Origin of the sequence: Caballeronia sp. INML3B (assembly GCF_023631305.1) — a bacterium.
Lineage (GTDB): Bacteria > Pseudomonadota > Gammaproteobacteria > Burkholderiales > Burkholderiaceae > Caballeronia > Caballeronia turbans.
The window spans coordinates 1-56,152 of record NZ_JALQDI010000057.1 but is presented as its reverse complement, the minus strand read 5'-3'; the positions used below and the strand labels follow the sequence as shown (position 1 = coordinate 56,152).

Below are 56,152 nucleotides of genomic sequence, written 5' to 3'. Positions count from 1 at the left end.
CGAGCAATACGATCTCGTCCCGTCGCAAAGCCATCGCGTGGCGTCGCTCCAACGCAAGCTCGCGTTACTCGATAAAGCACTCGACACCGCCGCCGACGCTCAGGACCGACAGCAGAGCCGGCGCGCCGCCGCTTGACCCGATTCCGAATCGCATGACGAAGACGGCTAGCTTCGTCATCGTCTCGCAGGGATCACGAAGCCGCTTGCACCCATTCATCGACGAATATGCGAGCTGCCGTATGCGCGCTCATCAACGCGTCCTCGGCAGACGTGAAACTCGAATAGCGCGTGCTCCCGACACACAGCGGCGAAAATGCGGTGACCGGTCTTCCTGAGCGGCTGATCGTCACGACTGCAAGATAGCGAACCGTGCCGGGCGAAGGCACGAGCCTGTAATTCGCTTCGATCGCGACTTCGAGCACGAAGCCCTTGTGGTTATACGACCGGATCATCGAAGCACCCCGCCATTCCTGGACGACGCAAAGGGATGAGCCGCAAAACGGGCGCGCGTGCGCCGAGTCACGCACCGCAACGAATGCACGGCGTCTGACCGTGCTCAAGCACAGGACGTACCTATCCGCGCCGCGTTCTTATTTGGCGCGGCGCATTGCCGTCCGGGCGACGTCGGCGGCGAGATCGGCGCGCAATTCGGCCCATTTTCCGAGCAGCGTGGTGTCGTCGGTGAGGAAGTACGGCGCGTGCGTCCATTGCTCGACCTTGCCGTCCGCGACGGCGAGCTCGAAGATACGCATGTCTTCGTCCTCGCTCACGCCCACGCGCACGAGTTCCTGTAACGACAGAATCTCGTGCAGCGACACCGTCTGAATGCCGACGCCGTGCAGCACCGCCATTACCGTCTTGCCGATGCGCCATGCCGCCTCGCGGCTGTCCGCCAGCACGAACGCGACGCTGTCGGGCGGCGTCTCGAATTTCAAGCGGTACAGGCGAGACTTACATTGTTCACTCAGTTGCGTGTTCATATTGCTCGAGCCTGCGCTCATCGCCGGCGGCTGGACATGATGGAAGCGACGGAGACGATTGATCGCGAACGCGGTTTTGCCTGCGTCGCTCGTTTGGAGCCATGCCATGCAGGAGTTGTTCCCGCACTCGAGCGGGATGCCGCACGCGCGGGCGCCTGTCCGCAAGCCCGCGCGTGGGTCTGGTGAAAGCCGGATGGCCGTGGCGCCGTCCGCTCAGTGATTCAGTTCCTCGAGACGCAAGCCGTTGGTTTTCGGTCCGAACAGGCCGATTGCCAGCACCACGAGCAGCATGCACACCGTTATGCCGATAAACACGCCCGGCACGCCGAAGTCCTTCAACAGCGAGGCGATGATGAAGCCTGACATCATCGCGCCCGCGCGGCTCGCCGAGTACACGACGCCGCTCGCACGGCAGCGCACCGCCGTGGGAAAGAGCTCGGTCTGATAGGCGTGATAGCAGACCGAGATGGTTTGCCCCGCGAGCGATATCAGCACGCCGAGCGCGATGAGCGCGGCGGGCGATTTCATCTGTCCGAACGCGAGACCGCTCGCGATCACGACGAGCGCGCCGCCGACGATCAGATACTTCCGCTGAATGCGGTCTGCGTAAAACATGGCGAGCAACGGTCCGACGGGCAGCGCGAACGCGATGATGAACGAATACAGCAAGCTCTTCGTCACGGTGATGCCCTGCCCGATGAGCAGCGTCGGCACCCAGTTGGCGAAGCCGTAATACCCGATCGCCTGACAGAAGTTGAAGACGACGAGCATGATGAGACGCGAGCGATACGGCGCCTCGAACAACTCGCGAAGCGACGCGCGCCGATGCGCCGGCTGCTCGACGACGGGCGCGGGCGGCGGTAACGCAGCGCCAGATTCGCGCGCCACCACGCGCTCGATCTCACTCACGACGCGTTCGCTTTCCTCGTTGCGGCCATGCATCGCGAGCCAGCGGGGGCTTTCCGGCACCGCGCGCCGGATGAACCACACGATCACCGCGCCGGCCGATCCCGCGAGCACGACGACGCGCCATCCGTCGAGACCGAATACGGTTTGCGGCACCAGCCAGTATGAAAGCAGCGCGGCGACGGGCGCTGCGGCGAACATCACCATCTGGTTGAAGGCCATCGCGCGGCCGCGCATGTGCTGCGGCACGAGCTCGGTCACATAACTGTCGATGGTGATGATCTCGATGCCCACGCCGATGCCCGTCACGAAGCGCCAGAAGATCACGCCTTCGGGCGTGGTCTGGAACGCCATGATCGCCGAGCCGATCGAGTACCACAGCAGCGAGAACGTGAACACGCTGCGTCGCCCGTAGCGGTCCGGCAGCCAGCCGAAGAAGAACGTGCCGATGAAAAGCCCCGCGAAGGTCGCCGCGATGAAGCCCGCGATGCCCGTGAAGCCGAAGAACGCATGCGTGGTGGTCTGCAAGAGGCCGCTCTTCGCCATGCCCGGCGCGATATAGCCGGTGAAGATCAGATCGTAAATTTCGAAGAAGCCGCCGAGCGAGATGAGAAATACGAGCATCCATAGATGCCGCGTGATCGGCAGTCGATCCATGCGCGCGGAAATCTGCGCGCCGGGCGTCGTGGCGACGCGCACGTCGGGCGATGCGAGCGGCTCGGCGACCGCGCTGAAGGTTGGCTGCATTGCTTTGTCTCCTTTGATGCAACTCTGTTGGCGACGGCGCCGATTTTTATGTGCGCTCGTCGCGAGGCTTCATGCCGTGACGTTCTTCCTGAGTTGCCCCAGCACTTCATCCGTGTGCTCGCCAACGCGCGCGAGCGGTTGCCGCACGCCGGGGCGGCGTCCGCCCATCGTGAGCGGCAGCAAGACGACGTCGGTGGTGCCGCCATCGTCGGTCTGCATCGGCACGAGGCCGCCGCTCGCTTTCAGATGCGGATCGTCGAGCAACTGCTCGGGGCGCATGATCGGCGCGTACGGAATGCCGGCCGCTTCGAGCTTCGGTGCGAGTTCGTCCGCGCGATGATGCGCGAGAATCTCGCCGAGCCGCTCCAGCAGATGCGGGCGCACCGCGACGCGCATCGCGTTGTTCGCGAACCCGGGTTCCTGCGCGAGTTCGGGGCGCTCCAGCACGTCGCAGAGCGTCACGAACTGTTTGTCGCTCACCGCGCCGATGAAAAGCTGCTCGCCCTCGGCCAGCGTGAACACGTCATAGACGCTCCACGCCGATACGCGCGATGGCATCGGCGGCGGCGCTTCGCGCGTCATCGCGTATTGCTGCATGTGCTGCGCGGAAAGAAACACGCAGTTCTCGAAGAGTGCGCTCTGGACTTCCTGGCCGCGTCCCGTGAGGTCGCGTTCACGTAGTGCGGCGAGCACGCCGATCGCGCCGAACATGCCGCCCATGATGTCGTTCACCGACGTCCCCGCGCGCAGCGGGCGGCCCGCCGGACCGGTCATGTACGCGAGACCGCCCATCATCTGCACGACTTCGTCGAGCGCGAGACGCTTCTCGTACGGGCCCGGCAGGAAGCCCTTGTGCGACACGTAGATGAGCTTCGGATGCGCCTTCGACAACGTGTCGTAATCGAGCCCGAACTTCGCCATCAGTCCGGGACGGAAGTTTTCGAGCAGCACGTCGCATTCGCCGATCAGATCGATTGCGGCTTCGCGGCCCTCCTCCGTGTTGATGTCGATGACGACGCTTTTCTTGTTGCGATTGAACGAGCGGAAGAAGCCGATGCCGAGGCCCGGCAGATTGCGCGTCTTGTCGCCGCCGGGCGGCTCGATCTTGATGACTTCCGCGCCGAGATCCGCGAGGATCATGCCGCAGGTCGGGCCCATCACCATATGCGTGAACTCGATCACGCGCACGCCTTCGAGCGGCAGGGTTGATTGATTCATGACGTCCTCAGGCTTCGATTGGAGCGGTTGATTCGTGAGTGACCGGCAAGCCCGCGAGCGCGAGCGCGCCGCGCAGGGTTTCGCTGTCGAGCCAGCCCGCGAGCTTCGCGCGCAGGTTCAGCAAGGCAGGAATGTCGATGCCGGTGTCGATGTGCATATCGGCGAGCATGAACGCGAGGTCCTCGCTCGATGCATTGCCGCTCGCGCCCGGCGCATGCGGGCAGCCGCCGATGCCCGCGAGCGTCGCATCGAAGCGCGCGACGCCGGTTTCGAGCGCGGCATAGACATTGGCGAGCGCGAGGCCGCGTGTGTCGTGGAAATGACCGCACCAGAAACGCTCGCCCGCGATGGCGCGCGCCTTCTCGAAGAGATCGCGCACGGCGGACGGACCGGCATAACCGACCGTATCGGCGATGGAGACGCGATCCGCGCCCGCATCCAGCAGCGATTGCATGTAGCGCAGCACATCGGCGGGATCGACACGGCCCTGAATCGTGCAGCCGAACGCCGTGCCGATGCCGCCTTCGATCATCGTCTTCGACCCGGATGCATCGCGCGCCGCCCGCATGCGCGCGACTTCCGCGACGACTTCCTCCGGCGTCTTGCGCAGATTCGCGAGGCTGTGTGCGCGGCTCGCGGAAAGCGGCACGAGCATCAGATCGGCCTGTGTTTCGATGGCGCGCGCGGCGCCTTTGAGATTCGGCACGAGCACCGATACGAACAGTCCCGGCAAGGTTCTGGCGTACGCGACGAGTTCTGCCGTATCGGCGAGTTGCGGCAACAGGCGCGCGGGAACGAACGAACCGACTTCGATTTCGCGCTGACCGGCGGCGTAGGCATCGCCGATCCATTCGATCTTGCGTTCGGTCGGCACGATCGTTCGAATGCTTTGCAGGCCGTCGCGCAGGCCGACTTCGCGGATCACGGCGCGCTGGGGGAACGCGGGCATGGCTCTGTCTCCGGTCTTTTGTGTGTATGGCTCGACTTTAGAGATTCCGCAAACGCCATTAAAGCGGTATTTTGGAAGGCTCATGCTTCCCGTTCGGAACGTCAAAGGAGTGGCCAGCCGCCATGCGCGACATCGACCTGAAAACGCTGCGTCTGTTCGTGACCGTCTGCGAGCACCTGAACATCGCGCGCGCGGCGCAGGAATCGCATATCGAGCCTTCGGCGATCAGCAAGCGCATCGCGCAGCTCGAGACGTCGCTCGGCGTGCCGCTGTTGTCGCGCTCGCGGCGCGGCGTCGAGCCGACGCCCGCGGGGATCGCGCTGCTGGAGCACGCGCGCAGCGTGCTTTTCACGATGGAACGCATAGCAAACGACGTCGCCGCGTTCGGCGGCGGTCTGAAGGGGCGCGTGAGCATTTGCGCGTCGGCATCGGCGATTGCGGAAGCGCTGCTCGACGATATCGCGTCGTTCATGCGCGAGCCCGCGAATCAGAACATCAAGGTCGATGTGGAAGAGCGGCTATCGCACGATCTCGTGCGGCAACTGCGCGAAGGCGTCGCGTCGGTCGGCGTGTGCTGGGACAGCGTCGATTTGCGCGGCTTGCAGCATCGCGCGTATCGGCATGACCGGCTTGCGCTCGCCGTGCCCGCCGATCATCCGTTCGCGGGGCGGCCTTCGGTGAGCTTCGAGGAATCGCTGGAATTCGAGCATGTCGGTCTGCCGCCCGCGACGGCCGTTCATACGATGCTGCAACGCGCGGCCGCGCAGGCGGGCAAGACGATGTCGTATCGCGTGATCGTGTCGAGTTTTGATGCGGCGTTTCGCGTCGTCGCGGCGGGATTGGGCATCAGCGTCGTGCCGATGGAAGTCGCGGGAACGTATCGCCAGGCGCTCGGTGTCGAGGCAGTGCCGCTTTCCGATGCGTTCGCGAAACGGCGCTTCGTCGTGTGCTTCAGGGATTTCGACGCGTTGCAGCCGGCAGCGCAACGTCTCGTGGAACATCTGGAAACACGTGCGGCACGCTAGCGCGGCGCGGCGCAGAAAACGGTTTGCGCGTCCTTTCTCTCGAATGTCAAGTTGACCGATCGCGCGCCGCCCGGCCGTGTGCAATGCGGCTTGCCCGCGGGCACGGTGAGCAATTGCCCGGCGCGCAGTTCGACGGCGCCTTCCTCGAATTCGATGACGAGCGTGCCTTCGACGGCGACGAAGGTCTCATCCGAGTTCGGATGAAAGTGCCATTGATACGGCGCGTCCATGACGCTGATGTGGACGTCGTGATCGTTGACGCTCGCGATCACGCGGTTCATGTAGCCGTCGCCGGCGGCGTCGGCGATGGTGGCGTAGTCGATGGGTTCGTTCATTCGGTCAGGCTAACGGAGGGCGGCCGGCCATACAAACGAATGTTTTTCGCTTCGATGTGAGCGGGATTTTCATGCGATGCGTGGCTATGCTCTCGGCCATGTCATGGTCATCCGCATGATCGTGCTCCGCTTGGTGCGCGAGTCGATGGTCTTTCGCTCGCTGACACCAGTCGCAAGACACCAATCGCAAGACACACAATCGACCCTCACACCCCACTCTGAACACCCGGAAAATTCCCCCGCCCCATGATCGCCGAAATATTTCCGATAGCCGGCTCAGCGTACCGCACCGGCGGCGCATCCGGCGGCAGCGGCGCGGGACCTGAGTCCGTCGCACGGGCATAGACTGGCAGCGCCGGCGCACTCTGCGCGCTCGAGGCCACCGGGAACACCGGCCCGCCCGTGATGCCCACGCCGATGAACGGATGCGCCTGCGCCACCGTCACAAGGCCAAAGGTCAGTTTGGCGGCCACCATCGCGTATCTGATCGCTCTCATTTCTCGTCTCCCGCGTTGCAATTGTTTGTCGATGGAGGCATTCTGCGCGACGAAAATGAGCGAAGAATGAGAGCGCGAATCATCCGAGGATTCAGCCTCGACTACACTGAAAAACCGGCGCTCGTTCGACGATCCTTCCATGCCCAGCCGATTCACCGCGATCCTCACCGCCCTCGCCGCCGCGGCGCTCTTCGGCGCGACCACGCCGATCGCCAAGGCGCTGCTCGGCCCGATGCCGCCGTTCATGGTCGCCGGCCTGTTCTACCTCGGCAGCGGCGTCGGCCTCGGCGCGATCCTGCTCGGCCGCGCGCTCCGACGCGCGACGAACGAAAGCCTGCGTGCGCGGGAAATGGCATGGCTCTTCGGCGCGATCGCATTCGGTGGCGTCGCCGCGCCCGCGCTCCTGATGTTCGGCCTCACGAGCACGCCCGCCGCGACGAGTTCGCTCCTGCTCAACCTGGAAGGCGTGCTGACGGCGGTAATCGCGTGGATCGTGTTTCGGGAGAACGTGGATTTCTCCGTCTTTCTCGGCATGGCCGCCATCGTCGCGGGCGGCGTCGTGCTCGCGTGGCAACCGGGCGCAACGCACGCGACGAGAGGCGCGCTTCTCATCGCGCTGGCATGTCTGTGCTGGGCCATCGACAACAATCTGACACGCAGGATCTCGACCGCCGATGCGATGGTGATCGCCTGCGCGAAGGGCCTCGTCGCGGGCGCGACGAATCTCGGCATTGCGTTCGCGATGGGCGCGCATCTGCCTGCGCCGCACATCGTCGCCGGCGCGATGACGACCGGCTTCGGCGGCTACGGCGTGAGTCTCGTGTTGTTCGTGATCGCGCTGCGCGGTCTCGGGACGGCGCGCACGGGCGCGTACTTTTCGGTCGCGCCTGTGTTCGGCGTCGCGCTCTCGCTTGCGATGTGGCCGCAAGCGCCGGGCGCGTCCTTCTGGATCGCCGCCGCGCTGATGACGCTCGGCGTATGGCTGCACGTGCGCGAGCGCCACGAACACGAGCACACGCACGAGCGGCTCGAACATACGCATCGGCACATGCATGACGAGCATCATCGGCATGTGCACGACTTTCCGTATTCCGGCGACGAGCCGCATACGCATCCGCACGTGCATCTGCCGATCACGCATTCACACGCGCATTTCCCCGACATTCATCACCGGCATGCGCACAGGCGCGGCTAGAACACCTTGCCCGGATTGAGCAGCCCGTGCGGATCGAGCGATGCCTTGATCGCGCGCATCGCCGCAATATCGGTTTCGCGGCGCGCGAGGTGAAGATAGTCGCGCTTCTTCATGCCGATGCCGTGCTCCGCCGAAATCGAACCTTCGAACTCGCGCGTGACGTCGTAGATGACGGCATCGATGTCGTCGTGGTCCTGCTTCCCGCGGCCCGGAAGATCCACGACGATGTGAATGTTGCCGTCGCCCAGATGGCCGTATGTCATCACGATCGCATCGGGCCAGCGCGCGCGCAGACGCGCTTCGCATTGCGCGGCCGCGTCGCCGACCTGCGCGATCGAGAAGCTCACGTCGTACGCCGCGTAGTTCGGGATGAAGCGATCGTATTCGCCCGGCGCGTCGCGGATCGCCCAGAAATCGCGCGCGTGCGCTTCGTTGGATGCAATCGCCGCATCGGTCACGATGCCCGCGTCCAGCATGCCGCCCAAGAATTCCTCGAAGGCTTCGCCGTGCCGAACGGGATCGGTGCCGACGCTTTCGAGCAGCACGTAGAACGGATGCGCCTCGGCAAGCGGCGCGCGAAGGTTCTTCAGATTGGCGATGACCGTATCGTGGTAGCCGGCCCACATCACCTCGAACGCGGATACGCCCGGCGCGAGACTCGCCTGCGCGCGCGTGAGCAGCGTGGTGACGGCGGCGAAATCCGGCAGGCCGCACCATGCGGTGGCGGTTGCCGTGGGCTTCGGCCGCAGGCGCAATACGACGCGCGTGATCACGGCGAGCGTGCCCTCGCTGCCGATCAACAGATGCCGCAGATCGTAACCGCTGTTGTTCTTGATCATCTTGTTCATCCCGCCGATGATCTCGCCGCTCGCCAGCACCGCTTCGACGCCGAGCACCTGATCTCGCATCATGCCGTACTTGATGACGCGGTTGCCGCCCGCATTCGTCGCGAGATTTCCGCCGATGGAGCAACTGCCGCGCGCGCCGAGATCGAGCGGAAAGTAGAAACCCGCCGCGCTCGCTGCTTCCTGAACCACTTGCAGCGGCGTCCCGGCTTCGACGGTCATGGTCGCGGAGACTTCGTCGATCTCGACGATGCGATTCATGCGATCGAGACTCAGCGCCACTTCGCCGCCGAGCAGATTCGCGCCGCCGACGAGCCCCGTGAGGCCGCCTTGCGTGACGACCGGCTGCTTGTGCTTCGCGCAGATGGCGAGCGCCTGCGCGACTTCATCGGTGGTGCGCGGACGGATGATCGCGACTGGCGTCGCGCCCGGCAAGCCGCTCCAGTCGGCGACGCGCCTGTCGCCGAATTCGTCGGGCAGCGCCACGACCTGTGCGCCGAGCGCTTCCCGCAATGCCATTACCGCTTCGCTTGCCGCCATGCGTCGTCTCCGTTCGTTGTTTCGCATCGTTGTCAGATGCGATAGTTTGAACCAAACGCGCGAGAATTACTGGCAATCATTCGGGAGAGACGCGACGATGGAACAAGCAGACTACGAAAGCGCTCTGGCTCAACTGACCGGCGCGGCCGAACTGGTCGCGGCGGGCGTGAGCGGAGATCACCGCGCGCAGGCCTTCGAGATGCTGGCGTTTTTTCGGCTGCGTCAGGCACGCGCTGGCGAATCGCGTGCGCCGGTCACGTCCGACGAGGAACTCTTCAAGGACACGGCGATCGCCGCGCTCACGATGGCCGGCAGAAAGGAATTCCTGGCCGCCTCCGCGTTGCTCGAACAGGCCCGCGGATTGTCGCTGAGCTAGGCGTCTGCTGCTAGAACAACTCGGTGTCGAGCGGTAGCAGGTTGATCCACTTGACGGCGGTGCGCCGCTCGACGCCATCGTCGTGGATCGAACGTATCATCACGCGCTGGCCGCGCGCTTCCCCGAGTACTTCGACGATCCTGTTGCGATATCGCGCAAGCGAGCCGCGTAGTGGCTTGCGCTTCCTGCTCTTGCGGGGAGAAACTGCGGGCATTGGACGTGACAGCGATTTATGACGGCCACATCATAACGATGGTCACGCCTTCACTCAAATATTCAACCTATTCACTGTGAACCGCCACACCATGCGTCGAATCACTGTCCGGACTTCGCCCGTTCATGGCCGGGGCGTATTCGCTCTCGCTGATCTGCCTATCGGCGCGATGCTGCTCGAATACAAAGGCCACCGTCTGTCGTGGAAGGAAGCGCAGCGCATGCACGCGAAATCGACTGCGGAAGAGGGCCATACCTTCCTGTTCGGCCTCGATGACGGCAGCGTCATCGACGGTGCGCGCGGCGGCAATTCCGCGCGCTGGCTGAATCACAGTTGCGCGCCGAACTGCGAAGCGGAGCAGGACGGCGAGCGCGTCTTCATCCGCGCGATCCGGCCGATCGCGAAAGGGCAGGAGTTGTTCATCGACTATTGCCTGACCGTCGATGGCCGGCGCACCGCCGCGCTCAAGCGGCTTTATGCGTGCAGGTGTCTCGCGCCGGGGTGTCGAGGGACGATGTTGTCGGCGCGGGGGTAGGGCCGCAAGCGCTGTTGCATCGCTTGGCGGGCGCCGTGCGGATCGTCGCGTCGCTGGGGGCGATGCGGGCGGGCTGCGGGGCGCATCGGCGGCGTTATGGCTACGGGAAGTGAATCCCGCAACACCTCATGCCACGCTCGAGCGACTGATGTGCTCCGAAAGCCGCCCGATGCCCGCGATATCGAGTCAACACCCGCCCTTCCCGAAAATTCCATAAAGACTAAAAAAAACGCCCCGACCAAATCGGGGCGAAAGTACGAGACCACCTTTTGTAGCGTTAAAGCTACCCGTCGAGCATAGGCATAAGCGCCAGTACTCAACACCAGTAAAGTCCGAAACCCCGCGCATGCATCGCCGTTCCTAGACCGATATCACCCTTCAGAACCCCCAACCGCCGCCGATAACAAACGAAATCGTCACCCTGCCATCGCCGCCCCCGACGCAATGAACCGCGCCCCATCCGAAAGCCCCCTCAAGGCCGCGTTCCTGCGGCACGAAGACACACTCGCGCCGTCAGAACGCGCACTCGGCGAGGACGATCACGCCGTCTACCGCACGCTGCTCGAATCGACCAACGCGATCCCCTGGAAGATCGACTGGGCGACCATGGAATTCGCCTACATCGGACCGCAAATCGAGTCGCTGCTCGGCTGGGCGCCGTCGTCGTGGAAGACGGTTCACGACTGGGCCGAGCGCATGCATCCGGACGATCGCGAAGCCGTGGTCAACTTCTGCGTCTCGCAATCGAAAGCGGGCACGGATCACGAAGCCGATTACCGCGCGCTCACCCGCGACGGCGGCTATGTGTGGCTGCGCGATGTCGTGCACGTCGAGCGCAACGAGAAAGGCGAGGTCGAGGCGCTCATCGGCTTCATGTTCGATATCAGCGAGCGCAAGCGCATCGAGGAAGAACTCGCGCAGTTGCAGCAGGAACTGGAGCGCCTCTCGTTCAGCGACAGCCTGACGGGCGTCGGCAACCGCCGCCGTTTCGACGACGTAATGGCGCGCGAATGGAGTGCCTCGAAGGACTCGGGCCGGCCGCTGTCGCTCGTCATGATCGATATCGACTTCTTCAAGTCGTACAACGATTACTACGGCCACGTCCAGGGCGACGAATGCCTGAAGCGCATCGCGGGAGCGCTTGCCGAGGCGGCGGGTCCGCAACACTTTCTCGGCCGGTTCGGCGGCGAGGAGTTCGCACTGATCCTCGCCGATACCGATGCCGAAGCCGCAATGCGCATCGCCGAGCGTTGCCGCGCGCTGATCGCCGGCAAAGCGATCCCGCACGTGCGCTCCCCGCACAATCAGCAAGTGACGGCGAGCTTCGGCGTGGGCACCGTCGTGCCCGGCGAACGCATGGACGTGACGACGTTCATCAATCTCACCGACGCGCAGTTGTACCAGGCGAAAGACAACGGCCGCAATCGCATCGCGGCCGTGGATCGCGCAGGCTTGCGGGGCGAGGCATTCAGGGCGCAAACCTGCTGAGCGTCAGACGCGCCCCGTCACCGGAATCGCCGCACCCGTGATGCATTGCGCCTGCGGCGAAAGCAGGAACGCGATCACGGCGCCGAGTTCTTCCGGCTTCACCCAGCGGGAGAAATCGGCGTCCGGCATGTCGCGGCGATTCGGCGCGGTGTCGATGATCGACGGCAACACCGCGTTCACCGTGACGCCCTTGTCCTTCAGTTCTTCCGCGAGCGCTTCGGTCAGGCGCAGCAGCGCCGCCTTCGATGCCGCGTAGGCGCCCATGCCCATGCCCGCTTTCATCGAGGCGAGCGCGCCGATATTGACGATGCGCCCGCCCTCCCTCGCGCTCAGTTGCGCGAGCGCCGCCTTCGATGCGTTGAGCGCGGTCTTCACGTTGACGTCGAACATCGACTGCCAGGAGTCGGCGCTGCCGTCCGCGATCGTTTCCCATCGAAACGCGCCCGCCACGTTCACGAGCGCGTGCAGGCCGCCCGTCTGCTGAACGATTATGTCGACGGCTTTCTGCGCCGAGGTCGCATCCGTCAGATCGATGCCCGTGACGACGCACGCATCGGCGAGCCGCGCGGGCAATGCATCCGACGATCCTCCGTGGCCGATCAGCGCAACGCGCGCGCCGCGTTCGGCGAGCACGCGCGCCGTCGCGAGTCCGAGACTGCCGAACCCGCCCGTGATGGCGACGATCTTTCCTTCCAGGCTGTTCATTGCGTGGCCGCTCCGTTCGATGGCGTCAGGAAAAGCATAGGACGGAACGCGGCGCGCGGCGAGGCATTCGCGCCTGGCTATTCAGCCAACGCCGATGCCGTCGCGCTGCTTTCGACGGGCACGCGCCCCGCGAGCAGCCAGACCGCCGCGGCGATCGTCAGCGCGCATACGCCCGCCACGCCGAGCGATGCCGCGAAGCCGCTCGCGAAGCTCTCGCGCGCGATCCGCATGATCGCCGCCCCCTGCGGTCCGGCGAGGCTTCCGCCCGCATGCGCGAGATCGCCGGCGAGCAGGCGCGAGAGGAACGCGGCATCGAGCACGCGCTTTGGATCGGCGAGGCTCGCTGCGTGGGTATCGAGCGCGGCGTGCGTGCGCGTCGCGAGCACGGCGCCCAGCACGCCCACGGACGTGACGATCGCGGTGAAGCGCGTCGTCGTGCTGATGCCCGAGGCCATGCCGGTGCGATGCGCCGGCACGCACGCCATGATCGCCTTTTGCGTGTCGCCGTTCAGCACGCCCGCGCCGAGGCCCGTGACGATCATGCCGACCGCGATCATCCCGTAACTCGACATGCCCGCGAAGAGCGCCGTCAGCAGATTGCCCGCGCCGATGGTCGCGAGGCCGAGCGTCAGCAGCGCCATCGCCGGAACGCGCTTGCCGAGCGACGCGCCGATATGCGGACCGACGACCATCGCAATCGCAAACGGCAGCATGCCGAGGCCCGCGCGCACCGCCGGCAGGCCGAACGCGTTCTGCAAATAGAGCGGCAGGAAAGTCATCATCACCTGCGCGCACGCCGCGTAGCCGAACATCGCAAGCACGGCGGCGACGAAGCGCGGCTGGCGAAATAGCGCGAGGTCGATCATCGCGTGTGCGCGCGAGCGCTGCACCTGCACGAAGACGATGAAAAGCAGCGCGCACGCGGCGAGCCGCGCGACGGTGCGCCAGTCTGTCCAGCCGTCCGCTTGCGCGTCTATCAGCGCCCAGATGCCGAGGGCGAGCGCGCCGGCGAAAAGCGCGCTGCCGGCGAGATCGAGCGATCCCGCTTCGCCGTTGCGCGATTCGCGGATGCCGCGCCATGCACAGGCCGCGAGCAGCGCGCAGATCGGCAGGTTCATCAGGAAAATCCAGCGCCAGCCGGCCAATTGCGTGATGACGCCGCCGACGAGCGGCGCGATGGTCGTCGACACGCCCATGCAGGTGCCCCACACCGCCCACGCGCGCTCGCGCGCCGCGCCTGCGTGAAAGGTGTTCGCGATGATCGCGAGCGCGGACGTCAGCAACATCGCCGCGCCGAGTCCCTTCGCCGCGCGAGCGAGGTTCAGCGCGAACGCGGATGGCGCGAGCCCGCAACCGAGCGACGCCAGAAAGAACACGGCGAGTCCCGCGATCAGCATCTTCTTGCGGCCGATGCGGTCGGCGAGCGCCCCCGCTGGCAGCAGGCACGCGGCGAACGCGACCATGTACGCGCTCACGACCCATTCGACATCGGCGAAACCGGCGTGGAAATCGCGTGCGATGGACGGCAGCGCCACCGCGACGACGTTCGTGTCGAGTGTGATCAGCGCACAGGTCGCCGACGCGGTGAGCAGGACGAAGCGGTTATCGGACGTGTTCGACATGGCGATGCGCGGAAAAAGCGAAAGAGTCTCCCGATGCTAGTTGTGTCCGTCTTCCCTGTCATTGACATAGAATCGTCGAATAATTATCGAATTCGTGAATACAGACATGTCTGTCGAGTTGCGTCACGTGCGCTGTTTTCTGAGCGTTGCCCGGCATCTGCATTTCGCGCGTGCGGCGGAAGAGCTCGGCATCGCGCCGCCCGCGCTCACCAGGCAGATTCAGGAAGCCGAGCGGCTGCTCGGCGTGCGGCTGTTTCATCGGACGAAACGATCGGTCGCGCTGACGGCGGCCGGCGAAGCCTATCTCGGCGACGCCGTCGGCGCGCTCGATCATCTCGCGCGCGGCGCCGAGCGGGCGGCGCTGGCGGAGCGCGGCGAACTGGGGAAGATCGTCATCGGCTATGTCGGGTCAGCGGTCTACTCCGGCGTGCTGCAGGCGACCGTGCGCGGCTTTCGGGCGCGCTATCCGCTCGTCGAGATCGGCATCGAGGAAATCGTAATGCGCGAGGCCGGCGCGCTGTTGATGGAAGGGCGCGTCGATATCGCCTACGTGCGGCCGCCGGTGCCGTACCCGGAAGGCGTCGAGGCGCGCACCGTGCATCGCGATGCGTTCATTGTCGCGTTGCCGGCCGATTCGCCGCTGGCGGCGTCGCGCGTCATTACGCCGGCGCAGTTGCGCGATCAGTCGTTCGTCGCGCCCCGAGCAGGAATCCGGCACGCTCGAAGTGGCGCGGCGCGGGCGCTTCAAGGCGCGGGTCGTCGCGCAGCCGGGCACGCTCGCGGACGTGCTCGCGCATGTATCGCTGGGCGGCGATGTCGCCGTCGTGCCGCGCTCGCTCGCGCAGTGCGTGACGGTGCCGGGCGTGGAGTATCGGGAGATCGCGGGGAAAGCGGTGCCCTCGGAAGTGGCGATGATGTACCGGCGGTTCGAGCGGGCGGCGGCGGTCAAGGCCTATCTGGATTTCGTGGCTTCATGATCGAAGCACGCGCTGCGCGATCGGTTCGAATCCCGCGCGATGCGCCTTCGCCAGCGCCGATGCCTTGTCATGCAACGCCGCGCGATCCATTGCCAGCGCTTCGCGCATGGCCGCGTGTATCGCCGTGATCGGCACGAGGCCCGGCGCATCCGCGATCTCCCATGTCGACGTGTATGCGTGCTGCTTGCAAGCGTCCGCGTCCGCGTGCTGAAAATTCACGCGCGGCAAGCCGTACGCCATCGCGACGATCCGGCCATGCAGGCTCGTGCCCGCGAAACCTTTGCTCTTCGCGATCAGTGCGCAGATATCCCAGACGTTGAGCGACTCGAAGATCGTCACGGCCGGGTGGCGCATGCGTGCGGCCATGCGCGCGTAGACGGCGATGTCGTCGTGCCACGGCGCCGCGCCCGCGCGAAACAGCACGATGCCGAGGCCGGTCGTCTTGCCGAGCCGATCCAGTTGATGCGCGATCTGCGTGAGCGTGGCGTCATCGCCGAAATCCGCGCTGAACTGCACCGCCAGGTAGCCGCGAGGAAACGCGTCGCGTGCATCCGAATGCGTCCGGATGCGCTCGTCGAAGAGCTCGGCGACCAACGATACCGGGTCGGGGACGAGTTGCGCGTCGATGCCCGCGCGCTTCAACGTGGCCTGCGTTGGCGCGTCTCTCACGCTGATGTGGTCGCCCGATCGGAGTTTGCCGAGCACTTCCTCGCGCAACGCGGCTTCGCGGGCGTCGAGCGTTGCGCCGCCGATCGCGTTGAAGCAGATCGACGTAGCCCGCGAAAACGTCTCGCGGCCGATGACATACGGCGCGCGCGCATCCGTTCCGAGTTCGGTGCGCGCCCAGGCGTTGCGGTCTTCGGCGCGCGAACCGTATCGGGCGATGCGTATGCGCGCTTCCTCGGGCGTCGTCAGCATCACAGCTGCTTCCCATGCGTCGCACGTCAGCAGCTCGCCGCCCGCGTGAATCAGCGCAACCGGTTCGTCGCGCCAGCACTGCGCCAGTTGCGAAAGCGCGGCGACATCATGACCGCCGTGCGCGCGCAGGTCTCGCTGCCCGCATCCGGCGAACACCGGCTCGACTTCCGGACGACGCTGCGCAAGCAGCCGCGCGACGACATGCGCGAACAGCATGTCGCCGAAGTTGTGTCGATCGAATGCGCCGAAGATGATGGTCCGCGGCTTCGACAAGGAAAGAGCGTCAGGCAATTGGCCTCCTTTCAAACGATGCCGCCGTCGCGAAAAACGCGCCCTCGCAATGCTCTAATTCTCGCCGGTCAAGCTTCCCTCACACACTGCGGGACAAGAGGGAAGATGAAGATCGAACCGACGCCCATTGCGGCCGCATCGCTGATGGCCGGAAACGCCGAACGCGATGCATCCTCCGAAGAAGCGAGCGACGACGCAATCGCCTCTTCGACCTCGGATCGGACGATGTCTTGTTGGTTTCCGCTCGCGTTCCAAGTGTCGCGTTGCCATGAAACGCATCGTAAAGCGGCTGAACGAGCGCGGAATGATGACCCGCGGCGCGCTTGACCTGCATGATTGAAGCGCTTATACAGAACTCTCACCGCTCGCGACCGGAGTCCTGAATGACAAGAAACGCGATTCCCATCGTGGTTTGCGCCGTCGCACTCGCTGCGTGTTCGACCAACGGCGCCAATACCGCGCCACCGCCCGGCACCGCGACCACGACGCTGCCCTCCGGTGGCGTCTACAAGGGCGCGCTCAAGGGCAGCACTGCCGAAGCCACACTGCTCACGCTCTTCGACGGCACCGCGTATCTCTTCTACGGCGGCGCGGGCGGCACGGGGCTCGCGGGCGTCGCGGTCGCGAAGAACGGCGCGCAGTCGAGCGACGGGCGGTTTACCAGCGATTCGGCATTCGACTATCGCGTCGGCAAGGCGGGCGCATTGCCCGTCGTGTTCAACGTCGATTTCGCGCACGCGCCGGCCGTCGATGGAACCGTCGCGAACAAGGACGGCAGCGCGGATCTCGCGTTCTCCGGCAAAGCCGCGACGATCCTCGACATCGCGCCGAGCCGCGCCAATCTGGGCGGCCTCTACAGCGGGCGCGGCATGGCGCTCGGCGGAACGACGCAAACGCGCATCACGGTCGCGGGTGACGGCTATCTGGCCGGCACGACGACATCCGGCTGCATCTTCAAGGGCACGGCCGCGCCGCACGAAGGCGCGAACGCATACGACGTCTCGGTGACGTTCGGCCCCGCGCCCTGCCCGCTTCCCGATGTGACCGTGACCGGTAACGCGGTGCTCGACGGCGCGCGCCTCCTCGTGGCGCTGCCGAGCCCGAATCGCTCCGACGTGTTTCTCTTCGACGGCCGGAAATAGCTTCCGCCTGGCGCGGAGCGCGACCCCGAAAATTAGTCGTCCAGTGTTTATATAAGCGTTTTCTGTCCTAAGATTCTTTTTCACTGCAGGCAGCGTCGCGGCGTTCGCGTCCGGTTGCTTTCCGGGCTGCGCGCTTCGGCGAAAGTTGTCGTGTGTTGTTCGGTGCATGTCAGAAGAGTCTTGCTTTGAATGGAACCGGAGCGCGGCGCCGAACCGCGGGACCGGTCGACAACAAACAGGAGACAACCAGATGAACGCAACACTCAAGCTTTTGCCGTTGGCCGTCGGTGCAATGTTCGCCTGCCTGCCGTATGCGAACGCTGCGCAGGACAACGTCAACGCGCTGTCGAACTTTCGTCAGACCGGCAACGCCACGCCGGCGGAAACCGTCCCGCAAGCCGGCCAGACCGCCGACGCGCTGCGCAAGAACCTCGAGCAAATCAAACTGCCGCAGGGCTTCAAGATCGAGCTGTACGCCGTGGTGCCGGAAGCCCGCGCGATGGCGATCGAGCCTTCCACAGGCGTGGTATTCGTCGGCACGCGCAAGAATCGCGTGTGGCAGGTGACCGACCGGACCAAGCAGCGCGTCGCGAGCGACGTCGTGCAGTTCGCATCGTCAGTGACGTTCAAGGTGCCCAACGGCGTGTGCTTCTCGCCCGACGGCGTGCTCTACGTGGTCGAACAGAATCGCGTGCTCGGCTTTCCGGCCGCGCAGTTCTTCGGTGAAGGCGGACCGGATGTCGCGGCGGCCGTCGTCGTGCCGCAGGGCAAGCTGATCCCGACGCAGTTCGAGAGCTTCAATCACGGCGCGCGCTATTGCCGCATCGGGCCGGACAAGAAGCTGTACATCGCGCTCGGCCAGCCGTGGAACGTGCCTCCCAAGGACAAGCTCGCGGAACTGGATCGCAACGGGCTCGCCGGCATCATCCGTCTGGATCAGGACGGCAAGAACCGCGAAGTGTACGTGCACGGCGCGCGCAATTCGGTTGGCTTCGACTTCAATCAGAAGGACAAGACGCTCTGGTTCACCGATAACCAGGTCGACGGCATGGGCGACGACACCCCGCCCGGCGAGCTGAATCGCGCGACCAAGGGCGGCGAGAATTTCGGCTTCCCGTGGTACGGCGGCGGCAAGGTGCGCACGGTCGAGTACAAGGACCAGAATCCGCCGGCGGGCCTCCTGTTCCCGCAGGTCGAATTTGCTGCGCACGCCGCCGATCTCGGCATGTCGTTCTATAACGGCAAGATGTTCCCGCAGAAGTATCAGGGCGGCATCTTCGATGCGGAGCATGGCTCGTGGAACCGCACGAAACCGGTCGGCGCGCGCCTCATGTTCATCCCGGTCAAGGACGACGGCACCGCGGGCGAGGCGGAAGTCTTCGCGGAAGGCTGGCTCACGTCGAGCGGCGAGTACATGGGCCGTCCGGCCGATGTGCAGATGCTGCAGGACGGGTCGCTCCTAGTCTCCGACGACTATGCGGGCGCGATCTACCGCATCTCGTATACGGGGGCGAAATGAAGATTGGGGTGACGGCGGCGATGTTTGCGGGCGTGCTTGCGGCGATGTCACACGCCGCGTTCGCTGCCGGCGACGTAAAGGCCGGGCGCGCGAAGGCGTCGGCGTGCGCGGCGTGTCACGGCATCGACGGCATGTCGAAGCTGCCGGAGGCGCCCAATCTCGCCGGGCAGACGGAGGAGTATCTCGTGAAGGCGCTCAACGATTTCCGTTCGGGCGAGCGCAAGAACGAGATGATGTCGATGATGGCGAAGACCTTGTCGGACGCGGATATCGCCAATCTGGCCGCGTACTACCACAGCCTCGGCAAGCCATGACGTGGACAAGGTGTTGCAAATTTGCTGCGGTGCAGACCCGATTGCGATTTTTTTGATTTTAGGTATTGACGCGGAGGCTTAAGGGTTTATACTTACACCTGTCTCCTCCATGTCTCAACCGATGTGGATTCAAGCCCGCTCAATGAAGCGGGCTTTTTTTTGCCCCGTATTTCCTGCGCTAGCCGGTGTGGCCACGCCGCGCGTCCAGCGCCTCGCGCGAACGTTCCAGTTCGTCCGCGATCAGCTTCTCGTCGGGCAGCACCGTCTGATATTCGGCTGCCAGAATCTTGTTCGGCAGGTTGTCCAGCGCGTAGCGCGCCTCGGCACTGCCCTTTCCCGCACACAGGATCAGCCCGACCGGCGGGTTTTCGCCCGGCTTCATCCAGTGCTCGCGCGCGTAGTTCAGATAGAGATGCATCTGGCCTGCGTCGGCGTAGCTGAATCGGCCGACTTTCAAATCGATGACGACGAGACACTTCAGCCGTCGATGGAAAAACAGCAGATCGACGCGAAACCACGTGTCGTCGATGCGCAGCCGTCTCTGTCGTCCGACGAACGCGAAATCGTCGCCGAGTTCGAGCAGGAAATCCGCGAGGCGCCGGATCAGCGCGTCCTCCAGATCCGACTCGGAATATTCGTCCTTGATGTCGAGGAATTCGAGGACGAACGGGTCCTTGATCGCTTCCTCGGGCGTGATTGTGTCGTCGGGAGCGCGCTCGGCGGCCTTTTCCAGCAGCGCCGCCTTGTTTCGCGACAGCGCGAGCCGCTCGAAGAGCTGGCTGTTCACTTGCCGGTCGAGCTGGCGGACCGACCAGCCCTCGCGCAACGCTTCGCTCTCGTAAAAGGCGCGCGCCGCGTCGCTTTTCACGGAGAGCAGGCGCACGTAGGCCGACCACGGTAGTGCGAAGCGGGCAGCGAGCGCGGCGAGACGTACGTCGGCGTTGGGGGACGGCAAGGAAGGCGCGGATTCTCCAGACGCCGTCTGGAGCGTTTGCGAAGCCGTCGCCGATTTTCCAGACGCCGTCTGGAAAATCCGCTCCGGCGGCCATTGCTGATAGAACGCGCGCATATTGGCGAGGTTCGCCTTGCCGAATCCTCTGCCGAAACGGCTCGTCAGATCAGTGGCCAGCCGCGCGATGAGCGTCTCCCCGTAAGCCGCCCGATGCGCGCCGCCCTGCTCCGATTCGACGATCCGCCGCCCGATTTCCCAGTACGAAGCCGTCATGATCGCGTTGACGCTCCGTGCGGCGGCGCGCCGCGCACTCTCGAGCACCTCCACGATGCCCGAACGGAATTTGTCGTAGTCGTTGGCGGAAATCTCTTGCTTGGTCATCCGTCGAAGGTCTCCGTGCGGTGCGGCCCGTCGGGCGCGCATCAGCGCTCGAATATAGCGGAATTCGCCTCCCCGTCGAGGCGCGGCATCCGCACGGAGCTTCGATCTCGTCGATTGTGTGGTCTCCCGACGCGCCCCTCGCGCAAGGCTTGGGGTTACCTTCCGAGGCTCTTCGGCCTCGATCCAGATGTTGTCCACAGTTTCCGTGCACAAGCCTGTGGATATCGTTTCGGCTATCGCCGCAATTCATTGATTCGACAACACTTACATCCGACGCCCAGCGACGCGCCCCGTCGCGCCAGCCGTCTCAGTCGCCGTTCGGCATGCAGGACGCGAGTATCGCGTCGATGCGATTCATCTCGATGCTGAAAATCGACTGCGGCGCGGTGGCGTTCAACTCGTCCGCGGCGGAGCGCGGCAGCGCCATCGCAATGGTGGCCGTCGCGAGCAGCGCGACAACCACTGACAGGAACCAGGAAAAGACGACCATCGCCAACCTCGTCAAGAAGAAAGTCTCTCTGAATCGGCGCGCGTGAACGTCAGCGCGTGATGTGAAGAGTAGGCCTGCGCGATGGTCCGCACAGCCCTCCGGACGGGGGGACTTGAAGGAGGGTAACTACGGGCGCAGGCGCGGCGCGGGCGTGGTCGGGACGTCCTGTGCGAGCGCCGCGGCTTCTTGCGCACCGATGGCGCGGAGATAGCCTTCGCGTTCACGCAGACGACGCCAATATTCGGCGATCGACGGCGCGAAGCCATCGCTCAGATCCAGAAGTTCCGCGAGCATGAGCGCGTAGCCGACGGAAATGTCCGCCGCCGTGAAGCGCCCCGCGCACAGATACGGCTGCGCCGCCAGAAGCGGCGCGAGCGTGCGCAGGCGCGCATGAAACCACCGCGCGTAATCATCGACGATCTGCGGCTGCAGACGCTCCGGCGGCTCCAGATGCGCGTAACGCAGCACGAGCGTCTGCGGAAAAGTGAGCGTCGCTTCGCCGAAGTGCAGGAAGTTGAGATAGCGGCCGAAATCCGCCTCGTGCGGCGCAACGTCGAGCGCGCCCGGCGAGTAGCGCGCCGCGAGATACTGGCAGATCGCCGACGATTCGGTCATGAAGAGCGCGTCTTCCTCGAACGCCGGAATCGTGCCGAGCGGATTCACGTCCTTGAAGCCGCGAGCGAACACGCGCGGCGGAAACGGCAACATCTTCAGTTCGTACGGCACGCCGATTTCCTCCAGCGCCCAGAGCGGCCGGAACGAGCGTGCGCTCACGCAGTGATGCAGTGTAATCACGTCGACAGGCTCCGCTCAGCCGAGCCACGAAGGCTTGCGCTTTTCGAGGAAACTGCGCACGCCCTCGCGCCCTTCGTCCGATGCGCGGATGCGCGCGATGCGCTCGGCGGTCTCGCCAATCAATGCTTCGTCGATATCCTTGCCCGCAAAATCCGCGACGAGCCGCTTGCATTCGCGCACGCCGTTCGGGCTGTTCGCGGCGATGCTGGCAGCGATCGCATCGACGCACGCGTCGAGCTGATCGGCGGCGACGGCTTCATGCACGAAGTTGAGACGCAGTGCTTCGGCGGCATCGAAACGCTCCGCCGTCACGAAGTACCGATGCGCCGCGCGCGCGCCCATTGCGCGGATCACGTAGGGCGCGATCGTCGCGGGCATCAGGCCGAGCTTCGCTTCGGAGAGGCAGAAATGCGCCGTATCCGCCGCGACCGCGATATCGCACACGGCGACGAGGCCCATGCCGCCCGCGTAGGCGTCGCCCTGCACGCGCGCGATCACCGGCTTCCCGCATGCGTAGATCGTGTTCAGCATGGTCGCAAGGCCGAGCGCATCGGCGCGGTTTTCCGCTTCCGAATAGCCCGCCATGCGCTTCATCCAGTTGAGATCCGCGCCCGCGCAGAACGCCGGGCCACTCGCGGCGAGGATGATGACGCGCACGTTGGCGTCGTCATCGAGCGCGCGGAAGGCGGCGGTCAACTCGACGATGGTCGCGTCGTCGAACGCGTTGCGCACGTCGGGTCGATCGAGCGTCACGCGCGCAATGTGTCCTTCGATGCCGAGCTTCAGGCGTTGCAGATTCGATGCGTCGGTCACGATGCCGTCTCCCTCATATGTTCGAATTGAGCGCTACTCAACTTATTTTGCTGTCGTTCGGTATTCATCGTTCAGTGTCTTCGAAAAACGCGCACAAGGTCAACCCAATTCTTTGAGCGAGACTCACAAACACATCGACTCGCATTCTTCCGACGAGACTCATGATCGACATGTGACAGAGCGAGCATGCGCCGACGTAATATACTCGTATATATTACGGTGCTCGCCGAACCGTACGGCCACACGCTCGCGGCCTCCAACGTGCCGCTCAAAGTCGATCCATAACCAGAATGTCAACTCGATTCATGGAGCCTTACGTGAAGATTCGTATTTTGCGCGCTTTGCTGTCCGCCTTCGTTGCGTTCGCCGGGGGCGCGGCCGCAACTTCAGCGCTGGCGGGTGAAGTGCAGGTCGCGGTCGCAGCCAACTTCACGGCGCCCGTGCAGGCGATCGCCGCCAGCTTCGAGAAGGATACGGGCAACAAGGTCGTGGCATCGTTCGGCGCGACGGGCCAGTTTTACGCGCAGATCAAGAACGGCGCACCGTTCGAAGTGTTCCTCGCCGCCGACGATTCCACCCCCGCCAAGCTCGACAGCGAAGGCGCGACGGTGCCCGGCAGCCGCTTCACGTACGCGACGGGCGCGCTCGCGCTGTGGTCCGCGAGTAACGGCTACGTCGACGACAAGGGCTACGTGCTGAAGAAGAACGACTTCCGGCACATTGCCATCGCCAATCCGAAAGCCGCGCCTTACGGCCTCGCCGGCTATCAGACGCTCGACAAGCTCGGCCTGACCGCGGAGATCAAGCCGAAGGTCGTCGAAGGTCAGAACATTTCGCAAACGCAGCAATTCGTCGCGACGGGCAACGCCGAACTCGGCTTCGTCGCGCTCTCGCAGATCTACAAGAACGGCAAGATCACGAGCGGCTCGGCGTGGATCGTGCCGCCTGACCTGCATGAGCCGATCAAGCAGGACGCCGTGATCCTGAACAAGGGCCGTGACAATCCCGTCGCGAAGCAGTTCATCGATTATCTGAAGGGCCCGAAAGCGGCCGCGGTGATCAAGTCCTACGGCTATCAACTGTAATTCCGTCGATGCCCCTCGATAGCACCGATCTCCAGGCCATCACGCTGACGCTCGAGCTGGCGTCGCTGACGACGGCACTCCTGCTCCTCGTCGGCACGCCGATCGGGTGGTGGCTCGCGCACACGCGCTCGAAGCTGAAGGGCATCGTCGGCGCGGTGGTGGCGCTGCCGCTCGTGCTGCCGCCGACCGTCATCGGCTTTTATCTGCTCGTGCTGATGGGCCCGAACGGCTATGTCGGCAGGCTGACGCAGGCGCTCGGCATCGGCTTGCTGCCGTTCACGTTCACCGGGCTCGTGATCGGCTCGGTGATCTATTCGTTGCCTTTCGTCGTGCAGCCTTTGCAGAACGCGTTCGAGGCAATCGGCCGTCGTCCGCTCGAAGCCGCCGCGACGCTGCGCGCCGGCCCGTGGGACACGTTCTTCACGGTGGCGCTGCCGCTCGCGCGACCGGGCATCGTCACGGCGACGATTCTCGGCTTTGCGCACACCGTCGGCGAATTCGGCGTCGTGCTGATGATCGGCGGCAACATTCCGGGACGCACGCGCGTCGTTTCCGTGCAGATCTTCGATCATGTCGAAGCGCTCGAATACGCCCAGGCGCACTGGCTCGCCGGCGGCATGGTGATATTCTCGTTCGTCGTTCTTCTAGTGCTTTATTCCAGCCGACGTTCCGTGGCGGCTCATGTCTGAACTCACGTCCTCCCTTCTCGCGCCCGCCCGCGCGCATCGCGGCTCCGACGAGGCTATCGCGGCGCGCTTTCTCGTCGAGTACGAGGGCTTCACGTTCGATCTCGATCTCACGTTGCCCGGGCGCGGCGTCACCGCGATCTTCGGCCATTCCGGTTCCGGCAAGACCACGCTCTTGCGATGCCTCGCGGGACTCGCGCGACCGCGCGTCGGGCGGCTCGTCGTCAATGGCGAAGTGTGGCTCGATACCGAACGCAACATCTTTCTGCCGACGCACAAGCGGCCGCTCGGCTATGTCTTTCAGGAAGCGAGCCTCTTTCCACATCTGAGCGTGCAAAAGAACCTGCGCTTCGGGCTCGATCGCGTGCGGTCGGCCGCGCGGGGCGTGGATCTGTCGCAGGCGGCGGAACTGCTCGGCATCGGGCATTTGCTGGAGCGCATGCCCGCCGGCTTGTCGGGCGGCGAGCGGCAGCGCGTGGGCATCGCGCGGGCGCTGCTGACGAGCCCGCGTCTGCTTCTGCTCGATGAACCGCTCGCGTCGCTCGATCAGAAGCGCAAGCTCGAAATCCTGCCGTATCTGGAACGTCTGCACGACGAGCTGGATATCCCCGTGCTCTATGTGAGCCATGCGCCGGAAGAAGTCGCGCGCCTCGCGGATCATCTCGTGCTGCTCGAAGGCGGTCGCGCGCTGGCGAGCGGCCCCATCGCCGAGACGCTCGCGCGGCTCGACCTGCCGCTCGCAATCGCCGACGATGCATCGGTCGTGTTCGAAGGCATCGTCGAGGGATACGACAATGCATACGGCCTGCTCACGCTCGCGTTGCCTGGCTCTCGCGCCAAGCTCGCCGTCGTGCATGCGCCGATGGCCGAAGGCAAGTCGATGCGCGTGGCCGTGAAAGCGCGCGACGTGAGTCTCATCACCGGCACGCACGAGCACGAGCGCAGCAGCGTGCTCAATGTGCTGTCCGCGACGGTCGTCGGCATTGCGGGCGACGTCAATCCTTCGCAAGCCGTAGTGCGCCTCGATGTCGACGGCTCGCCGCTGCTCGCGCGCGTCACGCGCTATTCGATCGACCGGCTCGGCATCGTCGAAGGCATGCAGTTATGGGCCCAGGTCAAGGCGGTGTCGCTACTCGCCTGAGCGCGCCTTCAGCGCCGCGTATTGCAGGAGCATGATCGTTTTGCCGTCCATGATTTCGCCGCGCTCGATCATCTGCATGGCCGTTTGCAAGGGCACTTCGATCGTCTCGATCTCCTCGCCCTCTTCCTCGACGCCGCCGCCCTCCGATACGCGCATCGCGCTGTCGTAGTCGCCGATATAGAAGTAGAGCTTCTCCGTCACCGATCCGGGGCTCATGAACGCCTCGAAGATCTTTTCGACGTGATGCACCCGATAGCCCGTTTCCTCTTCCACTTCGGCGCGGATGCGCTCTTCGGGCGTTGCGTCGTCGAGCAGGCCGCCGGGCGATTCGATCAGCATGCCGTCATGTCCGTTGACGAACGCAGGCATGCGGAACTGGCGCGTCAGCAGCACGTTGCCGGTGTTGCGCTCGCGCAGCAGGATGGTCGCACCGTTGCCGCGGTCATAGGTTTCGCGGCTTTGACGCTGCCAGACGCCGTCGCGACGCTGAAAATCGAAGGTCACTTTTCTGAGGACGTACCAGTCGTCGGACAGCACTTCGGTTTTGAGGACGCGCACACGCGCTTTCGTTTCCATCGGATCACCTGTTCGACAATTCGTTGAACTCATGCTAACGTGCAACTTCGTGCAAAATCAAGAAATTTCGTGCAAGACAATGTTGACCAGCCAACGCAAGAAAGCGATCCTCGATGCCCTCGCGCGCGACGGGCAAGTGCTCGCCACGGAACTGAGCGCGCGATTCGGCATTTCCGAGGACACCGTCCGCCGCGATTTGCGCGAACTCGCCGCCGAAGGACTGCTGCAGCGCGTGCATGGCGGCGCGCTGCCCGCTTCGCCCGCGGTCGCGCCGTTCGCGCGGCGCGAGCAAATGGAGTCGGACGCGAAACGGCGCATCGCGAAGAAGGCGGCGGAGATGATCGCGCCGGGGCAGGTCGTGATCGTCGATGGCGGCACGACGTCAGCGCTGCTCGTGCGTCAACTTCCCGGGAATCTGCGCGCGACGATCGTCACGCATAGCCCGAGCGTCGCGGTTGCGCTGGCGGAGCACGCATCGGTCGACGTCGTGCTGATCGGCGGCAAGCTCTACAAGCATTCGATCGTCACCGTCGGCGCGGCCGCTGTCGAAGCCATGTCGCACATCCATGCCGACATCTTTTTCATGGGTGTCACCGGCGTGCATCCGACAGCCGGGCTCACGACCGGCGATTTCGAGGAAGCGCACATCAAGCGTGCGCTGTCGGCGCGCGCGGCGGAAACCGTCGTGCTCGCGTCGGCGGCGAAGCTCAACGCGGCGTCGGCTTACAGGATCGGCGGAATCGAGCTCGCGCGGACGATCATCGTCGAAAAGGCAGCCGACACGAAGCTCACCGAGCCGTTCGAACAAGCCGGAATGACCGTGCTGCGCGCCTGAAATCACGACACTTTGTTACCGGGTAACGCGCCGAAAAATACGCGCCCGCTCGTGTAATTGAATTTCTCCAGCAACTGGAATAGCGTTGAAAGATGCGCCATGTCCGGTCAACAGCGGAGGTCGGATTTCCGTTATAGGCATCGACACCGCAAACAATTTTTCTGGAGAAGGTCGTGAATCGCCTCAAGGCTTTTATCGCGCTATCGCTGATTGCGAGCGCGGGCGTGACCGCCAACGCGTATGCCTGGTCACGCGTCGGCGTTTGGGTCGGCGGACCCGTGTATTACCCATACCCCATGGCACCCGCGCCGTACTACTACTATCCGCCGCCGCCCGTGGTCGTCCAGCCTTCCGCGCCGGTGCAATATGTCGAGCAGGGCCAGCCGGCCGCCGATCCGGGCGCGCCCGCCCAGCAAGCCGGCATGTGGTACTACTGCGACTCCGCGAAGGCTTACTACCCGTACGTGAAGCAATGTGCCGACGCATGGCGTCCGGTTCCGGCTACGCCGCCGCCGTCGAACTGACGCTTTTCGGCGCCCTGAAACACACAACGAAGCGAATTCGCAAGATTCCATGAACTACTCAAGGCTTGCCCTGCTCCTCGCGGCGATCGGTCTTTCGGCCTGTACCGTGATGCCCACCGGCCCTAGCGTGATGGCGCTCCCCGGCAGCACCAAGACGTTCGACCAGTTCCGCGCCGACGATTCCTCGTGCCGCCAGTTCGCCCTCAATCAGGTCGGCGGCGTGGATGCCAATCAGGCGGCGACCAACAGCGCGGTCGGCAGCGCGGTCGTCGGCACTGCGCTCGGCGCGGCGGCGGGCGCGGCGTTCGGCGGCGGCTCGGGCGCGGCCATCGGCGCGGGCGCGGGCTTGCTGACGGGCAGCGCGTTCGGCGTCGGCGCATCGCAGGCATCGGGTTACACCGTGCAGCAGCGCTACGATTACGCCTATCTGCAATGCATGTATGCCGCGGGCGACAAGGTGCCGGTGCGCGGCGCCACGCGCACCGTCCAGCCGTCCGGGGCGTACAGCACGACACCGCCGCCACCACCTCCGCCGCCGGGCTGGCAGCCACCGCCCGGAACGTACTGACAACGTCGTCAACGCCGCACGCGCCGGCCGTCGCCGCCGGCGTTCAGCGGCGCGTCGGGCACGAAGGCCGGCGCAACGAGCAGCCCCGTGACCCAGCCGATGTAAAACCGCAAGTCGCTCCAGAACTCCGATCGTTCATAAACGCGAAACGCCTGGACGTGTGCGAGCCATAGGACGAGTTGCAGCGCGCCGGTCAACACGAGCCAGGCGAGCGCGATCACACCGGTCGCGCGGGCGCAGCGCCTGAACGTCGACGCATCCCACTGTTCCCGCACGATAATGCATCCCGCGATCAGCACGCAGGTCGCCGGAATCACGCTCGTCACGAGCACGTGCGCGCTCCATCCGAATATCACGCCGGCGACGAAGGTGGCGATCACCGCCAGTGCCGCCACGGACCATGCGAGCCACGACGGCGCTCGCGCGGCCATCCACGCGAGCGTGATGAAAAACGGTGTGACCGCCCATTGCAGCGCCTGCCCGACGGCTCTCGCGAGGTTCTCGCTTGCGTGTTCGTTCGAATGGCTCGCCGCGACGTACACGGTGATTGCCTCATGCACGCAGACGGCGACGATCGCGAAGCTCAACGCCTCGCACGCGGCGAAGGCCGGCGATTTCTCCGCGTGCTCGTGCGCGTCGCCGAGACTGCGCACGCGTTCCAGAACGGGCTCGACGAAAAACGCGAGGATCGCGCCGATGAGGAGCGCGGCGGCGGCATCGATCAGGGAAAAATGGCCGAAGACAGAAAAGAGACCCTGCCACAGAAATTCGGGCGCGGCCGCGCACACGGCCACCCACAACGCGAAGAAGAACCCGTTCGAAGCACTTCTGAGCGGCATGGCCACCTCGATGCGTTTTTAGTGCTCTGGCAGCGGCGCGTCCTTCACACGGTCGATCAACGCCGCGCGCACGCGCTCGCGCAGGTCGGCGGGTAGCGAGAAACATTCGTAGGCGAGCGCCTGCGCGACGGTCACGACGCGCATTTCTTCGTAGCGGCGGCCGCTGCCGATCATCGCTTCGAATGCATTGGCGCGCTCGTTGATTTCGATCGGATCGGCATCGACGAGCAGGACGGCGTGCGCGAGCACCGCGTAAAGCGGCTGATCCGTGTCGCCGTGCGGCACGCGCCGCCAGTACTGCGCCGTGCCCGCGACCTTGCGCGCGTCGTCGCCGGGACCCCATGCGAGATTGAAGCGGCCGTCGCAGAACGAGCCTTCCACGGCCTGCCAGTGCGTCAGCACGCCGAGCGAGTTGAGCGCATTCGCGAGAATTCTGCACAGATGCAGGTAGACGGCTTCGGAGAGCGTGCCCATCGGCGCGCGCACCGGATACGCGAGGCTAAGATTGAGAATGCCCGGGCCTTGTGGCACCAGGCCGCCGCCCGACAGACGCAGCCACACGGGACAGCCGCGCTGTGCGAAAGCCTCGCGCGCATCGGCGAGCGCCGCGTAACGCTGATAGCTGCGCGGCACGACCAGCGAAACGGGCGCTTCCCAGACATGCGCGACAGCCTCGCCGGCGGCCGCGCGTGAGAGAAGCGCTTCCTCGGCGTCGAGCGGGTCGCCGGAAAGGGAAACGGGATCGATCAGTTGGAAGGGCATGGAATCGATGTCCGGGCGCGTCGCGAGCGACGCCATCCACGCATGGTAGCCAATAACCGCGAAAGACGAGCGCGCCCCGTCGGCGGCCTTCGCCGGCGGGGCGCGCGCGGCTCGTGGCGGATCAGCCGCCCTTCGCCACGTGCTCCTTCAGCAACGCATTGACTTCGTTCGCCTTCTCCATCTGGCTCATATGGCCGGCATCGTCGAAGATGCGCACGGTTGCGCCTTCCGGCGCCTGCTTCGCGTGCGCGGCCGGGATGATCTGGTCCTTTTCGCCCCAGATCACGAGCACCGGCTTGCCCGTCGCGGCCAGCTTGCCGCCCGGCTGCGCGCTCTGCCTGCCGCCCGCGAACAGCCCGCCGTTGAGCGATGTCAGCGCCTCGCTGACGCCATCGAGCCGCTTGTACTTCAGCAGATCGTCGAGCATCTGGCGGCTCACCAGCTCGGGGTTCGCGAACAGCAACTCCACGACCGGCTTCAGCTCGCGGCGCGATTCCGCCGTCACGAAGCCTTCGGTGTACGCGTTGTTCACTTCATCGCCGAAACCGGCAGGTGAAATGAGCGACACCGATTGCACACGCGCCGGCTGGTCGACGGCCATCTGCGCCGCGATCCCGCCGCCCATCGAGTGTCCGACGAGATGCGCGCGGTCGATCGACACCGCGTCCATGAACTTCCCGACGAAGCCCGCGAGATCCGCCAACGACGTTCCCGGCACTTTCGGCGTCGATTGCCCGTGCCCCGGCAGATCGAGCGCGAACACGCGATTCTTCTCCGCGAGCGCGTCGAGATTGAAGAGCCAGTTGTCGAGATCGCCGCCGAAGCCGTGAATGAACAGCACCGCGGGCCGGCTCGCGTCGTCGCCGCCGCGCGATGCGTAGCGCACGCGAATGCCGTCGACATCGACGAAGTGATACGCCGCGGCTTCTTCGCCCTCTTCCTCGTCTTCGGCGGGCGTCACGTACGACGACACATACGCGTCGATATCGGCGTCGCTCACATCCGGCGCCGCGAGCACGCCGAGCAGCGCCTTCACGGGCAGCGTATCGCCTGCCTCCGCCACTTTGCGCCGCAGCAAGCCGGCGTCGGGCGCTTCGACGGCATTGGCGATCTTGTCGGTTTCGACATCGAGAATCGGCATGCCGACGGTGATTTCCGTGCCCTCCTCCACGAGCCACTCGTTGACCGTGCCTTCCTTCATCGACAAGCCCCATTTGGGCATCACGATCGGTGTGATTGCGGACATCAGTGCTTTCCTCCCTTCATGGTTTTTCGTGCGGCGTCGGCGATCTGCGCGGCGCTCGGAATGTACAAATCTTCGAGCGTCGGCGAGAACGGCACCGGCGTATGCGGCGCGCAGACCATCTGGATGCCGGCCTTCAGCGCGCCGAACGCCTGCTGCGCGACCTGCGCGGAAATATCGGTGGCGATGTTGCAGCGCGGATTCGCTTCATCGACGACGACGAGCCGCCCCGTGTTCTCGACCGTCTCCAGCACCGTGTCGATATCGAGCGGCGACAGCGTGCGCAGATCGACGACTTCCGCTTCGATGCCTTCCTTCGCGAGCGTCGAGGCCGCTTCCAGCGCGCGATGCACCATCAGTCCATACGTGACGATGGAAACGTCCTTGCCGTCGCGCACGACGTTCGCCTCGCCGAACGGAATCGCGTACGAGTTCTCGGGCACTTCGCCTTCGAAACCGTAGAGGTTCTTGTGCTCGCAGAAGATGACGGGATCGTTGTCGCGAATTGCCTGGATCAACAGGCCCTTGGTGTCGTACGGCGTGCTCGGGCAGACGACTTTCAAGCCCGGAATGTGCGTGAACAGGGACGTCAGCATCTGGCTATGCTGAGCCGCCGCGCGAAAGCCCGCGCCGACCATCGCGCGAATCACGACGGGCGTTTCCGCCTTGCCGCCGAACATGTAGCGGAACTTGGCGGCCTGATTGAAGATCTGGTCGAAGCACACGCCCATGAAGTCGATGAACATCAGCTCCGCGACCGGGCGCATGCCGCACGCCGCCGCGCCGATCGCCGCGCCGACATACGCGGATTCCGACAGCGGCGTATCGAGCAGTCTGTCGCCGTGCTTCGCGTAAAGCCCCTTCGTCACGCCGAGCACCCCGCCCCACGCGTCTTTCTCGCCGTCCGCGCCTGCGCCGCCGACGATGTCCTCACCCAATACGATGACGCTCGGATCGCGCGTCATTTCCTGATCGATGGCTTCGTTGATCGCCATCTTCATGCTCAGTTTGCGGGCCATGATTGTCGTCTCCAGGATTCAGTATTTGACGTAGACATCGGTGAGCAGATCGGCGGCGGTCGGCAACGGCGCGTCCTTCGCTTCCTGCACCGCCCGGTCGATCAGCGCGGCGACTTCCTTGTCGATCGCGTCGAGTTCTCCGGGGGAAATCACATCGGCCTGCGTGACGGCGGCCGCGAACTTCTTCAGGCAATCCTTGTTCGAGCGGATATCGTCGAGCTCGCCCGGCGCGCGATAGGTCTGCGCATCACCTTCGAAGTGGCCGTAGAAACGGATCATCTTGCACTCGAGCAGCGCCGGCCCGCCGCCTTCGCGCGCGCGCTTGATCACTTCGCCCGCCGCCTCGTACACCGCGAAGAAATCCGTTCCGTCGACGGTCACGCCCGGAATGCCGAAGCCCGCCGCACGATCCACATAACTGTCGACCGCCGTGCCGTAATCGCGCGCCGTGGACTCCGCATAGCCGTTGTTCTCGATCACGAAGATCACCGGCAGATTCCACACGGCCGCGAGGTTCAGGCTTTCGAGAAACGTGCCCTGGTTGGACGCACCGTCGCCGGCGAAGGTGATGCCCACTTCTCCCTTGCCGCGAAACTTCGCCGCGAGCGCCGCGCCGCAGATCAAGGGCGCGCCCGCGCCGAGGATGCCGTTGGCGCCCATCATCCCTTTCGACAAATCGGCGATATGCATCGAGCCGCCCTTGCCGTTGCATGAACCGCCCTTCTTGCCGTAGATCTCCTTCATCATCGCGACCGGATCGACGCCTTTCGCGATGCAGTGCCCGTGTCCGCGGTGCGTGCTCGCAATGCGGTCGCCGTCGTTCAGATGGGTCATGATGCCGACGCCCGCCGCTTCCTCGCCCGCGTACAGGTGCACGAAACCGGGAATGTCGCCGCGTCCGAAATCGACGTGCAGGCGTTCCTCGAAATCGCGAATCGTGCGCATCTTGCGATACGCGCCCAGCAGTTCTTCCTTAGAGAGCGGCAAGCCGCCCGCGTGCTGTTGCGACGCTGTCATGTCTGTCTCCTTCGTTGGGGTGGTCTAGCGGGTATTGCTTTTGAGCTGACGCATCAGCCCGGATGCCGCCGCGTAACGCATGCACGCGGCGACATCGATGCTGCGAAAGGCGTTTTCCCGGAGCGTGACGGTCACTTCGTCGCCGGGGCCGAAGGCGAGTTCGCGTTCGCCGTCCAGCGCGACGATGCCCGAGCGCTGCTTCACGCGATGCGGCACACCGTCGGCCAGGCGCGTCCAGTTCGCGATCGGCACGGCTTCGATGAGACCCGGCGCGATCGGCGCGTGCAGATCGAACTCGCCCTGACCCGGCGCCGCGAGTTCGATGGCGACGCCGCCCGGATCGTGCCGCCCGAGCGGTTCGAGCAGACCCGCGATCGCCGACATGCCGATCGCCTGCGGATCGGCGTAAGAGACGTAGACGGCGGCGAGCGTGTCGATCTTCCACAGCGCCCGCGCGCCGATGAAATGCTCGTGCGAGATGACAGCATCCACGAGCGCGATATCGCGGCGCACGCCGCCTTTCGAATCGCGTATCTCGATGTCGAGCCGCTTGTTCGACGCGAGCGCTTCGCTCGATGGAACGCGGCCCGTCGCATACAGCCCGGCCGCGAGTCCCGAGATGGTCGGCTCGCGCATTTCCGGATACGCGTTGTTCGTGCCCGTCGAAAGCCCCGCGATCGGCACTTGTCCGCACTCGCGCACGACGGCGCGATGCGTGCCGTCGCCACCGAGCACGATGAGCGCATCGACGCCGGCCTCGCGCATCGTGCGTGCGGCGCGAAAGGTGTCGTCGACACGCGCGGTCACGGGCATGCCGAGAAATTCGACCTTGGCGAGCGATGCATCCGGGCCGTGCTTGCGCGCGAGATGGCGCTCGAGCATGACCTTCAGGCCTTCGCGGTCGGGCATCATCAGCACGCGTGCGACGCCGCACGACGCAAGCGACGAGAGCAGCCGCAAGACGATATTCACGCGATCCGCGAGTTGCAGGCTGTTCGCGTTCGCGATGACGCGCCGGATGTCGCGCGCCGAAACAGGATTGGCGATGATGCCGACGAGCGGCGTTGCGCTCTCACGCATGCCTTGTCTCCGCTTTGTGTTTTGTGCGGCGGATAAAGGCAAGCGCCATGCCAATCGGACAGGCGTTTTCAGGCGTGAAAAAGCGAGGGATTACCCGCGAAAAACGGGCGTTTCAGAGGGCGTACGGAGCGCCGCCGTGACAGGTGTCACAGCGGCAGGTGTATCGACGGGGGTACAGGCGTATCGGCTCAGTGCCCGTTCGCGTCGCGCTGATTCGGCGAGCGGATGCCGTAGCGCGCCATGCGCCGATACAGCGTCATGCGGCTCACGCCGATCTGCCGCGCGACCGCGCTCAGGTTCCAGCTCGCGGCGCGCAGATACTGCATCAGCAGCATGCCTTCCGGCGGCAGCCGATGCGGGTCGAAGTCCTCGATGACGCGCGGCGGCGGCTCGACCGGCGCGGCCGCGCCCGCGAATCCTTCCGGCAGGTCTTCCACGTCGATCAGACCATCCGAGCACACCGCGCGCGCATAACGCAGCACGTTGCAGAGCTCGCGCAGATTCCCCGGCCATGCATGCCGGTGCAGGCGCTCGCGCGCCGCGGGCGACAGCGTGACCGCGCCTTCGAGGAATTTGTCGACGAGCCAGTCGAGATCGCTTCGCTCGCGCAGCGGCGGCAGCGTGAAGCGCGCCCCGTTCAGGCGGTAGTACAGGTCTTCACGGAAACGCCCGTCCTGCATGAGCGCGTCGAGCGAATGATGCGTCGCGGAAATGACGCGCACATCGACCGATACGGGCCGCGACGCGCCGATCGCGAGCACTTCGCCTTCGGCCAGCACGCGCAGCAGACGCGATTGCAGGTCGCGCGGCATGTCGCCGATTTCGTCGAGAAAGAGCGTGCCGCCGTCCGCTTCCTGGATGAGCCCGCGCTTGCCCTTCGCGCCCGCGCCGGAGAAGCTGTTCGGAAGATGCCCGAACAGCTCGCTCTCGATGAGCGTCTCCGGAATCGCCGCGCAATTCACTGCGACGAACGGCCCCGCGCGACGCGCGCTCGCGCGATGCAGCGCCTTCGCGAAGAACTCCTTCCCGCTGCCGGTTTCGCCGTTGATGAGCAGATTGATCGGCGAATCGACGAGCTTCGCGGCGCGTTCCAGCTGTCGCGTGAGCGCGGGGTCGCCGCCGCTCAGCGCGGCCAGCGGCGCGGGCACGTCGATGTTGCGCCGTGCAGTCGCGTGCGCGGCCGGCGTAAAGCACGGCGCAGGCGGCATCACGCTCAGGTAGAGCAGCGCGCCCGATTTCGCGAGCGGCACCGCGCGCAGCTCGCTCGGCCGCGAATACACGAAGCGGCCGAGCTCTTCGATGCGCGTATCGAAGAGCGTATCGAACGGCATGCCGATCAGCGACGCCGCCGCTTCTCCGGGCGCGATCGGCCGGCCAATCTCGGCTGCGAGCATCGCGTGGGCGCGGCGATTGTGTCCGACGATGCGCCCGCTCGCATCGAGCGCGATCAGATATTCGGGATCGACATCGACGAATTCGGGCGCCGTGTTCAGCTTCAGGATCCAGTCCTGCCGGTGCGTGCGCAGGAAGTTCGCGTTCTCGATATGCCCCGCGTAGATGCGCACGAGTTGCAGCGCGAGATTCTGGCTGTCGCGCGCTTGCGGCGACGTGAGCGCGGAGATATCGAGGATTGCGGCAAGCGCCCCGCGCGAATCGTAGAGCGGCGCGGCGGTGCATGTCAGCGGGATGTGCGTCGCGTCGAAATGATCGACCTGATGCACGGTGAGCGCCTGGCCCGTCGTGAGCGCGGTGCCCACCGCGCACGTGCCCGCGCCGGCTTCGCTCCATTCCGCGCCGAGATAGAGGCCCGCGCGGCGCAGCGCGAAATCGGTGTTCGAGTCGCCGATGTAATCGACCGTCACGCCGAGCGCATCGGTCAGGAGCACGACGTAGCCCATGCCCGCGACCTGCTCGTAAAGCGTCTCGAGACCGTGACGCGCGATGCGCGCGAAATCGTCGATGCGCTGCTGATGTTCGCGCAGGCGCGTCTGCGGCAGGATGCGCGCTTCCTGCATGCGCGACGGATCGAGCCCGTACTGATGCACGCAACGCCGCCACGAAGACTGAATGATGTTCTCGTGCGTGCGCACCAGCGCGGGGGCGGACACGACCTGTTCCGCCCACGTCGTCGCTGCGACGACTGCCTCGATGTGCTCGCGTTGCCGCATGTCCATCGCGCTCTCCTTGTCTCCTTGAGTGAGGCATTTATCGGCGCCTGGCAGCGCGCTTTCGTTTTGATCGCCTCCCGGAATGCTTTCATTCTTCGCTGGTGCAAACGCGGGAGAAACCGATTCGCACGAGCGTGTGTCAGGCCATATGATGCTCGAATCGGCAGAAGGCGTCATGCGGCGATAGCGCTGCGCTGCAACATAAACGCATGCTGATAACCCGGCGCATCAAAACGAAAAGACAGGAGACGACGGATGGCAAAGATCGCCTATGAAGACTTCGAGCGACAGATCGTGCAGCATCACATCATCAAGGGCAACGTGTATGAGAACGGCGCGGCGCTCGTCGAGCGCGCGAACAGGTGGATCGCGGAGAACGGAATCGACGTGCTGAACGTCGAGAGTCTCTCGACGTTCGGCGCCGGCGACGATACCAGCGTGAGCCGCTGGTACTCGGGCATTCGCGTCTGGTATCGGACTGCGTAGACGACTTAACCGCGGCCGACGAACGGCATCTTGGTCGCCATCACGGTGTGAAACAGCACGTTGGCTTCGAGCGGCAGATTCGCCATGTACAGCACCGACTGGCCGACGATCTTCACGTCCATCATCGGCTCGACGGCGATCTCGCCGTTCGCCTGCGGCACGCCGCGCGACATGCGCTCGGACAGCTCGGTGTATGCGTTGCCGACGTCGATCTGTCCGACCGCGATGTCGTACTTGCGGCCGTCGAGCGATGCGGTTTTCGTGAGGCCCTGCACCGCGTGCTTCGTCGCCGTGTAGGCCGCCGAGTTCGGGCGCGGCGCGCTCGCGGAAATGGAGCCGTTGTTGATGATGCGGCCGCCCATTGGCATTTGCGCCTTCATCGTGCGGAACGCCTGCTGCAGGCAAAAGAACATGCCGTTCAGATTGATGTCCACGACATTGCGCCATTGCTCCGGCGTCCAGTCCTCGAACGGTCCGGGCGGATTCGTCACGCCGGCGTTGTTGAACAACAGATCGACGCGGCCGAAGTGCTCGACCGCCGCCTTGAAGAGCTTTTCGACCGATTGCGGATCGGAGACGTCGGTGGGTACGGCGAGCGCGCGGGCGCCGGCGTTCGATTCGCCGATCACCGCATCGAGCGGCGCGGGACGCCTTCCCGCCAGCACGACCGACCAGCCGTCGCCGAGCAGCGCGAGCGCGGCCGCGCGCCCGATGCCGCTACCCGCTCCGGTGACGATGGCGATTCGTTGAGACTGGTTGGCTGCGTCGGACATGTTGGCGTTCTCCTGTTGTTATGCGCGCGACACATGCGCGCGCCGAAATCGGGAGAACATTATCGCGATGAATCAGCGATTGCGCGATGCTTCCGTCGTGACCGGGCCCGCTGTCGTCGTGTTATGCACGCCGCTGCCGTCGCAAAAAACGGCGGTCATCAGCATCGGCACGACCTGTTTCACGACGGCCGTGCTGCCCGATTCGCGCACTTTCGCCTCGACCGTCTCCGCCGCGGCGAGCACCACGACGCCGTATGCGGAGTCGTTGATCGGCTGGCCGCTGCCGCGCTTGAACATGTCGTCGCCCTGCTCGTAGCCCAGCACGGCGTAGACGCGAAAGCCGTATGCGGTGAGCTCGCTGCCCTGCGTCGGCTTGAATGCATTCACGGAATTCGCTTCGACGCGCATGGGGCGCGCATCGATGGACTTGTTGGCGACAAGCGGCGCGATGAACCTGTGCGCACTGGATTTGCAGTCGAGCTGGCTTTCGAGAGGCGTCGCATCGCACAGGCTGGGCAGCAGTCCCCCGACCACGGCAGCGAATGCGGTGAGCGTTGCGAGAGGAGCGGTTTTCATGGCAGCGGTAACCAACGGTTCGTAAAGTTCCGACATTGATGCTCGGGCATCCGCATCGATGCAATAAGCGAGCCAGCAAATCGGCCCGCACTTCGCGCACACGCTGTAGTGTTCCCGCAAGGGCTTGGTTTCTTCTTTGTTGGCTGGCTTCTTGACCCGGGCGCTTCGCGCAATCCTCGTGCTCGTCCGGCAGCGATTTCTACAAGCGTGTAGTGGAGGTACACACAGACTCTGCGCTTCGACAGGCCGCGTCTGTACGAGATCCCTCAATCTTTGTCTTTCGATGCGTCCGCCCGATGACACGCCGCACAGCCGCGGTGCGGAACACGGAAATCGGCGAAATGGTTATATTCGCGGTTCGACTTTTGAGGACGTTACATGACCGCACTCTCCGATTTTCCCATCACCCGCAAATGGCCCGCTCAGCACCCGGAGCGCATCCAGCTCTACTCGCTGCCGACGCCCAACGGCGTGAAAGTCTCGATCATGCTGGAGGAAACCGGCCTGCCCTACGAGCCGCATCTCGTGCGCTTCGACAAGAACGATCAGATGTCGGAGGAATTTATATCGCTCAATCCGAACAACAAGATTCCCGCAATCATCGACCCGAACGGGCCGAACGGCGAACCCATGCCGTTGTTCGAATCCGGCGCGATTCTCATCTATCTCGCGGCGAAGAGCGGCCAGTTGATGCCCGACGACCTGGCGAAACGTTATGAGACGCTGCAATGGCTGATGTTCCAGATGGGCGGCATCGGCCCGATGTTCGGGCAAGTCGGCTTCTTCCATAAGTTTGCAGGGAAGGAATACGAGGACAAGCGGCCGCGTGCGCGTTACGTCGCGGAATCGAAGCGGCTGCTCGCGGTGCTCGACAAGCGGCTCGACGGCCGCGACTGGATCATGGGCGACGAATACAGCATCGCCGATATTTCGATGTTCCCGTGGGTGCGTAATCTGATCGGCTTTTATGAGGCGCGCGAACTCGTCGATTTTCATGAGTTCAAGAACGTCGAGCGTGTGCTTGAAGCATTTCTGGCGCGACCTGCCGTGAAGCGCGGGCTGGAGATTCCGAAGCGCGATTGATCATCGCGTGCCCGCGCCGGGCGCGCGGGCATCCGCCCCTTTGTTGGTAACGCGCACGCAAACGTATGCGGCGCGCGCAGGAGACGGTTGTCACATGAACGTCTTGCACGACCGGTAGATTGCGCTCTCCGAAAATGTCTGATGATTGGCCGATCGCGGCGCGTTATGCCGCGCTCAAGGCCTCCGGACTTCCCCGCGCACCTCTCTCGTCTACCGAAGAACATGTCAAAGCTCACCGTCAAGGCGCGCCTCGCGATCGTCACGAGCGCGGTCGCGGCCGTGCTCGTCACCGTCGGCGGCGTCGGATTATTCGGCGTCCAGCAAGGCAATGCCGCGCTGCGTCACGTCTACGAAGGCCGCGCGCAGGCGCTGCAAACCATCTCGACCATCGACGAGATCATCACGCAAAGCCAGTTCGCGATCAGCGACGCGGTGCTCGATCCATCGGCGCAGAAAACGCAAGCCGTGGTCGCGTCGACGCAGCAGCGCATTGCGAACGTCGATGCCCTGCTCGGCCGCTATCTGCGCTATCCGCTCGATGCAACCGAGGCGCCGCGCGCAAAACGGCTCGCCAGCGACTGGGCGACGTTGCGCGACAAGGGATTTCGTCCGACGACCGACCTGCTCGCCGCGAACAATTTGTCCGAAGCGCAGTGGATCGTGACGCAGCAGATCGAACCGCAGGCCGCGCGCGTCAAGAAGGAAAGCACCGAGCTGCGCGCGTTTCAGCTCACCGCCGCGCAGCAGGAATACGACGACGCGCAGCGCGTGAGTCGCCTCGTGCAGTGGACGGTCGGCGCGTGCATCGCTATTGGCGTGGCGCTCGTCGGCGGGCTGTGCCTTTCGATGGCGCGCACGCTCGTGCGTCAACTCGGCGGCGAGCCGGAGCTTGCGGCGAGCGTCGCCCGGCGGGTGTCGAAGGGCGATTTGCTGACGGACGTGCCCGTCGCGCCGGGCGACACGCAAAGCCTGATGCACGCGATGAGCCTGATGCGCAGCCAACTCGCGTCGATGGTCGGCGACATCAAGCGCTCGACGGACACCATCGGCATCGCAACTGCGGACATCACCGAGGGCAATCACGCGCTGTCGGCGCGCACGGAAGAGCATGCGGCGAGCTTGCAGCAGACGTCGGCGAGCATGGAGCAGATCGCGGCGACCGTGCGCACGAACGCCGAACACGCGAACCGCGCACGCGAACTCGCGAAGGAAGCGTCGGCGCGCGCAAAGGACGGCGAGCGCGCCGTCGCCGATGCAATCGCGCGCATGACCGATCTGTCCTCACGGTCGGCGCAAATCGGGCACATCACGAGCGTCATCGAATCCATTGCATTCCAGACCAATTTGCTCGCGCTGAATGCCGCAGTGGAAGCGGCGCGCGCCGGATCGCTGGGGCGCGGTTTCGCGGTCGTGGCGGAGGAAGTGCGTGCGCTCGCGCGGCGTTCGTCGACTGCGGCGAAGGAGATTTCGCAACTGACGCGGGAGGTAAACGCTCACGTCGAATCGAGCGGCGCGACGGTCATGCGCGCAGGCGCGACGCTCGCCGATTTGCTCGATTCCGTCGACGGCGTGTCCGCGCTGGTCGAAGCAATCGCCACGGCATCGCGCGAGCAAAGCAGCGGCATCGACGAAGTGAATGACGCGGTATCGCAGATGGATCGGCTGATGCAGAAGAACGCCGCGCTCGTGAACGAAGCGTCGACATCGGCGTTATCGCTCGATGCACAGGCGCGCGAGCTCAGGCAGACTGTGCGGGCGTTCCAGGTCTAGCGGATTTATTCGCGATCGACATGATTTTTTTAACCGGTTCAGAATGGGAGACGAAGAAGCGCGAATTTCGTTCGCCGGCTGAAATGCGTTACGCATCAGGAGGTTGATCCGGCGATGCTCAGGATATCCACATGCTTGTCCAGCCAAACTGTGGACAAGCGTTGGTCGTTTCCAGCCGAGGTAAATTCGCCGAACGTGCACGTCCTTCGATGCGATATCTGACGGTGGTGACGCTCATGGATACCCTCTTCTGCTCTCATTCCGCTCGTGCGTATTCGTTCCGCTCCGCTCGATCGCGGCGATTTCCTGCCATCGCCGCAATCGGCATGATCTGCGTCGCGGCTCACGCGCAAACGCAATGCCCGAGCTACGTCGAAACCGACGCCGGCAGCGCGTTCGACGTCGCCTCGATCATCCGGGACACGGGCTCGCCGCAATCCGCGCTGGACAAGGTGCGCAGCGCCGTCGCGCGAGTCAACGCGGGCGGCGGATGCTCGATCTTCCGCGACCGTCTCGCCTGCGAGGAAACGCTGTCACTCGCAAACAAGGCGATCGCCGCGCTCCAGGCGTGTGCCGCGTCGAAGCTGCCAAAGGGCACTGCGCGCGGTTGATTCTGTTCGGAAATAAAAAAGCGCGTACCGCCTGATTGGGCGGCACGCGCTATCGAGTTCATCCGAACGTAGTGCGGACGGCTCGGAAGATCAGCGATCCAGGAACGGACGCAGCTTGTCGGCGCGGCTCGGATGCATGAGCTTGCGCATCGCCTTGCTTTCGATCTGACGAATACGCTCGCGCGTCACGTCGAACTGCTTGCCCAGTTCTTCGAGCGTATAGTCCGAAGCCGTGTCGATGCCGAAGCGCATACGCAACACCTTTGCCTCGCGCGGCGACAGCGCGTTGAGCGCGTCGTCGATCGCAGCGCGCATGTTCGCGTGCACGGCAGCATCCGCCGGAGAAGCGGCGCCCTGGTCTTCGATCATGTCGCCCAGGGTCGCATCGGCATCTTCACCGACCGGCGTTTCCAGCGACACCGGCTGCTTCGCGATCTTGAGAATGCCGCGGATCTTCTCTTCCGGCATTTCCATACGCTCGGCGAGCACGGACGGATGCGCTTCCTGTCCCGTCTGTTGCAGGATTTCGCGCGAGATGCGGTTCAGCTTGTTGATCGTTTCGATCATGTGAACCGGCACGCGAATGGTGCGCGCCTGATCGGCGAGCGAACGCGTCACGGCCTGGCGAACCCACCACGTGGCGTACGTCGAAAACTTCCAGCCGCGGCGATATTCGAACTTGTCCACTGCCTTCATCAGACCGATGTTGCCCTCCTGGATCAGATCCAGGAACTGCATGCCGCGATTCACGTACTTCTTCGCGATCGAAATGACGAGACGCAAGTTCGCTTCGATCATCTCGCGCTTGGCTTGACGCATCTTGAGCTCGGCTGCCGTCATCTGACGGTTGATCTGCTTCAGCTGCTTGAGCGGCATCTCGACCGTGCCTTCGATGTCGATGAGCTTTTGCTGCTCGGCCTGAATCGCCGGCAAGCTGCGCTCGAGCGACGCGCCGTATTGCTTCGAGCCCGCGGCCGCGCGCGACGTCCATTCGAGATCGGTCTCGTGACCGACGAATGATTCGACAAACTTCTCGCGCGGCATGCCGCAACGATCCACCGCGATCTGCAGCACGCGACGTTCGATATCACGCACCTGCGCCACTTGCTGCTGAACATTGACACACAGGCGGTCGATGGTTTTCGCGGTAAAGCGGATCGAACCGAGCTCGCGCTGGATCTCGGCACGCGCTTTTTCTACAGCTTTCGCCGCGACCGCGCCCGAACCCTTAGGATTGCTCGCTTGTTCGGCCAACTCGCGCACGCGCGCAAAGATCTCGAGACAGTCGGCCTTCAGTTGCTTCAGGCGCGCTTCGTTCGATGCACCGGCATCGCCGCCGTCGAGATCGTCATCGTCCTCGTCGTCGCTGTCGGATTCGTCGGTATCCGTATCGATGTCCGTGGAGTCGTTCGTATCGGACGCCGAAATATCTTCGTCTGCCGTGTCCTCTTCCTTCAGGCCGTCGACGAGATCGTCGATCTTCAGCTCACCCGATTCGACTTGCGCCGCATCCGCGAGAATGGTCGCGACGGTCGACGGGCACGCCGCGATCGCCTGGATCATCTCGTGCAGGCCGTCTTCGATTCGCTTCGCGATGGCGATTTCGCCGGCACGCGTGAGCAGCTCGGTCGCGCCCATTTCGCGCATGTACATGCGAACCGGATCGGTCGTGCGGCCGAATTCGGAGTCGACCGTGGACAACGCGTTTTCCGCTTCTTCGTCCGATTGCTCGTCGGTGACCACGCTCGGGGCGCTATCGCTCAGAAGCAGCGTTTCGGCATCCGGCGCCTGTTCGTAGACCGCGACACCCATGTCGTGGAACGTGCTGACGATGGTTTCCATCGCAGCCGTCTCAGCGAAGTTGTCCGGCAGGTGGTCGTTGATCTCAGCGTGCGTGAGGTATCCGCGTTCCTTGCCCAACTGGATGAGCGCGCGCATCTGGCGCTGCCGCTCTTCATTTTGCTCAGCGGTCATCGCGACATCGGGCTGTATCGTGCCGGCCTGGCCCTTCCCTTTGTTCGCCCGCCGGCCGGGTGCCTTGCGCGCCGGCGCGACGATATCCAGCTCCGAATCTTCCCGATCAAAACTTGCCATACTTTCTCCTCGACAGGTTTGCTCGGCGACGACAGATCCCCGGGAGCGAGCGTAACGGCTCGCGATGATTTCGATGACAGCTTCGACCACGGACGGCTTGCTGAAAATCGCATCGAGCAAAGCACGCAAACCGCATCCAGACGCGGCACTTGCGTTTTCCAATCGCCCATTCAGGCGCAACCTTAGAGTATATCAGCATTTGCTGCGACGCAGCAGTTTATTTGAAAAAGTTTCGCTGCACGCTCGTTACGCGACATTCGTCTGACCTAAGGTCGGTTGACTCTGACCCCGCCAGATTGCTCATGACTCCAATACGGGCAGATTGCGAAACTTCGCCGATGATGCTACGCGCGATATCGTCTCTAAAAGCGAATCCAAAGGGAGCGAACTCGACCGGCTTTGACTCGACGGCTTCATCGGCTCCTTCGGTTTCGTAGATGGGGCGGCGGCGGCGCTCTTCAAGCGTAGAAACGCTTTGAGATCGTCGAGGTTGGCCTCGGATCGAGTGCTGCGTCCTGACCGATGTCCCGCGGAACGTTGAGCAAGTGCCGCTTCGGCGTCGCTTGGCGCATCAAGGTCGATGGGCACGATATGCCCTGCCTCGAACGCCGTGATGAAGTCATGCGCCCACGCGCCGGCATGCACGCGCGGCTGGGTCTCTTCTCGATGATGAATGATGACCGAGCGCGCGTCCGCGGAGATGCGATAGCGTCGCAGGCTGTCACGGCTTACAAAAGACTGGCCTGCGAGACCTGCAATGGCCGTGTCGACTTCTTCAGAGCGCGTGCGCCGGGCTTGCTCGTTGGCTTGTGCATTTCGCTGGCTCCGTGCGCGGTAGGCGAAATCCACCGGAGCACGCAGAAGGGTCCTTAGGTAGCTGATCGGATGCGTGGCGCGGCGCAGATGTTGCCAACTGGCTTCAACGACGTCGGACAGAAGCTTGCCGTGAATCTTTGCCTCGCGCATGAGTTTAAAAATCAGGAATTCACGAAATCCCAGCGCCAACAGGCGGTCGAGGTCCGCAGGAAGGCGTCCTGATTGTCTCTTTTGAGTAGTAGGGATTAGATCCTTATATATAGCACCGTCTGCCACGGTGACAGACGGTGGCCCGAAAGAAGAGGCGAGTGCGGTCTTGTCCGTCTGCTCCTTACTCGGGGCGGACGGATTCTCGGCTTCGATTGCTGGCTCCGCGAGGCCGAGCAAAGCGGCAGCTTTCGGCGTCAGATGAATGTAGGCGCGACCGAACAGGCCAGCCGCGCCGTATCGGGTCTGTGGCGGCCGAGTGATGAAGCCGGTGCTTTCGAGATCGTCCATGCTGCGATAAAACGTGCGCATGGATTGCTGAGCACGTCCCGTGAGCAGTTCGCGCCGGGCGAAAATGGGGGCGTAGGGGCGGGACGCATCGACTGTGCGGGCCAACGCCGCGAGCAAGGCACGCGCACGAGCGGGCAATGCTGCTGTATGGGTTGCCCGGTGCGCGGCGCGAAAGATCACCCAAGGGAGGTTGGATCGATCACAAGCGTATTCATCGAGAGCGAGTCGATCCGCTTCAGCAGGTGGCGATGTGAAGTTTTGAGGGCGAGAAACATCCTCGCCTGCAACGGAAAGTTGCGCGATATGCATGTCAAGTACGTCCATTTCGAAAAATGGAGGGCAAACGCTTGACTGCCGATCGCGTTCCGCTAAACTTCGAGGTGTGTACTCGTGACCCGATTGGCGTCGGGAAGCGGAACGGGCGATATGCAGTTAAGCCCGATATTCAAAAGCCTTCGGTTGGCGCCGAAGGCTTTTGTCTTTTTACTTCCTGTTCGTTACATAGCAGCCTCGTGGTTGCTGATACGTCAAGTCCTTGATTTCTAAGGAAGTTCTACTAGGCTCAATCAGTTCTGACTTCGTTTGATTCGCTAAGTCATTGATTTAAAGAGAAAACCTAGTAGAGCATCAGTCCTGCTCCGTCTCGCTCAACGTTCTGTTGATGAAATCGGCGATTCGTTGCCCCCACTGCTCAGCGTCGGTCGCGTCCTTCTCGAAGAAGCGAACGCCGACCACGCCGTTTCTCGTGGAAACCTCACAAACTTTCCTCCGGCCCGAGCGAACGACGGTTGCGCTTGGAGCGGCGACCCGCGGTTTTTCCGCAGCCAGCGCAACGGCTTTGTCCTGAGTGAAGTTCTCGTCGTCAATCAAGCGACGAATCGCTTCCACGACCTTTTCTGACTTGCCCGCCTCGGTCAGTGCTGCAAGTTTCTGCGCCGCATTGCTCCCCAACCGCTCGGGCTTCTCAGCGAGTGCCAGCTTGGCCGCTTCCGGCAGTGCATCGAACGAAAAGATTCGCGTGACGTGGCTCTTGCTCAATCCCGCGCTCTCTGAGATCTCGGTGCGTGACAAGCCACTCAGTTCCTGCAATCGCTTGAAATTCCAGTACTTCTCGAAGTCCGTCAGCGACGGCGACAGCAGATTCGAAAAGAACGCCGCAAATTCGATCTCGCCTTCCTCGATCGATGCGACATTCGCGCGGATCGTCGAGCGTCCGAGTTCTCTATATGCGGCGACGCGGTTATGGCCCGCGACGATTTCAAACCGACCTTCGGACAACGCGCGCACCAAGATTGGCGTGGCGAGCGGGTGCCGGGCGAGGTTGCCCTTCAATTCCTGAAACTGCTCAGCCGTCAGCTTGCGACGCCGCCCCTTCACCTCAACAAGCGCATCTAGCGGCACTTCGAGCGCGGCACCTTCCTCGAGTTGCGATTCGAGTTCTTTGATTCGTGCCTGCGCCGTATTGATGCGATGCTGCGCGTCCATCAATCGGCCAGGAGACGTACGCGCCTCTGTGTTGACCGGACGCGACTGCGCCGCGTCCGTCGGCTTGCTGCCGATATTCGCTGTCTTGGCGAGGAGTCTGTCCCCGATGCCCATTTAATCCTCCGTCTGATTCCACGCGCGTACGAACTGCGCGTCGAGATGCTCGGCGAGTCGGTCGAGCGGCTCTTTGAATCGGTTGTATGCGGCTGTGCTGCCGTCCGGTTTTGACAGATCGTAGACCGTCGACAATTGCGCCGAGGCGCCCTTCGGCACGGTCGATTCCGGAATCTCGAAGGGCAGCACGCGATCGCCGTAGGCCTTCTGCAGCCATCCCCGCACCACCCGCGAGACGTCGTCCGACTTTGCTTTGGTCATGATCACGTTGACGAAGTCGAACCGTTTCTGTTCGAGCACGCCCGGCAGCTTTTTCGCAATGTCGGCGAAGAGATGCCAGAACTGCGTCGAGCTGGCGAAGTCGAGCGCCTCGGGCGGGCAGGGCAGCAAGATCGCGTCGGATGCGAGCAACGCGTTGATGGTCAGATAGCTGAGCGCCGGAGGCGTGTCGATGACGATCGCGTCGTACTCGTTCGCGAGCGGCATCAGGCCCTTGCGGAGAATTTCCCAGAATTCGAACGTGCTGTCGTTCAGCACCTTGGCCGGAATCTCGAATTCGGCGTCGAACAGCGAGGACGAAGCCGGGATCAAATCCAGGTTGTGCCAGTACGTTTCCTGTACGGCATAGTGCAGCGTCTCCCGATCACCGTAGATGAGCGGAAGAAGGGTCTGATCGTCGGAGATTTCAGCGTCGGGCGCCCATCCGCACAACTGCGTCGTCGTCCCCTGCGGATCGCAGTCGATGACGAGCACCCTGCGCCCGAGCAACGTGAGGGCTTGCGCGGCGGAGACCGCGGTCGTCGTCTTGGCGACCCCGCCTTTGAAGTTTGCGACGGTTACGATTCGCCCGCGCTTGTGCTCGGGCCGCCGCGTGCGTTCCTTTGTCGCCCGGATCCAGGTCAGGGCTTCTTCGAGCGAGAATTCCTTGCTGCGACCCGCGCCTTTGGACGTCCCTGCGGGCAGATCGCCCTTGGTGGTCAAATACTGGAACCGCTGCTTGTCGACGCCGCACAGAGATGCGACTTGCGCGCTCGTGAATGTCGGCGCGCTTTTGCGCGGGTACGGCTCCAACATCGCATCGCGGATTTGATTGAGGATGTCAGTGGCTTGGGCCGCCACTCCCAAGAGCGTTTCGATCGAAACGGATTGATCGACTTCGGGAAGCCGAGCGCTTAGCATGGAGTTCGCAGTCACTGGCGGGCCTGAGTAAGCAAATAATTCTTCAGTTGGTGGAAAACAAGCTGCAAACCGAAGAATAAACGGCGAACCGGTAAACCTCAAGTAAACTCTGAAGTACTTGAGCGACCGCACCGGGCATTTTTACAACGCTGCCCGCCCGTGTAAACGCGAAATTAGGATGGCTCTGAAGATCTTGGGACGATCGAAGCGCTGCGGATCAGCTTTTCGACGCCGACAAACCGGCCGATATTTTCGTTTCTGAGATAAAGCGAGGTGGTAGAGAGGTCGGCGTGGCCGAGCCCGGCGCTGATTTCGCCTAACTCCGCGCCATGACCGAGCGCATGCGTCGAGTGCGTGTGACGCAACCAGTGCGTGCTGGCGCGCTTCAAGTGCCGGCCACTGCCGGGCGCGTGCGATTCCATGAACGCAGCGGCGTTCGAAAAGATGCTTTTGAATATCTTCCCGATGCCATCGGGGGTGAGCGGTTGTCCGCCACGCGCCTGAGCGATGATCGGCGTCCCCTCGGCGCAATCCAGCGGATCCAGCGGATCCTGCAAGCCGCGCATGGCGAGATTTTCCCTCAATATCTCGACGACGATGGGCGGCAAAAGTACGGTGCGCGGCGCGCCGCGGCCCGGATCGACGGACAGACGCCAGACCGCGCCTGCAACGCCTGCCAGGCGTCCGACGCTGAGCGCGTCGGTGGTTGCGGCTGCAAGTTCGGCGCGACGCAGTCCGGTCGCGTAGGCGAGGAGCAGCGCCAATCTGTCGCGATGCTCCGAAAAAGAATATTCGTCGCGCTCGACCGACTGCAGCACGCATTTCCACTGCGCCACATCGAGCGAACGCGTGGCAGATTCGAACACGGGCGGCGTCGCGACACGCGCAAATCCCGCGAATGGATTGACCGCCAGATAACCTTCGCCGACGAGCCATTCGCACATCGCGTTCACGATCGAACGAGCCGTCTCCCGGCTGCGGTCGGACAGCGGACCAGCGAACGGCCGCCAACCGGCGAAGCATCGTTCGCCTCGGTGCGCGGCGACCCAGCGGGCCGCCGGTTGCGGATCAGCCAGAAACGCGTTGATGTATTCGGCGCAGTCGCCGCTGTCGAGCGACGACAGCGGCTTGCCCTTTTCCACCAGAGCCCACAGCAGCAAGCGCTCCGCTTCCCGCCGATAAGCACGCCGCGTGTGCGCGCTGCCCGATCGGGCGTCGAGCCAGGCGAAAATCGCGCGGAGATCGGTGCCGAATGGCGCGCCGGGGCCTGCCCGATTCGAACCTTTCGACCCGTCGAGCGCCGCCGGAACGCGCAGCGCCTCGATCGGCGCAACTACGATTTCGCCGTGTTCGCCGGTCTGCGGAGGATGCGCCGGAACAGCGCCGGTCGCTTGCCATTGCCGGCGCGGCACGAGCGCAACCGGCGAAAGCGTGTGCCGAAGCGCCTGACCGTGAAGCTGGAGCCAGTCGACCACGCGTTGTGCGCCCTTCGGGCCAAGCCGCGGCACGGCCGTGTACCAGCGATGCCGTCGCCGTTCGATCAGTTCGATGACATCGGCGATTGTGATGAGCCCTGCGGCCGTGAGCCGCGCGGTGATTGCGGGCTCGAACCAGCCTTCGACGGGATGATCCGGACGCGGATCCTGCGCCAGGGACGCCTCCATGCGCGCGAGCGCATCTGCCTGCCGGCGCCGCAGCCGCGCATTACGCGCGGCCCGCCGGTCCAGGGCAGGGGAGGCGTCCGGCGGATAGGCTTCCTCGTAGAGCGCCAGCAACTCCGACTCGCTGTAGACGCCATCCGGGTCGGTCCTTTCGCGGAAGTCCTCCAGCGCGGGGGCGGCAGCGGCGGGCTCGGGCTCGAACAACGGAATGCTGCCCGGACGAAGCCGCAGCAAATGCGCGGCTTCCGTGTCGCGCGCGCGACGGGCAAGGACCGAGAGCGTGTCGCGCAGGGCGTCGATCAGGCGTCGCGTCGTGCGGACGTCAGTACTGGCATCGCCATACGATGCGTGCAACTGCGCCTCCGACACGCCGTCGAGATAACCACGATAAAGCGCGAAGTGCTGGCGTGTGAGCCGGTTCGGTGCGCGCAGGCGCACGCTACCGGCCGTGGAATCCATCGCGTTGCGCGCCAGGCGTTTCCCGGAGCGTGCTGTTTCGCTCGCCATTTATGCTTTCTTTTCAGTGAGTTGGCGCGAGGTTATCAACCGTCTTCGAATTTGACAAGGGAAATCGCTACATCTGATAAGTCGAATTATCAGCATCAAAATGCTTTCACCGAACGACCGGATGTGCCACCAGACGCGCGTGCTTGAATGTTCATCGGGCGCGGCGCATATTTTCAGGACATCCAAAGCGGGTATCCGCGGGAGAGACGAGCCGATGCTTGATCCTGTACGCCCCACCTCTAAACCGCCCGAGCAGGACGACGCGTTCCGCCCGAGCCTGCCGGAGGTGTACGCGTCAGTTCATGTGCCGGTCGGCGGAAGATGGATCCGCCGCTTCCTCGCCTTCGCCGGCCCGGGGTACATGATTTCCGTCGGGTACATGGACCCGGGCAACTGGGCGACCGACATCACCGGTGGCTCGCGCTTCGGCTACACGCTCCTCACCGTCATTCTGCTGTCGAACCTGATGGCCATTCTGCTGCAGGCGCTCGCGGTCCGACTGGGTATTGCGACCGGACGCGATCTCGCGCAAGCGTGCCGCGATCACTATTCGAAGCCGGTGAATGTCACGCTGTGGCTCGCGTGCGAAGCGGCGATCGTCGCATGCGATCTGGCCGAGGTGATCGGCACCGCCATCGCGCTACAACTGCTCTTCGGTATCCCGCTGATCGCGGGCGCGCTCCTGACCGCGCTCGACGCCTTTCTTCTCTTGCTGCTGATCAACAAAGGCTTTCGCCTGCTGGAAGCGTTCGTCATTGCGCTGCTCGTCGTGATCGCGAGCTGCTTCGCGTTGCAGATCGCCGCCGCCGCGCCGCCGTTCGCCGATGTCCTGCGCGGTTTCATCCCTTCGCCGCGTATCGTCGCCGATCGCGAAATGCTTTATGTGGCGATCGGCATACTCGGCGCGACGGTCATGCCCCACAACCTGTACCTGCATTCGTCGATCGTGCAGACGCGCGCGTACGGCAAATCGGTCCCGGCCCGGCGCGCCGCAATTCGTTGGGCGACCATCGACAGCACCATCGCGCTGACGCTCGCACTTTTCATCAACGCTGCGATCCTGATCGTCGCCGCCGCCGTGTTCCATGCGAGCGGTCACGACGAGGTCGCGGAAATCGGCGACGCGTTCCGCTTGCTGTCGCCGCTCTTGGGCATGAGCATCGCATCGACGCTCTTCGCGGTCGCGTTGCTCGCATCGGGACTCAACTCGACCGTCACCGCGACGCTCGCCGGCCAGATCGTGATGGAAGGCTTTTTGCGCTTGCGCATCCCGAACTGGGCGCGGCGTCTCATCACGCGCGGCATCGCCATCGTTCCCGTGATCGTCGTCACGGCGATCTATGGCGAAAAGGGCACGGGCCAGTTGCTGGTGCTGAGCCAGGTGATTCTGTCGATGCAACTGCCGTTCGCCGTGATCCCGCTGGTGCGCTTCGTGTCCGACCGCCGCAAGATGGGCGTCTTCGCCGTGTCGCGCTGGACGAGTGGGCTGGCGTGGCTGGTCGCGGGCGTGATCGTCGTGCTCAACATCAAGCTGCTCGCCGACACGCTGCTGTCGTAACCGCGCTTCGCGCGCAAAAAAATACTGCTACATATAAGGAGACACGGACAATGAGCGGCGCGTTCATCGACATCACCCTTCGCGACGGCACGGTCATTCCCGCCTACGTGACGCAGCCCGCGAAGGGTTCGGGGCCGGGCATCGTGCTGCTTCACGACGCGGACGGCCTCGACGATTTCGTCAGGCACACGGCCGATCTATACGCGGAAGAAGGTTACGTCGTGCTCGCGCCGCAACTTCCCGAGCACGATCCGAGGCCCGGCGGCATCGCGGCGGAAAACTTCGCGGCGCTAGTCGATGGCCTTCGTGCGTTGCCGCAGCATGCGGGCAAGGTCGGCGTGGTCGGTTTCGGACGCGGCGGGCGGTTCGCGACGCGCATCGCCGCGCAGGCCGACGTCGATTGCGCCGCCTGCTACTACGCCGACGATTTCGCCGCCTGCCTCGCCGATGTCCCGACGATCCGCTGCCCGATGGTCTTCCACTTTCCCGAACACGGCACGCACGATCCGCGCGAAGTCGAGGCGGCGCTCGCGGGCAAGCCGCACATCGAGCGATACGCCTATCCGGGCGCGTCGGCGGGCTTCATCGTTCCCGGCAACCGGCATTACGACAAGCCTGCCGCGCTGATGGCTTACTCGCGCACGCTCTCGATGCTGCGCAAGGCGCTCGGCCCGTTCTTCGATCTGAATCACTTGTGGGAACAGCACTGCTACTTCGAATTCGGCACGCGCGACGTCGACGCCGTCATGCCGACGATGGTCGCGCAACCCTACGTGAACCATGTGCCGACGATGACGGGCGGCGTTGGTCACGATCAGTTGAAGCGCTTCTACAAGTATCACTTCGTCGATTCGAACCCGGCGGATACGAAGCTGATTCCGGTGTCGCGCACGATCGGCGCGGATCGCGTCGTCGACGAGTTCGTGTTTTGCGCGACCCACGACCGCGAAATCGACTGGCTGCTGCCCGGGCTCGCGCCGACGGGACAGTACTTCGAAGTGCCGATGCTCGCCGTGATCCGCTTTCGCGGCGATAAGCTCTACAACGAGCATATCTACTGGGATCAGGCGTCGGTCCTGGTGCAGATCGGCGTGCTCGATCCGGACGGACTGCCCATCGTGGGACGGCAGGCCGCGAAGAAGCTCATCGACGAAACCCTGGCGAGCAACGAGTTGATGCCGAACTGGTCATCGAGCGAAGGCAAGCCCATCTGAAGCTGCTCGCGCTGGAAGCGCGGGCGACCGTTGCATTACCATGGCCACACTAAAAGAACCTCTGGAGACGAGCATGACCGATGTGGCAAGCGGGCAGGCCGCGCCGCAATGTCCCTTTCATGACGAATCGCGCGCGCCGAACGGCTGCCCCGTGAGCGCGCGCGCGGCCGAGTTCGATCCCTTCGGCGACGGATATCAGCAAGACCCGCCCGAATACGTGCGCTGGGCACGCGAACAGGAGCCGGTGTTCTTCAGCCCGAAGCTCGGCTACTGGGTCGTCACGCGCTATGACGACATCAAGGCGATCTTTCGCGACAACCTCACGTTCAGTCCGTCGATCGCGCTGGAGAAGATCACGCCGACCGGCCCCGAAGCGAACGCGGTCCTCGCGTCGTACGGCTTCGCGCTCAACCGGACGCTCGTCAACGAAGACGAGCCCGCGCACATGCCGCGCCGTCGTGCATTGATGGACCCGTTCACGCCCGAAGCGCTTGCGCATCATGAACCGATGGTGCGCGCGCTCGCACGCGAATACGTCGACCGCTTCATCGACGACGGACGCGCCGATCTCGTCGACCAGATGTTGTGGGAAGTGCCGCTCACCGTCGCGCTGCATTTTCTCGGCGTGCCCGAGGAGGACATGGACACGCTGCGCCGCTACTCGATCGCGCACACGGTCAACACCTGGGGACGGCCGAAGCCCGAAGAGCAGGTCGAGGTCGCGCACGCCGTCGGCAAGTTCTGGCAATACGCGGGCAAGGTGCTCGACAAGATGCGCGAAGACCCGTCCGGTCCTGGCTGGATGCAATATGGCATTCGCAAGCAAAAGGAACTGCCCGATGTCGTGACCGACTCGTATCTGCATTCGATGATGATGGCGGGCATCGTCGCCGCGCACGAGACGACGGCGAACGCCACCGCGAATGCGTTGAAGCTCCTGCTGCAACATCCGCGGGCATGGCGCGACATCTGCGAAGACCCGAGCCTGATTCCGAACGCGGTCGAAGAGTGCCTGCGCCATAACGGCTCGGTCGCGGCGTGGCGGCGGCTCGCGACGAAAGACGTGAAGATCGGCGGCATCGACATTCCGGCGGGCTCGAAGCTTTTGATCGTCACGTCGTCGGCGAATCACGATCAACATCAGTTCGCCGATGCCGATCTCTTCGACATCCGCCGCGAAAACGCCAGCGATCAGTTGACCTTCGGCTACGGCGCGCATCAGTGCATGGGCAAGAACCTCGCGCGCATGGAGATGCAGATTTTCCTCGACGAGCTCACGCGCCGCCTGCCGCACATGCGGCTCGCCGAGCAGCGCTTTACGTATGTGCCGAACACATCGTTTCGCGGGCCGGAGCATCTTTACGTCGAATGGGATCCGGCGATGAATCCCGAGCGCGCGGATCCGGCCGTGCGCGAGCCGCGCGCGGTCGTGCGAATCGGCGAGCCGTCGTCGCATGCGCTGAGCCGCACCGTGATCGTCGATTCAGTTCAGGCGTGCGCGGATCGAATCGTGCGCGTGCGGCTCGTATCGGCGGACGGGCGCGCTCTGCCGCGCTGGACGGCGGGCTCGCATATCGACGTCGTTTGCGGCGAGAGCGGACTGTCGCGCCAGTATTCGCTGTGCGGGGATCCCGACGATGCCGGCGCATTCGAAATCGCCGTGTTGCGCGAGACGGAAAGCCGCGGCGGCTCGGCGTGGGTTCACGACAACGTGAAGTGCGGCGCGCAATGGCGCATCCGCGGGCCGCGCAATCATTTCCGTCTCGACGAGCGCGCGAAAAAGCTCGTGCTGATCGCGGGCGGCATCGGCATCACGCCGATCAGCGCGATGGCGCGGCGCGCACGCATGCTTGGCCTCGACTACGAGGTGCATTACAGCGGACGCTCGCGCACATCGATGGCGTTGCTCGACGAGATGCGCGCGCTGCACGGCGAACGACTTCACGAGTACGTCTCGGAAGAAGGCACGCGCAACGATTTTGCGTCGCTCGCGGTGGACGAGGGCACGCGCGTCTACGCATGCGGCCCGGCGCGCATGCTCGATGCGCTCGGCGAAGCGAGCGCGTCCTGGCCCGAAGACGCGCTCAGAATCGAGCATTTCGAATCGAAGCTGGGCACGCTCGATCCCCGGAACGAGTGCGCGTTCGAGGTCGAATTGAAGGATTCGGGTCTCGTGCTGACCGTGCCGGCCGATCAGACGCTGCTCACCACGCTCAGACGCGCGAATGTCGATGTGCAGAGCGATTGCGAAGAAGGTTTGTGCGGATCGTGTGAAGTGCGCGTGCTCGGTGGCGAAATAGATCACCGCGACGTGGTGCTGACGAAAGGCGAAAGGCAATCGAACGATCGGATGATGGCGTGCTGCTCGCGCGCGAAGAGCGGAAAGCTCGTTTTAGCGCTTTGACCGTTGCGGGACTTCGGGCGGATTTGGCTGTCTGCTCGAAGTCAGTGAGTTCGCTGCCAAGTGGCATTATGTCGCGGAATTTCGCAATCAATTAACTGCCCATATTTTCATCACGCGGTCATATATCAGCGTTAGATGAAGGTGTTTGTTCCTGATAAAGATGGATTGGTTATACGCAGTGGTTAATTCGCATATAAAGAATAACGGTTGCATCAGTACGCTCAGGTCCAGGACAAAGCCACTTGCAAGGGCGATATGCTGGGACACCGGCCGCACGGAGGTTTGAAGCATTTAAGCGCATACGCGAAATGATCATATGACCTGCGCAATTTTCGTCGTCATATATGATGATTAATGAGCGTGCGTTCGACCGTTGCGACAACTCACCGCAGATCGCGCGCGGGTCTTTTTACCTGATTCAGGGTTTTCACCTACTAATATGAAATTTTTTACGCATATTTTGCGTTTAGAATTGTTACTAATTTGGTGCGTCGCACAAGCGCCCAAGACCGAATAACTTCCATATGCCCTGCCGCACGACTGCGCAGAACTTTGCGCCGGTGAATCACGTTTGCGCGATTTACTGCGGCATGGCGAAAGAGAAGGCCGGTGCTTAACCTGAGAGATTTTATTAAAGGCCCATTTAAATGGGACCAGCAATTGGCTGCACGTTTGCCGCGTCCCGTTCGGGATTTTTTCTGCGGAGCAAACCTCGTCTTACGGACGAGGTCATCCCGTAGGCGGCGCGACGCCTCTAAAGTCGCTCGTTCATGCATCGGTCGGTCGGACATGGCTCCGCACGCGACGCTGCGCATCAATCTGCCCGGGTTCGATCGAACTCAGCCGTCCATTTGTACTGACGCGTTTCCGCGTCGCGTGAATGTCATCGCGCACGGGAATTTCGCCCAGGTTTTCGCTGTTTGACGAGGATAGAAAATGACTGACGTAGTGATCGTATCGGCCGCGCGTACGGCGGTAGGCAAGTTCGGCGGCTCGCTCGCGAAGATCGCG

56 protein-coding genes and 1 pseudogene (1 of these 57 cut by a window edge) are annotated in these 56,152 nt (G+C 64.0%); 25 read left to right on the top strand and 32 right to left on the bottom strand.

Annotation, left to right across the window (positions count from 1 at the left end; translation table 11 throughout):
* A protein-coding gene (locus tag NCS58_RS25330; RefSeq protein WP_250477771.1) for a hypothetical protein crosses the window boundary here: on the top strand, nt 1–136 show its 3' portion. The gene continues 242 nt to the left of window position 1, outside the view; 136 of the gene's 378 nt are visible here — the last part of the coding sequence; its start codon lies off the left edge, out of view; it ends in the stop codon at nt 134–136.
* 55 nt (nt 137–191) lie between these two features.
* On the opposite strand, the gene NCS58_RS25325 is transcribed toward NCS58_RS25330, so the two are convergent.
* The 5 genes from NCS58_RS25325 to NCS58_RS25305 form a co-directional block, all read right to left on the bottom strand.
* Nucleotides 192–452: a hypothetical protein gene (locus NCS58_RS25325; protein ID WP_061116172.1), complete on the bottom strand. Its 261-nt coding sequence runs from the start codon at nt 450–452 to the stop codon at nt 192–194.
* A gap of 138 nt (nt 453–590) precedes the next feature.
* On the bottom strand, nt 591–935 hold the full coding sequence (locus NCS58_RS25320; protein ID WP_250490607.1) for a hypothetical protein: 345 nt from the start codon (nt 933–935) through the stop codon (nt 591–593).
* Nucleotides 936–1,193: 258 nt separating this feature from the next.
* Nucleotides 1,194–2,633: an MFS transporter gene (locus NCS58_RS25315; RefSeq protein ID WP_061116171.1), complete on the bottom strand. Its 1,440-nt coding sequence runs from the start codon at nt 2,631–2,633 to the stop codon at nt 1,194–1,196.
* Nucleotides 2,634–2,702: 69 nt separating this feature from the next.
* Nucleotides 2,703–3,851: a CaiB/BaiF CoA-transferase family protein gene (locus NCS58_RS25310; protein WP_061116170.1), complete on the bottom strand. Its 1,149-nt coding sequence runs from the start codon at nt 3,849–3,851 to the stop codon at nt 2,703–2,705.
* 7 nt (nt 3,852–3,858) lie between these two features.
* Nucleotides 3,859–4,800 (bottom strand): hydroxymethylglutaryl-CoA lyase, encoded by a 942-nt coding sequence (locus NCS58_RS25305; protein WP_061116169.1) that lies wholly within the window; start codon nt 4,798–4,800, stop codon nt 3,859–3,861.
* A gap of 122 nt (nt 4,801–4,922) precedes the next feature.
* On the opposite strand from NCS58_RS25305, the gene NCS58_RS25300 reads away from it, so the two are divergent.
* Nucleotides 4,923–5,825, top strand: coding sequence for a LysR family transcriptional regulator (locus tag NCS58_RS25300; protein WP_061116168.1), 903 nt, complete (start codon nt 4,923–4,925; stop codon nt 5,823–5,825).
* Here the strand turns inward: NCS58_RS25300 and NCS58_RS25295 are convergent.
* A complete protein-coding gene (locus tag NCS58_RS25295) occupies nt 5,822–6,160 on the bottom strand; it encodes a cupin domain-containing protein (protein ID WP_061116167.1) in 339 nt (112 codons plus the stop codon). The genes NCS58_RS25300 and NCS58_RS25295 overlap by 4 nt on opposite strands.
* Nucleotides 6,161–6,366: 206 nt before the next feature.
* Nucleotides 6,367–6,798 carry a hypothetical protein gene (locus tag NCS58_RS25290; RefSeq protein ID WP_250477769.1) on the bottom strand — a complete coding sequence of 144 codons (432 nt, stop codon included), beginning with the start codon at nt 6,796–6,798 and terminating at the stop codon, nt 6,367–6,369.
* On the opposite strand from NCS58_RS25290, the gene NCS58_RS25285 reads away from it, so the two are divergent.
* Nucleotides 6,797–7,852: a DMT family transporter gene (locus NCS58_RS25285; RefSeq protein WP_061116166.1), complete on the top strand. Its 1,056-nt coding sequence runs from the start codon at nt 6,797–6,799 to the stop codon at nt 7,850–7,852. The two genes, NCS58_RS25290 and NCS58_RS25285, sit on opposite strands and share 2 nt — an antisense overlap.
* Here the strand turns inward: NCS58_RS25285 and NCS58_RS25280 are convergent.
* On the bottom strand, nt 7,849–9,237 hold the full coding sequence (locus NCS58_RS25280) for an FAD-binding oxidoreductase (protein ID WP_061116165.1): 1,389 nt from the start codon (nt 9,235–9,237) through the stop codon (nt 7,849–7,851). The genes NCS58_RS25285 and NCS58_RS25280 overlap by 4 nt on opposite strands.
* Before the next feature lie 97 nt (nt 9,238–9,334).
* On the opposite strand from NCS58_RS25280, the gene NCS58_RS25275 reads away from it, so the two are divergent.
* Nucleotides 9,335–9,613, top strand: a complete 279-nt coding sequence (locus NCS58_RS25275; protein ID WP_061116164.1) for a hypothetical protein — start codon at nt 9,335–9,337, stop codon at nt 9,611–9,613.
* Between the two features lie 10 nt (nt 9,614–9,623).
* On the opposite strand, the gene NCS58_RS25270 is transcribed toward NCS58_RS25275, so the two are convergent.
* On the bottom strand, nt 9,624–9,827 hold the full coding sequence (locus tag NCS58_RS25270) for a hypothetical protein (protein ID WP_014252945.1): 204 nt from the start codon (nt 9,825–9,827) through the stop codon (nt 9,624–9,626).
* 91 nt (nt 9,828–9,918) lie between these two features.
* Between NCS58_RS25270 and NCS58_RS25265 the strand changes: the two genes are divergently transcribed.
* On the top strand, nt 9,919–10,362 hold the full coding sequence (locus NCS58_RS25265) for an SET domain-containing protein (protein ID WP_061116163.1): 444 nt from the start codon (nt 9,919–9,921) through the stop codon (nt 10,360–10,362).
* Nucleotides 10,363–10,806: 444 nt separating this feature from the next.
* Nucleotides 10,807–11,850, top strand: coding sequence for a diguanylate cyclase domain-containing protein (locus tag NCS58_RS25260; RefSeq protein ID WP_061116162.1), 1,044 nt, complete (start codon nt 10,807–10,809; stop codon nt 11,848–11,850).
* Between the two features lie 3 nt (nt 11,851–11,853).
* Here NCS58_RS25260 and NCS58_RS25255 read toward each other — a convergent pair whose 3' ends face one another.
* Complete coding sequence (locus NCS58_RS25255; protein ID WP_061116161.1) at nt 11,854–12,555, bottom strand: SDR family NAD(P)-dependent oxidoreductase; 702 nt, start codon at nt 12,553–12,555, stop codon at nt 11,854–11,856.
* Between the two features lie 77 nt (nt 12,556–12,632).
* On the bottom strand, nt 12,633–14,177 hold the full coding sequence (locus NCS58_RS25250) for an MFS transporter (protein WP_061116160.1): 1,545 nt from the start codon (nt 14,175–14,177) through the stop codon (nt 12,633–12,635).
* A gap of 106 nt (nt 14,178–14,283) precedes the next feature.
* Between NCS58_RS25250 and NCS58_RS25245 the strand changes: the two are divergent.
* Together NCS58_RS25245 and NCS58_RS34515 are read left to right on the top strand one after the other, a co-directional pair.
* Nucleotides 14,284–14,889 (top strand): annotated as a pseudogene (locus tag NCS58_RS25245) (LysR family transcriptional regulator); the annotation flags it as partial.
* A gap of 13 nt (nt 14,890–14,902) precedes the next feature.
* Nucleotides 14,903–15,154, top strand: a complete 252-nt coding sequence (locus NCS58_RS34515) for a hypothetical protein (protein ID WP_409219308.1) — start codon at nt 14,903–14,905, stop codon at nt 15,152–15,154.
* Here NCS58_RS34515 and NCS58_RS25240 read toward each other — a convergent pair.
* Nucleotides 15,149–16,363, bottom strand: a complete 1,215-nt coding sequence (locus NCS58_RS25240) for a polysaccharide pyruvyl transferase family protein (RefSeq protein WP_250477767.1) — start codon at nt 16,361–16,363, stop codon at nt 15,149–15,151. The genes NCS58_RS34515 and NCS58_RS25240 overlap by 6 nt on opposite strands.
* Before the next feature lie 105 nt (nt 16,364–16,468).
* On the opposite strand from NCS58_RS25240, the gene NCS58_RS25235 reads away from it, so the two are divergent.
* The 4 genes from NCS58_RS25235 (at nt 16,469) to NCS58_RS25220 (ending at nt 19,338) form a co-directional block, all read left to right on the top strand.
* Nucleotides 16,469–16,690, top strand: coding sequence for a hypothetical protein (locus NCS58_RS25235; protein ID WP_061116158.1), 222 nt, complete (start codon nt 16,469–16,471; stop codon nt 16,688–16,690).
* Between the two features lie 56 nt (nt 16,691–16,746).
* Complete coding sequence (locus NCS58_RS25230; protein WP_061116157.1) at nt 16,747–17,505, top strand: hypothetical protein; 759 nt, start codon at nt 16,747–16,749, stop codon at nt 17,503–17,505.
* 250 nt (nt 17,506–17,755) lie between these two features.
* Entirely contained in the window at nt 17,756–19,024 is a 1,269-nt protein-coding gene (locus NCS58_RS25225) for a sorbosone dehydrogenase family protein (protein WP_250477766.1), read from the top strand.
* Nucleotides 19,021–19,338, top strand: a complete 318-nt coding sequence (locus NCS58_RS25220; protein ID WP_086960685.1) for a cytochrome c — start codon at nt 19,021–19,023, stop codon at nt 19,336–19,338. Before NCS58_RS25225 ends, NCS58_RS25220 begins: the two co-directional genes overlap by 4 nt.
* Before the next feature lie 178 nt (nt 19,339–19,516).
* Here the strand turns inward: NCS58_RS25220 and NCS58_RS25215 are convergent, their stop codons facing one another.
* The 4 genes from NCS58_RS25215 to NCS58_RS25200 all read right to left on the bottom strand — a co-directional run bounded on the left by NCS58_RS25215 (nt 19,517) and on the right by NCS58_RS25200 (nt 22,769).
* Nucleotides 19,517–20,671: a YhcG family protein gene (locus tag NCS58_RS25215; RefSeq protein WP_250477765.1), complete on the bottom strand. Its 1,155-nt coding sequence runs from the start codon at nt 20,669–20,671 to the stop codon at nt 19,517–19,519.
* A gap of 307 nt (nt 20,672–20,978) precedes the next feature.
* The gene (locus NCS58_RS25210) at nt 20,979–21,161 is read right to left on the bottom strand and encodes a hypothetical protein (protein ID WP_061116154.1); all 183 of its coding nucleotides are present in this window, start codon (nt 21,159–21,161) and stop codon (nt 20,979–20,981) included.
* 126 nt (nt 21,162–21,287) lie between these two features.
* A complete protein-coding gene (locus NCS58_RS25205) occupies nt 21,288–21,956 on the bottom strand; it encodes a glutathione S-transferase family protein (protein WP_061116153.1) in 669 nt (222 codons plus the stop codon).
* Between the two features lie 15 nt (nt 21,957–21,971).
* Entirely contained in the window at nt 21,972–22,769 is a 798-nt protein-coding gene (locus NCS58_RS25200; protein WP_250477764.1) for an enoyl-CoA hydratase/isomerase family protein, read from the bottom strand.
* A 317-nt stretch (nt 22,770–23,086) separates the two neighbouring features.
* Here NCS58_RS25200 and modA point away from each other — a divergent pair, with 317 nt between their 5' ends.
* Genes modA through modC form a run of 3 tightly spaced genes read left to right on the top strand, consistent with a single transcriptional unit; the run spans nt 23,087 to nt 25,681 of the window.
* Nucleotides 23,087–23,854: a molybdate ABC transporter substrate-binding protein gene (gene modA / locus NCS58_RS25195; protein WP_409241440.1), complete on the top strand. Its 768-nt coding sequence runs from the start codon at nt 23,087–23,089 to the stop codon at nt 23,852–23,854.
* 8 nt (nt 23,855–23,862) lie between these two features.
* A complete protein-coding gene (gene modB / locus NCS58_RS25190) occupies nt 23,863–24,543 on the top strand; it encodes a molybdate ABC transporter permease subunit (protein WP_061116152.1) in 681 nt (226 codons plus the stop codon).
* Nucleotides 24,536–25,681: a molybdenum ABC transporter ATP-binding protein gene (modC, locus tag NCS58_RS25185; protein ID WP_061116151.1), complete on the top strand. Its 1,146-nt coding sequence runs from the start codon at nt 24,536–24,538 to the stop codon at nt 25,679–25,681. The genes modB and modC overlap by 8 nt, the downstream gene beginning before the upstream one ends.
* Here modC and NCS58_RS25180 read toward each other — a convergent pair.
* The gene (locus NCS58_RS25180) at nt 25,670–26,257 is read right to left on the bottom strand and encodes an NUDIX domain-containing protein (protein WP_061116150.1); all 588 of its coding nucleotides are present in this window, start codon (nt 26,255–26,257) and stop codon (nt 25,670–25,672) included. The two genes, modC and NCS58_RS25180, sit on opposite strands and share 12 nt — an antisense overlap.
* 31 nt (nt 26,258–26,288) lie before the next feature.
* Between NCS58_RS25180 and NCS58_RS25175 the strand changes: the two genes are divergently transcribed.
* The 3 genes from NCS58_RS25175 (at nt 26,289) to NCS58_RS25165 (ending at nt 28,184) form a co-directional block, all read left to right on the top strand.
* Nucleotides 26,289–27,092 carry a DeoR/GlpR family DNA-binding transcription regulator gene (locus NCS58_RS25175; protein WP_061116149.1) on the top strand — a complete coding sequence of 268 codons (804 nt, stop codon included), beginning with the start codon at nt 26,289–26,291 and terminating at the stop codon, nt 27,090–27,092.
* A gap of 173 nt (nt 27,093–27,265) precedes the next feature.
* On the top strand, nt 27,266–27,616 hold the full coding sequence (locus NCS58_RS25170; protein WP_061116148.1) for a hypothetical protein: 351 nt from the start codon (nt 27,266–27,268) through the stop codon (nt 27,614–27,616).
* Between the two features lie 49 nt (nt 27,617–27,665).
* On the top strand, nt 27,666–28,184 hold the full coding sequence (locus tag NCS58_RS25165; RefSeq protein WP_061116147.1) for a YMGG-like glycine zipper-containing protein: 519 nt from the start codon (nt 27,666–27,668) through the stop codon (nt 28,182–28,184).
* 8 nt (nt 28,185–28,192) lie between these two features.
* On the opposite strand, the gene NCS58_RS25160 is transcribed toward NCS58_RS25165, so the two are convergent.
* The 7 genes from NCS58_RS25160 to NCS58_RS25130 form a co-directional block, all read right to left on the bottom strand.
* Entirely contained in the window at nt 28,193–29,023 is an 831-nt protein-coding gene (locus tag NCS58_RS25160; protein ID WP_086960683.1) for a hypothetical protein, read from the bottom strand.
* A gap of 18 nt (nt 29,024–29,041) precedes the next feature.
* Complete coding sequence (locus NCS58_RS25155) at nt 29,042–29,785, bottom strand: lipoyl protein ligase domain-containing protein (protein WP_061116494.1); 744 nt, start codon at nt 29,783–29,785, stop codon at nt 29,042–29,044.
* Nucleotides 29,786–29,906: 121 nt separating this feature from the next.
* Entirely contained in the window at nt 29,907–31,031 is a 1,125-nt protein-coding gene (locus tag NCS58_RS25150) for an acetoin dehydrogenase dihydrolipoyllysine-residue acetyltransferase subunit (protein WP_061116145.1), read from the bottom strand.
* The gene (locus NCS58_RS25145; protein ID WP_061116144.1) at nt 31,031–32,047 is read right to left on the bottom strand and encodes an alpha-ketoacid dehydrogenase subunit beta; all 1,017 of its coding nucleotides are present in this window, start codon (nt 32,045–32,047) and stop codon (nt 31,031–31,033) included. Before NCS58_RS25145 ends, NCS58_RS25150 begins: the two co-directional genes overlap by 1 nt.
* 18 nt (nt 32,048–32,065) lie before the next feature.
* Nucleotides 32,066–33,064, bottom strand: a complete 999-nt coding sequence (locus NCS58_RS25140; RefSeq protein WP_061116143.1) for a thiamine pyrophosphate-dependent dehydrogenase E1 component subunit alpha — start codon at nt 33,062–33,064, stop codon at nt 32,066–32,068.
* Between the two features lie 24 nt (nt 33,065–33,088).
* Nucleotides 33,089–34,144: an ATP-NAD kinase family protein gene (locus tag NCS58_RS25135; RefSeq protein WP_250477763.1), complete on the bottom strand. Its 1,056-nt coding sequence runs from the start codon at nt 34,142–34,144 to the stop codon at nt 33,089–33,091.
* Between the two features lie 188 nt (nt 34,145–34,332).
* Nucleotides 34,333–36,318: a sigma-54-dependent Fis family transcriptional regulator gene (locus NCS58_RS25130; RefSeq protein WP_061116493.1), complete on the bottom strand. Its 1,986-nt coding sequence runs from the start codon at nt 36,316–36,318 to the stop codon at nt 34,333–34,335.
* 249 nt (nt 36,319–36,567) lie between these two features.
* Here NCS58_RS25130 and NCS58_RS25125 point away from each other — a divergent pair, with 249 nt between their 5' ends.
* Entirely contained in the window at nt 36,568–36,798 is a 231-nt protein-coding gene (locus tag NCS58_RS25125; protein ID WP_250477762.1) for a hypothetical protein, read from the top strand.
* Nucleotides 36,799–36,803: 5 nt separating this feature from the next.
* Here NCS58_RS25125 and NCS58_RS25120 read toward each other — a convergent pair whose 3' ends face one another.
* Complete coding sequence (locus tag NCS58_RS25120; RefSeq protein ID WP_061116140.1) at nt 36,804–37,571, bottom strand: SDR family oxidoreductase; 768 nt, start codon at nt 37,569–37,571, stop codon at nt 36,804–36,806.
* Nucleotides 37,572–37,643: 72 nt separating this feature from the next.
* Nucleotides 37,644–38,147 carry a hypothetical protein gene (locus tag NCS58_RS25115; protein ID WP_061116492.1) on the bottom strand — a complete coding sequence of 168 codons (504 nt, stop codon included), beginning with the start codon at nt 38,145–38,147 and terminating at the stop codon, nt 37,644–37,646.
* A 378-nt stretch (nt 38,148–38,525) separates the two neighbouring features.
* Between NCS58_RS25115 and NCS58_RS25110 the strand changes: the two genes are divergently transcribed.
* From NCS58_RS25110 to NCS58_RS25100, 3 genes are all read left to right on the top strand, one after another.
* Nucleotides 38,526–39,230, top strand: a complete 705-nt coding sequence (locus tag NCS58_RS25110) for a glutathione S-transferase N-terminal domain-containing protein (RefSeq protein WP_061116139.1) — start codon at nt 38,526–38,528, stop codon at nt 39,228–39,230.
* Nucleotides 39,231–39,452: 222 nt separating this feature from the next.
* A complete protein-coding gene (locus NCS58_RS25105) occupies nt 39,453–41,000 on the top strand; it encodes a methyl-accepting chemotaxis protein (RefSeq protein ID WP_061116138.1) in 1,548 nt (515 codons plus the stop codon).
* Nucleotides 41,001–41,236: 236 nt separating this feature from the next.
* Entirely contained in the window at nt 41,237–41,611 is a 375-nt protein-coding gene (locus NCS58_RS25100; RefSeq protein WP_061116491.1) for a hypothetical protein, read from the top strand.
* Between the two features lie 90 nt (nt 41,612–41,701).
* On the opposite strand, the gene rpoD is transcribed toward NCS58_RS25100, so the two are convergent.
* The 5 genes from rpoD to NCS58_RS25075 all read right to left on the bottom strand — a co-directional run bounded on the left by rpoD (nt 41,702) and on the right by NCS58_RS25075 (nt 49,965).
* Nucleotides 41,702–43,705 carry an RNA polymerase sigma factor RpoD gene (rpoD, locus tag NCS58_RS25095; RefSeq protein ID WP_061116137.1) on the bottom strand — a complete coding sequence of 668 codons (2,004 nt, stop codon included), beginning with the start codon at nt 43,703–43,705 and terminating at the stop codon, nt 41,702–41,704.
* A gap of 300 nt (nt 43,706–44,005) precedes the next feature.
* Complete coding sequence (locus NCS58_RS25090) at nt 44,006–45,328, bottom strand: replication protein O (protein ID WP_250477761.1); 1,323 nt, start codon at nt 45,326–45,328, stop codon at nt 44,006–44,008.
* A 318-nt stretch (nt 45,329–45,646) separates the two neighbouring features.
* The gene (locus NCS58_RS25085; protein ID WP_061116135.1) at nt 45,647–46,618 is read right to left on the bottom strand and encodes a ParB/RepB/Spo0J family partition protein; all 972 of its coding nucleotides are present in this window, start codon (nt 46,616–46,618) and stop codon (nt 45,647–45,649) included.
* Nucleotides 46,619–47,797, bottom strand: a complete 1,179-nt coding sequence (locus NCS58_RS25080; protein ID WP_061116134.1) for a ParA family protein — start codon at nt 47,795–47,797, stop codon at nt 46,619–46,621. It lies immediately after the preceding gene.
* Between the two features lie 173 nt (nt 47,798–47,970).
* On the bottom strand, nt 47,971–49,965 hold the full coding sequence (locus tag NCS58_RS25075) for a phage integrase family protein (RefSeq protein WP_250477759.1): 1,995 nt from the start codon (nt 49,963–49,965) through the stop codon (nt 47,971–47,973).
* Nucleotides 49,966–50,179: 214 nt separating this feature from the next.
* Here NCS58_RS25075 and NCS58_RS25070 point away from each other — a divergent pair, with 214 nt between their 5' ends.
* The 3 genes from NCS58_RS25070 (at nt 50,180) to NCS58_RS25060 (ending at nt 55,141) form a co-directional block, all read left to right on the top strand.
* Nucleotides 50,180–51,523, top strand: a complete 1,344-nt coding sequence (locus NCS58_RS25070) for an Nramp family divalent metal transporter (protein WP_061116133.1) — start codon at nt 50,180–50,182, stop codon at nt 51,521–51,523.
* Between the two features lie 50 nt (nt 51,524–51,573).
* Entirely contained in the window at nt 51,574–52,737 is a 1,164-nt protein-coding gene (locus NCS58_RS25065; protein WP_061116132.1) for a dienelactone hydrolase family protein, read from the top strand.
* A gap of 73 nt (nt 52,738–52,810) precedes the next feature.
* Complete coding sequence (locus NCS58_RS25060; RefSeq protein ID WP_061116131.1) at nt 52,811–55,141, top strand: cytochrome P450/oxidoreductase; 2,331 nt, start codon at nt 52,811–52,813, stop codon at nt 55,139–55,141.
* 768 nt (nt 55,142–55,909) lie between these two features.
* On the opposite strand, the gene NCS58_RS25055 is transcribed toward NCS58_RS25060, so the two are convergent.
* Nucleotides 55,910–56,152, bottom strand: a 243-nt coding sequence (locus tag NCS58_RS25055) for a hypothetical protein (protein ID WP_250477758.1), incomplete at its 5' end; no start/stop codon positions are given.

Bases quoted from the DNA above. Each gene is read 5' to 3' on its own strand.
- NCS58_RS25310 (WP_061116170.1), bottom strand. From the start codon at position 3,851: ATGAATCAATCAACCCTGCCGCTCGAAGGCGTGCGCGTGATCGAGTTC.
- NCS58_RS25180 (WP_061116150.1), bottom strand. From the start codon at position 26,257: ATGGAAACGAAAGCGCGTGTGCGCGTCCTCAAAACCGAAGTGCTGTCC.
- NCS58_RS25105 (WP_061116138.1), top strand. From the start codon at position 39,453: ATGTCAAAGCTCACCGTCAAGGCGCGCCTCGCGATCGTCACGAGCGCG.
- NCS58_RS25140 (WP_061116143.1), bottom strand. From the start codon at position 33,064: ATGACAGCGTCGCAACAGCACGCGGGCGGCTTGCCGCTCTCTAAGGAA.
- NCS58_RS25175 (WP_061116149.1), top strand. From the start codon at position 26,289: ATGCTAACGTGCAACTTCGTGCAAAATCAAGAAATTTCGTGCAAGACA.
- modC (WP_061116151.1), top strand. From the start codon at position 24,536: ATGTCTGAACTCACGTCCTCCCTTCTCGCGCCCGCCCGCGCGCATCGC.
- NCS58_RS25110 (WP_061116139.1), top strand. From the start codon at position 38,526: ATGACCGCACTCTCCGATTTTCCCATCACCCGCAAATGGCCCGCTCAG.
- NCS58_RS25145 (WP_061116144.1), bottom strand. From the start codon at position 32,047: ATGGCCCGCAAACTGAGCATGAAGATGGCGATCAACGAAGCCATCGAT.
- NCS58_RS25160 (WP_086960683.1), bottom strand. From the start codon at position 29,023: ATGCCGCTCAGAAGTGCTTCGAACGGGTTCTTCTTCGCGTTGTGGGTG.
- NCS58_RS25070 (WP_061116133.1), top strand. From the start codon at position 50,180: ATGCTTGATCCTGTACGCCCCACCTCTAAACCGCCCGAGCAGGACGAC.
- NCS58_RS25210 (WP_061116154.1), bottom strand. From the start codon at position 21,161: ATGGTCGTCTTTTCCTGGTTCCTGTCAGTGGTTGTCGCGCTGCTCGCG.
- NCS58_RS25100 (WP_061116491.1), top strand. From the start codon at position 41,237: ATGGATACCCTCTTCTGCTCTCATTCCGCTCGTGCGTATTCGTTCCGC.
- NCS58_RS25235 (WP_061116158.1), top strand. From the start codon at position 16,469: ATGAAGATCGAACCGACGCCCATTGCGGCCGCATCGCTGATGGCCGGA.
- NCS58_RS25295 (WP_061116167.1), bottom strand. From the start codon at position 6,160: ATGAACGAACCCATCGACTACGCCACCATCGCCGACGCCGCCGGCGAC.
- NCS58_RS25115 (WP_061116492.1), bottom strand. From the start codon at position 38,147: ATGAAAACCGCTCCTCTCGCAACGCTCACCGCATTCGCTGCCGTGGTC.
- NCS58_RS25130 (WP_061116493.1), bottom strand. From the start codon at position 36,318: ATGGACATGCGGCAACGCGAGCACATCGAGGCAGTCGTCGCAGCGACG.
- modB (WP_061116152.1), top strand. From the start codon at position 23,863: ATGCCCCTCGATAGCACCGATCTCCAGGCCATCACGCTGACGCTCGAG.
- NCS58_RS25315 (WP_061116171.1), bottom strand. From the start codon at position 2,633: ATGCAGCCAACCTTCAGCGCGGTCGCCGAGCCGCTCGCATCGCCCGAC.
- NCS58_RS25285 (WP_061116166.1), top strand. From the start codon at position 6,797: ATGCCCAGCCGATTCACCGCGATCCTCACCGCCCTCGCCGCCGCGGCG.
- NCS58_RS25165 (WP_061116147.1), top strand. From the start codon at position 27,666: ATGAACTACTCAAGGCTTGCCCTGCTCCTCGCGGCGATCGGTCTTTCG.
- rpoD (WP_061116137.1), bottom strand. From the start codon at position 43,705: ATGGCAAGTTTTGATCGGGAAGATTCGGAGCTGGATATCGTCGCGCCG.
- NCS58_RS25300 (WP_061116168.1), top strand. From the start codon at position 4,923: ATGCGCGACATCGACCTGAAAACGCTGCGTCTGTTCGTGACCGTCTGC.
- NCS58_RS25260 (WP_061116162.1), top strand. From the start codon at position 10,807: ATGAACCGCGCCCCATCCGAAAGCCCCCTCAAGGCCGCGTTCCTGCGG.
- NCS58_RS25125 (WP_250477762.1), top strand. From the start codon at position 36,568: ATGGCAAAGATCGCCTATGAAGACTTCGAGCGACAGATCGTGCAGCAT.
- NCS58_RS25255 (WP_061116161.1), bottom strand. From the start codon at position 12,555: ATGAACAGCCTGGAAGGAAAGATCGTCGCCATCACGGGCGGGTTCGGC.
- NCS58_RS25215 (WP_250477765.1), bottom strand. From the start codon at position 20,671: ATGACCAAGCAAGAGATTTCCGCCAACGACTACGACAAATTCCGTTCG.
- NCS58_RS25270 (WP_014252945.1), bottom strand. From the start codon at position 9,827: ATGCCCGCAGTTTCTCCCCGCAAGAGCAGGAAGCGCAAGCCACTACGC.
- NCS58_RS25120 (WP_061116140.1), bottom strand. From the start codon at position 37,571: ATGTCCGACGCAGCCAACCAGTCTCAACGAATCGCCATCGTCACCGGA.
- NCS58_RS25230 (WP_061116157.1), top strand. From the start codon at position 16,747: ATGACAAGAAACGCGATTCCCATCGTGGTTTGCGCCGTCGCACTCGCT.
- NCS58_RS25090 (WP_250477761.1), bottom strand. From the start codon at position 45,328: ATGCATATCGCGCAACTTTCCGTTGCAGGCGAGGATGTTTCTCGCCCT.
- NCS58_RS25060 (WP_061116131.1), top strand. From the start codon at position 52,811: ATGACCGATGTGGCAAGCGGGCAGGCCGCGCCGCAATGTCCCTTTCAT.
- NCS58_RS25290 (WP_250477769.1), bottom strand. From the start codon at position 6,798: ATGGAAGGATCGTCGAACGAGCGCCGGTTTTTCAGTGTAGTCGAGGCT.
- NCS58_RS25325 (WP_061116172.1), bottom strand. From the start codon at position 452: ATGATCCGGTCGTATAACCACAAGGGCTTCGTGCTCGAAGTCGCGATC.
- NCS58_RS25250 (WP_061116160.1), bottom strand. From the start codon at position 14,177: ATGTCGAACACGTCCGATAACCGCTTCGTCCTGCTCACCGCGTCGGCG.
- NCS58_RS25265 (WP_061116163.1), top strand. From the start codon at position 9,919: ATGCGTCGAATCACTGTCCGGACTTCGCCCGTTCATGGCCGGGGCGTA.
- NCS58_RS25225 (WP_250477766.1), top strand. From the start codon at position 17,756: ATGAACGCAACACTCAAGCTTTTGCCGTTGGCCGTCGGTGCAATGTTC.
- NCS58_RS25080 (WP_061116134.1), bottom strand. From the start codon at position 47,797: ATGCTAAGCGCTCGGCTTCCCGAAGTCGATCAATCCGTTTCGATCGAA.
- NCS58_RS25135 (WP_250477763.1), bottom strand. From the start codon at position 34,144: ATGCGTGAGAGCGCAACGCCGCTCGTCGGCATCATCGCCAATCCTGTT.
- NCS58_RS25155 (WP_061116494.1), bottom strand. From the start codon at position 29,785: ATGCCCTTCCAACTGATCGATCCCGTTTCCCTTTCCGGCGACCCGCTC.
- NCS58_RS25220 (WP_086960685.1), top strand. From the start codon at position 19,021: ATGAAGATTGGGGTGACGGCGGCGATGTTTGCGGGCGTGCTTGCGGCG.
- NCS58_RS25065 (WP_061116132.1), top strand. From the start codon at position 51,574: ATGAGCGGCGCGTTCATCGACATCACCCTTCGCGACGGCACGGTCATT.
- NCS58_RS25275 (WP_061116164.1), top strand. From the start codon at position 9,335: ATGGAACAAGCAGACTACGAAAGCGCTCTGGCTCAACTGACCGGCGCG.
- NCS58_RS25075 (WP_250477759.1), bottom strand. From the start codon at position 49,965: ATGGCGAGCGAAACAGCACGCTCCGGGAAACGCCTGGCGCGCAACGCG.
- NCS58_RS25085 (WP_061116135.1), bottom strand. From the start codon at position 46,618: ATGGGCATCGGGGACAGACTCCTCGCCAAGACAGCGAATATCGGCAGC.
- NCS58_RS25280 (WP_061116165.1), bottom strand. From the start codon at position 9,237: ATGGCGGCAAGCGAAGCGGTAATGGCATTGCGGGAAGCGCTCGGCGCA.
- NCS58_RS25305 (WP_061116169.1), bottom strand. From the start codon at position 4,800: ATGCCCGCGTTCCCCCAGCGCGCCGTGATCCGCGAAGTCGGCCTGCGC.
- NCS58_RS25150 (WP_061116145.1), bottom strand. From the start codon at position 31,031: ATGTCCGCAATCACACCGATCGTGATGCCCAAATGGGGCTTGTCGATG.